The organism is Paenibacillus kyungheensis, from assembly GCF_028606985.1.
Classification (GTDB): Bacteria; Bacillota; Bacilli; order Paenibacillales; family Paenibacillaceae; genus Saccharibacillus; species Saccharibacillus kyungheensis.
Genome location: NZ_CP117416.1, coordinates 1,469,729 through 1,527,399 on the forward strand (window position 1 = coordinate 1,469,729; position 57,671 = coordinate 1,527,399).

58 protein-coding genes, 2 tRNA genes and 1 other annotated feature (2 of these 61 running past the window's edge) are annotated in these 57,671 nt (G+C 39.1%); of the genes, 49 read left to right on the plus strand and 11 right to left on the minus strand.

Features of this window, described 5'->3' with window-relative positions; all coding sequences use genetic code 11:
• Window positions 1–607 carry the 3' portion of a PP2C family serine/threonine-protein phosphatase gene (locus PQ456_RS06380; RefSeq protein ID WP_273615383.1) on the plus strand. 203 nt of this gene lie to the left of the window's left edge, so 607 of the gene's 810 nt are visible here — the last part of the coding sequence; the start codon falls outside the window, past its left edge; the stop codon is at window positions 605–607.
• 59 nt (window positions 608–666) lie between these two features.
• Window positions 667–969, plus strand: coding sequence for a hypothetical protein (locus PQ456_RS06385; RefSeq protein ID WP_273615384.1), 303 nt, complete (start codon window positions 667–669; stop codon window positions 967–969).
• 106 nt (window positions 970–1,075) lie between these two features.
• Here the strand turns inward: PQ456_RS06385 and PQ456_RS06390 are convergent, their stop codons facing one another.
• Window positions 1,076–1,984: a methyl-accepting chemotaxis protein gene (locus PQ456_RS06390; RefSeq protein WP_420540644.1), complete on the minus strand. Its 909-nt coding sequence runs from the start codon at window positions 1,982–1,984 to the stop codon at window positions 1,076–1,078.
• 312 nt (window positions 1,985–2,296) lie between these two features.
• Here PQ456_RS06390 and PQ456_RS06395 point away from each other — a divergent pair, with 312 nt between their 5' ends.
• From PQ456_RS06395 to PQ456_RS06490, 20 genes are all read left to right on the plus strand, one after another.
• Complete coding sequence (locus PQ456_RS06395) at window positions 2,297–2,971, plus strand: HD domain-containing protein (RefSeq protein WP_273615385.1); 675 nt, start codon at window positions 2,297–2,299, stop codon at window positions 2,969–2,971.
• Between the two features lie 269 nt (window positions 2,972–3,240).
• Entirely contained in the window at window positions 3,241–3,867 is a 627-nt protein-coding gene (locus tag PQ456_RS06400) for a hypothetical protein (protein ID WP_273615386.1), read from the plus strand.
• 30 nt (window positions 3,868–3,897) lie between these two features.
• Window positions 3,898–4,335 (plus strand): DUF7716 domain-containing protein, encoded by a 438-nt coding sequence (locus PQ456_RS06405; protein ID WP_273615387.1) that lies wholly within the window; start codon window positions 3,898–3,900, stop codon window positions 4,333–4,335.
• 23 nt (window positions 4,336–4,358) lie between these two features.
• The gene (locus PQ456_RS06410; RefSeq protein ID WP_273615388.1) at window positions 4,359–6,197 is read left to right on the plus strand and encodes an HSP90 family protein; all 1,839 of its coding nucleotides are present in this window, start codon (window positions 4,359–4,361) and stop codon (window positions 6,195–6,197) included.
• Complete coding sequence (locus PQ456_RS06415) at window positions 6,194–7,264, plus strand: hypothetical protein (protein ID WP_273615389.1); 1,071 nt, start codon at window positions 6,194–6,196, stop codon at window positions 7,262–7,264. The genes PQ456_RS06410 and PQ456_RS06415 overlap by 4 nt, the downstream gene beginning before the upstream one ends.
• A gap of 104 nt (window positions 7,265–7,368) precedes the next feature.
• Window positions 7,369–8,076 carry a hypothetical protein gene (locus PQ456_RS06420; protein WP_273615390.1) on the plus strand — a complete coding sequence of 236 codons (708 nt, stop codon included), beginning with the start codon at window positions 7,369–7,371 and terminating at the stop codon, window positions 8,074–8,076.
• 136 nt (window positions 8,077–8,212) lie between these two features.
• Window positions 8,213–9,010, plus strand: a complete 798-nt coding sequence (locus PQ456_RS06425; RefSeq protein WP_273615391.1) for a YhfM domain-containing protein — start codon at window positions 8,213–8,215, stop codon at window positions 9,008–9,010.
• A 38-nt stretch (window positions 9,011–9,048) separates the two neighbouring features.
• Window positions 9,049–9,549 carry a DinB family protein gene (locus PQ456_RS06430; protein ID WP_273615392.1) on the plus strand — a complete coding sequence of 167 codons (501 nt, stop codon included), beginning with the start codon at window positions 9,049–9,051 and terminating at the stop codon, window positions 9,547–9,549.
• 101 nt (window positions 9,550–9,650) lie between these two features.
• Window positions 9,651–10,085: a GNAT family N-acetyltransferase gene (locus PQ456_RS06435; RefSeq protein ID WP_273615393.1), complete on the plus strand. Its 435-nt coding sequence runs from the start codon at window positions 9,651–9,653 to the stop codon at window positions 10,083–10,085.
• Between the two features lie 31 nt (window positions 10,086–10,116).
• Window positions 10,117–10,428 (plus strand): hypothetical protein, encoded by a 312-nt coding sequence (locus PQ456_RS06440; protein WP_273615394.1) that lies wholly within the window; start codon window positions 10,117–10,119, stop codon window positions 10,426–10,428.
• 141 nt (window positions 10,429–10,569) lie between these two features.
• The gene (locus PQ456_RS06445) at window positions 10,570–10,692 is read left to right on the plus strand and encodes a hypothetical protein (protein ID WP_273593517.1); all 123 of its coding nucleotides are present in this window, start codon (window positions 10,570–10,572) and stop codon (window positions 10,690–10,692) included.
• 168 nt (window positions 10,693–10,860) lie between these two features.
• Entirely contained in the window at window positions 10,861–11,391 is a 531-nt protein-coding gene (gene msrA, locus PQ456_RS06450; RefSeq protein ID WP_273615395.1) for a peptide-methionine (S)-S-oxide reductase MsrA, read from the plus strand.
• A 27-nt stretch (window positions 11,392–11,418) separates the two neighbouring features.
• Entirely contained in the window at window positions 11,419–12,195 is a 777-nt protein-coding gene (locus PQ456_RS06455) for a hypothetical protein (RefSeq protein WP_273615396.1), read from the plus strand.
• A gap of 13 nt (window positions 12,196–12,208) precedes the next feature.
• The gene (locus PQ456_RS06460) at window positions 12,209–12,703 is read left to right on the plus strand and encodes an NUDIX hydrolase (protein ID WP_273615397.1); all 495 of its coding nucleotides are present in this window, start codon (window positions 12,209–12,211) and stop codon (window positions 12,701–12,703) included.
• The gene (locus tag PQ456_RS06465; RefSeq protein ID WP_273615398.1) at window positions 12,700–13,422 is read left to right on the plus strand and encodes a hypothetical protein; all 723 of its coding nucleotides are present in this window, start codon (window positions 12,700–12,702) and stop codon (window positions 13,420–13,422) included. The genes PQ456_RS06460 and PQ456_RS06465 overlap by 4 nt, the downstream gene beginning before the upstream one ends.
• 154 nt (window positions 13,423–13,576) lie before the next feature.
• On the plus strand, window positions 13,577–14,314 hold the full coding sequence (locus PQ456_RS06470) for a Bax inhibitor-1/YccA family protein (RefSeq protein ID WP_273615399.1): 738 nt from the start codon (window positions 13,577–13,579) through the stop codon (window positions 14,312–14,314).
• A 166-nt stretch (window positions 14,315–14,480) separates the two neighbouring features.
• Window positions 14,481–14,783, plus strand: a complete 303-nt coding sequence (locus tag PQ456_RS06475) for an antibiotic biosynthesis monooxygenase family protein (protein WP_273615400.1) — start codon at window positions 14,481–14,483, stop codon at window positions 14,781–14,783.
• Between the two features lie 22 nt (window positions 14,784–14,805).
• Window positions 14,806–15,270 (plus strand): GNAT family N-acetyltransferase, encoded by a 465-nt coding sequence (locus PQ456_RS06480; protein WP_273615401.1) that lies wholly within the window; start codon window positions 14,806–14,808, stop codon window positions 15,268–15,270.
• A 126-nt stretch (window positions 15,271–15,396) separates the two neighbouring features.
• Window positions 15,397–16,797 (plus strand): phytase, encoded by a 1,401-nt coding sequence (locus PQ456_RS06485; RefSeq protein ID WP_273615402.1) that lies wholly within the window; start codon window positions 15,397–15,399, stop codon window positions 16,795–16,797.
• A gap of 212 nt (window positions 16,798–17,009) precedes the next feature.
• The gene (locus PQ456_RS06490; RefSeq protein ID WP_273615403.1) at window positions 17,010–17,648 is read left to right on the plus strand and encodes a LysE family translocator; all 639 of its coding nucleotides are present in this window, start codon (window positions 17,010–17,012) and stop codon (window positions 17,646–17,648) included.
• Window positions 17,649–17,710: 62 nt separating this feature from the next.
• On the opposite strand, the gene PQ456_RS06495 is transcribed toward PQ456_RS06490, so the two are convergent.
• From PQ456_RS06495 to mnmL, 5 genes are all read right to left on the minus strand, one after another.
• Window positions 17,711–18,667 (minus strand): alpha/beta fold hydrolase, encoded by a 957-nt coding sequence (locus PQ456_RS06495; RefSeq protein ID WP_273615404.1) that lies wholly within the window; start codon window positions 18,665–18,667, stop codon window positions 17,711–17,713.
• A gap of 160 nt (window positions 18,668–18,827) precedes the next feature.
• Entirely contained in the window at window positions 18,828–19,796 is a 969-nt protein-coding gene (locus PQ456_RS06500) for a type I phosphomannose isomerase catalytic subunit (protein ID WP_273615405.1), read from the minus strand.
• An 85-nt stretch (window positions 19,797–19,881) separates the two neighbouring features.
• Window positions 19,882–20,271 carry a VOC family protein gene (locus PQ456_RS06505; protein ID WP_273615406.1) on the minus strand — a complete coding sequence of 130 codons (390 nt, stop codon included), beginning with the start codon at window positions 20,269–20,271 and terminating at the stop codon, window positions 19,882–19,884.
• Window positions 20,272–20,325: 54 nt separating this feature from the next.
• Entirely contained in the window at window positions 20,326–20,919 is a 594-nt protein-coding gene (gene mnmM / locus PQ456_RS06510) for a tRNA 5-(aminomethyl)-2-thiouridylate-methyltransferase MnmM (protein ID WP_273615407.1), read from the minus strand.
• A gap of 1 nt (window position 20,920) precedes the next feature.
• Complete coding sequence (mnmL, locus tag PQ456_RS06515) at window positions 20,921–21,877, minus strand: tRNA modification radical SAM protein MnmL/YtqA (protein ID WP_273615408.1); 957 nt, start codon at window positions 21,875–21,877, stop codon at window positions 20,921–20,923.
• Window positions 21,878–22,354: 477 nt separating this feature from the next.
• Between mnmL and trmB the strand changes: the two genes are divergently transcribed.
• Entirely contained in the window at window positions 22,355–23,062 is a 708-nt protein-coding gene (gene trmB, locus PQ456_RS06520) for a tRNA (guanosine(46)-N7)-methyltransferase TrmB (protein WP_273615409.1), read from the plus strand.
• Window positions 23,063–23,099: 37 nt separating this feature from the next.
• Here the strand turns inward: trmB and PQ456_RS06525 are convergent, their stop codons facing one another.
• Both PQ456_RS06525 and PQ456_RS06530 read right to left on the minus strand, forming a co-directional pair.
• Window positions 23,100–24,233 (minus strand): MGDG synthase family glycosyltransferase, encoded by a 1,134-nt coding sequence (locus PQ456_RS06525; RefSeq protein ID WP_273615410.1) that lies wholly within the window; start codon window positions 24,231–24,233, stop codon window positions 23,100–23,102.
• A gap of 118 nt (window positions 24,234–24,351) precedes the next feature.
• Window positions 24,352–24,879 carry a phosphatase PAP2 family protein gene (locus PQ456_RS06530; RefSeq protein WP_273615411.1) on the minus strand — a complete coding sequence of 176 codons (528 nt, stop codon included), beginning with the start codon at window positions 24,877–24,879 and terminating at the stop codon, window positions 24,352–24,354.
• Window positions 24,880–25,584: 705 nt separating this feature from the next.
• Here PQ456_RS06530 and PQ456_RS06535 point away from each other — a divergent pair.
• The 13 genes from PQ456_RS06535 to PQ456_RS06595 all read left to right on the plus strand — a co-directional run bounded on the left by PQ456_RS06535 (window position 25,585) and on the right by PQ456_RS06595 (window position 41,029).
• Complete coding sequence (locus PQ456_RS06535) at window positions 25,585–26,823, plus strand: glycosyltransferase family 2 protein (protein WP_273616261.1); 1,239 nt, start codon at window positions 25,585–25,587, stop codon at window positions 26,821–26,823.
• Window positions 26,824–27,280: 457 nt separating this feature from the next.
• A complete protein-coding gene (gene infC / locus PQ456_RS06540) occupies window positions 27,281–27,775 on the plus strand; it encodes a translation initiation factor IF-3 (protein WP_204825674.1) in 495 nt (164 codons plus the stop codon).
• Between the two features lie 15 nt (window positions 27,776–27,790).
• Entirely contained in the window at window positions 27,791–27,991 is a 201-nt protein-coding gene (gene rpmI / locus PQ456_RS06545; protein WP_273615412.1) for a 50S ribosomal protein L35, read from the plus strand.
• Between the two features lie 27 nt (window positions 27,992–28,018).
• Window positions 28,019–28,378 (plus strand): 50S ribosomal protein L20, encoded by a 360-nt coding sequence (rplT, locus tag PQ456_RS06550; RefSeq protein WP_204825101.1) that lies wholly within the window; start codon window positions 28,019–28,021, stop codon window positions 28,376–28,378.
• Between the two features lie 408 nt (window positions 28,379–28,786).
• A complete protein-coding gene (locus tag PQ456_RS06555) occupies window positions 28,787–29,824 on the plus strand; it encodes a BMP family lipoprotein (protein WP_273615413.1) in 1,038 nt (345 codons plus the stop codon).
• A 199-nt stretch (window positions 29,825–30,023) separates the two neighbouring features.
• Window positions 30,024–31,562: an ABC transporter ATP-binding protein gene (locus tag PQ456_RS06560; RefSeq protein WP_273615414.1), complete on the plus strand. Its 1,539-nt coding sequence runs from the start codon at window positions 30,024–30,026 to the stop codon at window positions 31,560–31,562.
• Window positions 31,555–32,634, plus strand: a complete 1,080-nt coding sequence (locus PQ456_RS06565) for an ABC transporter permease (protein WP_204825098.1) — start codon at window positions 31,555–31,557, stop codon at window positions 32,632–32,634. The genes PQ456_RS06560 and PQ456_RS06565 overlap by 8 nt, the downstream gene beginning before the upstream one ends.
• The gene (locus PQ456_RS06570) at window positions 32,634–33,596 is read left to right on the plus strand and encodes an ABC transporter permease (protein ID WP_273615415.1); all 963 of its coding nucleotides are present in this window, start codon (window positions 32,634–32,636) and stop codon (window positions 33,594–33,596) included. The genes PQ456_RS06565 and PQ456_RS06570 overlap by 1 nt, the downstream gene beginning before the upstream one ends.
• A 976-nt stretch (window positions 33,597–34,572) precedes the next feature.
• Window positions 34,573–36,321 (plus strand): biosynthetic-type acetolactate synthase large subunit, encoded by a 1,749-nt coding sequence (ilvB, locus tag PQ456_RS06575; protein ID WP_273615416.1) that lies wholly within the window; start codon window positions 34,573–34,575, stop codon window positions 36,319–36,321.
• Window positions 36,318–36,806 carry an acetolactate synthase small subunit gene (gene ilvN, locus PQ456_RS06580; RefSeq protein WP_273615417.1) on the plus strand — a complete coding sequence of 163 codons (489 nt, stop codon included), beginning with the start codon at window positions 36,318–36,320 and terminating at the stop codon, window positions 36,804–36,806. The genes ilvB and ilvN overlap by 4 nt, the downstream gene beginning before the upstream one ends.
• Before the next feature lie 205 nt (window positions 36,807–37,011).
• A complete protein-coding gene (gene ilvC / locus PQ456_RS06585; protein ID WP_204825095.1) occupies window positions 37,012–38,004 on the plus strand; it encodes a ketol-acid reductoisomerase in 993 nt (330 codons plus the stop codon).
• Window positions 38,005–38,200: 196 nt separating this feature from the next.
• A complete protein-coding gene (locus PQ456_RS06590; RefSeq protein ID WP_273615418.1) occupies window positions 38,201–39,745 on the plus strand; it encodes a 2-isopropylmalate synthase in 1,545 nt (514 codons plus the stop codon).
• Window positions 39,746–39,949: 204 nt separating this feature from the next.
• On the plus strand, window positions 39,950–41,029 hold the full coding sequence (locus PQ456_RS06595; RefSeq protein ID WP_273615419.1) for a hypothetical protein: 1,080 nt from the start codon (window positions 39,950–39,952) through the stop codon (window positions 41,027–41,029).
• Window positions 41,030–41,243: 214 nt separating this feature from the next.
• Here PQ456_RS06595 and PQ456_RS06600 read toward each other — a convergent pair whose 3' ends face one another.
• The gene (locus PQ456_RS06600) at window positions 41,244–42,224 is read right to left on the minus strand and encodes an aldo/keto reductase (protein ID WP_204825093.1); all 981 of its coding nucleotides are present in this window, start codon (window positions 42,222–42,224) and stop codon (window positions 41,244–41,246) included.
• Window positions 42,225–42,601: 377 nt separating this feature from the next.
• On the opposite strand from PQ456_RS06600, the gene leuB reads away from it, so the two are divergent.
• From leuB to PQ456_RS06635, 7 genes are all read left to right on the plus strand, one after another.
• Complete coding sequence (gene leuB, locus PQ456_RS06605) at window positions 42,602–43,696, plus strand: 3-isopropylmalate dehydrogenase (protein WP_273615420.1); 1,095 nt, start codon at window positions 42,602–42,604, stop codon at window positions 43,694–43,696.
• Between the two features lie 264 nt (window positions 43,697–43,960).
• Window positions 43,961–44,509: a peroxiredoxin gene (locus PQ456_RS06610; RefSeq protein WP_273615421.1), complete on the plus strand. Its 549-nt coding sequence runs from the start codon at window positions 43,961–43,963 to the stop codon at window positions 44,507–44,509.
• 182 nt (window positions 44,510–44,691) lie between these two features.
• Window positions 44,692–45,096 carry a hypothetical protein gene (locus PQ456_RS06615; protein WP_137222228.1) on the plus strand — a complete coding sequence of 135 codons (405 nt, stop codon included), beginning with the start codon at window positions 44,692–44,694 and terminating at the stop codon, window positions 45,094–45,096.
• Between the two features lie 128 nt (window positions 45,097–45,224).
• The gene (locus tag PQ456_RS06620; RefSeq protein ID WP_273615422.1) at window positions 45,225–46,223 is read left to right on the plus strand and encodes an AAA family ATPase; all 999 of its coding nucleotides are present in this window, start codon (window positions 45,225–45,227) and stop codon (window positions 46,221–46,223) included.
• On the plus strand, window positions 46,224–47,378 hold the full coding sequence (locus tag PQ456_RS06625) for a DUF58 domain-containing protein (RefSeq protein ID WP_273615423.1): 1,155 nt from the start codon (window positions 46,224–46,226) through the stop codon (window positions 47,376–47,378).
• Window positions 47,375–48,709 carry a DUF4129 domain-containing protein gene (locus tag PQ456_RS06630; RefSeq protein WP_273615424.1) on the plus strand — a complete coding sequence of 445 codons (1,335 nt, stop codon included), beginning with the start codon at window positions 47,375–47,377 and terminating at the stop codon, window positions 48,707–48,709. The genes PQ456_RS06625 and PQ456_RS06630 overlap by 4 nt, the downstream gene beginning before the upstream one ends.
• 113 nt (window positions 48,710–48,822) lie before the next feature.
• Entirely contained in the window at window positions 48,823–49,794 is a 972-nt protein-coding gene (locus PQ456_RS06635) for an aldolase catalytic domain-containing protein (RefSeq protein WP_273615425.1), read from the plus strand.
• A 99-nt stretch (window positions 49,795–49,893) separates the two neighbouring features.
• On the opposite strand, the gene PQ456_RS06640 is transcribed toward PQ456_RS06635, so the two are convergent.
• Both PQ456_RS06640 and PQ456_RS06645 read right to left on the minus strand, forming a co-directional pair.
• Window positions 49,894–50,139 carry a hypothetical protein gene (locus PQ456_RS06640; protein ID WP_273615426.1) on the minus strand — a complete coding sequence of 82 codons (246 nt, stop codon included), beginning with the start codon at window positions 50,137–50,139 and terminating at the stop codon, window positions 49,894–49,896.
• An 11-nt stretch (window positions 50,140–50,150) separates the two neighbouring features.
• Complete coding sequence (locus PQ456_RS06645; RefSeq protein WP_273615427.1) at window positions 50,151–50,474, minus strand: YbjQ family protein; 324 nt, start codon at window positions 50,472–50,474, stop codon at window positions 50,151–50,153.
• A 161-nt stretch (window positions 50,475–50,635) separates the two neighbouring features.
• On the opposite strand from PQ456_RS06645, the gene PQ456_RS06650 reads away from it, so the two are divergent.
• The 6 genes from PQ456_RS06650 to PQ456_RS06675 all read left to right on the plus strand — a co-directional run.
• Window positions 50,636–50,712, plus strand: a tRNA-Pro gene (locus PQ456_RS06650).
• Between the two features lie 9 nt (window positions 50,713–50,721).
• A tRNA-Gly gene (locus tag PQ456_RS06655) sits at window positions 50,722–50,792 on the plus strand.
• 552 nt (window positions 50,793–51,344) lie between these two features.
• A complete protein-coding gene (gene abc-f, locus PQ456_RS06660) occupies window positions 51,345–53,351 on the plus strand; it encodes a ribosomal protection-like ABC-F family protein (RefSeq protein WP_273615428.1) in 2,007 nt (668 codons plus the stop codon).
• 86 nt (window positions 53,352–53,437) lie between these two features.
• Window positions 53,438–53,740: a binding site (T-box leader), on the plus strand.
• Window positions 53,741–53,834: 94 nt separating this feature from the next.
• Window positions 53,835–54,848 carry a phenylalanine--tRNA ligase subunit alpha gene (gene pheS / locus PQ456_RS06665; RefSeq protein ID WP_204825672.1) on the plus strand — a complete coding sequence of 338 codons (1,014 nt, stop codon included), beginning with the start codon at window positions 53,835–53,837 and terminating at the stop codon, window positions 54,846–54,848.
• A gap of 19 nt (window positions 54,849–54,867) precedes the next feature.
• A complete protein-coding gene (pheT, locus tag PQ456_RS06670; RefSeq protein ID WP_273615429.1) occupies window positions 54,868–57,309 on the plus strand; it encodes a phenylalanine--tRNA ligase subunit beta in 2,442 nt (813 codons plus the stop codon).
• A gap of 179 nt (window positions 57,310–57,488) precedes the next feature.
• A protein-coding gene (locus tag PQ456_RS06675) for a cell division protein ZapA (protein ID WP_273615430.1) crosses the window boundary here: on the plus strand, window positions 57,489–57,671 show its 5' end (the start). Its footprint extends 3,456 nt past the window's final position; the window shows 183 of its 3,639 coding nt (coding positions 1–183); it begins with the start codon at window positions 57,489–57,491; its stop codon lies beyond the right edge, outside the window.

Consider the following 57,671-nt stretch of genomic DNA (forward strand, 5'->3'; position numbering starts at 1 on the left):
AGCGACCAGTGCAGCACTGATTATTGATACGTTACAACAAGATGAATCTAGACTTCAAGCGATGTTAGAACAACCTGATCTATTCGATGTATTTGAAAAGTATATCGTAGACTTGTTTTCGAGTGTGTCTTTTCGTCAAGCATGTCAGCAGGTAACCGGAGAAACGTCTTGTCTGATCGTTTTACAAAAAGACGCTTATCTATGGTGGTTCTCTGTAGGCGATTGTATGGCATATCTACTTCATCCTGACCTAGCCGCCTGGGGTCAATATGGACTGAATCAGCGACAGTTTTATGAATGGATTGGACAGGTGAATACGTTCGATCTGGAAGTTCCTTGTTACACGATTGGCAAAAGACAGTTACGAGCAGGGGATAATATTATCGTTTTAATGACAGATGGTGTAGTCGATACACCTGATCATTATTTTGAACATCCTACACATGTATATCAAGCATTGGTAAATGATCACGATCTTAAGCCGAATATAGAGTCCATCTTACAACATATTCATACCCAACAGGGCAAAGACAGCGCAACGATTATGAGCTGGCAATATACCAATCATCAAGCACCACAGATGCCATCTGATATGCCTTCAATTTGAGATTCAGTAATAGTAATTATCTAAGTCATACCAATACGCAAATCAGAATGGAGATTATGATGAACAAACGAGCCGCAGGAATCAGTCTGATCGCGATAGCCGCCTTTTTGTATAGTGTGAAATACATGAGTGCTGCAATATGGGGATCAGGAACAACTACATGGAACAGTGAACTGTTTGATACTTTTTCAAATAGTGTAGGGCAAGCACCTTTATATTTGAGTTGGATATCGTTAGCCGCAGGGATTCTATATCTATATCACGCAGAAGCGGAGCAGAAACGTCATCTGAATAGTGCAAATAAGGATGATCCATTAGAAGAGGTAGAAGAAGTAACCAGCCCAAATCATTCTCAACACTAAAGGAAAAGAAATAAAAAATACTTAGTAGTAATATTTTGAATACAAAATATTAAATCGAAAAGACCGTTGCTCATATAGAACGGTCTTTTTGAATTTATTTATTGAATTAAAGGATTACCGATACTTCGCGTGCTTGAATATCTAATTCTTGAGCTGCCGAGGAGATTTGGGTAAAATCACTCATCGCTACTTGAATCTGTTGCTGGCTTTGTTCTACGGTGGATTGAGCTTCGTTGGTGCCTTTAGCAATTTTCTCAATTTCGCGTGTAATCGCATCTACACTATCACGTACTTCAATAATAGATTGTTCTACCATTTTCGATAGCTTGCGTACTTCTTTGGCAACGATATCGAATCCACGTCCAAATTCGCCAGCATGAGCGGCTTCTATCGCTGCATTCAAAGCAAGCAAATGCGTCTGAGAAGAAATATCACGAATCGTCTGTACTACTCCTTGAATCGATAAAGCTTGTTGCTGAAGGTTCATCAAAGTGTGTTTGTTTTCAGCAGAGACATCTGCAATTTTGTTTATACTTTGCAATAATTCCTGACTGCGGTTAATCCCTTTATTGGCACGTTCACTCATATGATCTGCCATATTTTGTAGCTCGGTGACGACAGTAGTCATATGGTTTTGGCGCTGTGTAATATTGGTTGCGATTTTAGAGATACCAATAACTTGATGATTGTCATCTTCGAAAATAGGCATATAAGTGGCTTCTAACCAGATTGAGTTGCCGCTAGCATCCATACGTTCGATTTTATTTTGAAAGCTTTCTCCAGATAAAAGATTTTTCCAAAATAGTTCATATTGAGGACTGTTCACAAACTCAGGAAAACAAAAAGACCGATGATCCATTCCTTGCATTTCTTCACGTGTATAACCCATAGTACGAGCAAAAATATCGTTTACATAAGCTACACGTCGATGAGTATCAAATCGAATAATAGCAAGGTTATTCTCCAAAGCTTTGACTACTAAAGCATCCATTGATTGTTGATTATAGTTCTGCACAAGTAACTTCCTCTCACAAATAAAATCATCCAATTCAGCTATTCTTTTTTTCAAAACGAGTAAGATCATTTAAGTAAGGATTATTTTTAGATAGAAGTCTCACGTTTATATTGATTATAATATCGACCATTTTCAAGCGTTTAATTAGGGTTAGAGCCATATATTCGATTATAAATTTACATATATATGGATGTATTGATACAAACTTCGATAAAAATACAGCAATAGATGTACAGTATATCCAAAATCATGTATACTTTTTGTCCGACCACGTAATCTTGATAATCTTTAGAGCGAAAGGACGATACCACAATGACAACCACACCGAATAGTACAGAGCAGATACAAGAACAAGTGATTCAAGATACAGCCCAATTTGTGAAATCGGTTCTTTCTGAGGATACCAGTGGACATGATTGGTGGCATATTCACCGTGTTGTACAAATGACCGAACGTATTACAGCGACTGAAGGAGGCAATCGATTTGTTGCAGTGATGGCGGCTTTGCTTCATGATGTAGCAGACGAAAAGCTCAATGTCTCCAAAGAAGCAGGTATGCGTAAAGTAACCGATTGGTTAGATACACAATCGATCCCTCTAGCCGATGTGGAACATATAATAGAGATTATCGCCACTATGTCTTACAATGGAGGGAACAACCCTCCTGTACGTACACTTGAAGGACAGATTGTACAAGACGCTGATCGTCTGGATGCGATTGGAGCTATCTCTATTGCTCGTGTATTTGTTTATTCAGGGCATACCGGTCGTCCTATTCATGATCCTGATATTCCAGTCCGTACTTCAATGACTTCTGAACAATATCGTAATGAGAAGAGCACAGCTATTAATCATTTCCATGAAAAATTGCTCAAATTAAAAGATATGATCAATACGCCTTCTGCACGTATTATCGCCGAAGAACGTCATCAATATATGCAAGAATATGTAGACCGCTTTTACAAAGAATGGAATGGCGAAATCTAAATGAATAAGAATACATTAAGACTTGTAGTAGGGAAAAAGATATAACCCTACGCAAGTTTTTTTTGCATTCAGGTCAAACGCTTGTTCTGTACTTTGGAGAAATGTATACTTAAAAGTAAGGTAATACAGAATAAATGTGGCTATGATTGTATGGCTTGTCTAAGTAGTTATACGTTATTACACCTACTTCTAGCTGATATTATTCTTGTTGTGTGGAACGAAATACTTATCCATATCATACGATATACTACACAAAGGAGAGATGCATCATGAAACGTTTTTTCGATGAATTAGGTGAACCTTATAGTATCTGGTATTTATTGCATCATGGCAAACCGGTACTGGTAGAATGCCCTAAATGTGCTGGCCCTGCTTCTATCACCGACAATGAATCAATAGAAATGCGATGTTCCCATTGTTTTTATATGCAAAAGTATCCAATGGACTATGATTATCGAGCAAGCGGGGTGTGTACATCTTGCGAGCGTTGGTTTAACGTGCAAGTGACAGACAAAGGTCAACAGCAACATAAAAATGTACATATTCGTTGCCCATACTGCCATACCAGTAATCAAGTACCTCTCAACAAGAAAACATCTCATGGATGTTCTTCCGGATTTGTGATTAAAGATGGGAAAGACCCTTTTTTTCAATTAAATCTATATTTGCTGACCCATTATCGAGGCAAATTGATCTGGGCACTGAATCATGAACATTTGAATTATCTTATTGATTATATTTCGGCTGATCTGCGGATGAAGCCTTCTTTGTATATTAAGCGTCATGCGTCCTATCGCTTACCCAAGTATATGAAAGATGCCAAAAATAGAGATGGGATCGTCAAAGCATTACAAAAGGTACAGCATAAGTATGAACATAGTCATAATATAGTCTAATTGTATTTGCCCAAAGAGGAGGGAAATAATATGAATCCAAATCAACAGCAAATCGTTGATTTATATGAAAAAGGAGAATTACAATACGCCAAGTTTGATCATTTTGTAGAACTGTTGCCTGTGATGAATAAGATAGAAAATCAATGGCTCTATCTTAATGTGAAAAAGTGGGAAAGCAATCCGCTTACTACCCCTATTTATTATTTTAATGAAGATTGGCTAAATGAATTGGAGTATCAAGGAGGAACCATTACCAACGCTCGTGAAGATATTTTTCCTGATTGGGTGGATGATCAACATATACAAACGTGGTTAGAATTGGCTACGTTCGAAGATATTATTGATATTTTGCACAATGCAGGCAAAACGCCTACACCTGAAATGATGGTGATTGCGATTAATTATTATTATGAATACGATGCTTTTTTGGAATACGATGAAGTGGTAGCTAGAATGGACAATCATTAAAATTATTGAAGGAGTTGTGTTCTATGAGTGAGTCAGATACATATCGGTTTCAGGTCAATCTTAGTGGAATGATTAATATTTTATCCAATCATTTATACAGTAATCCTAAAGTGTTTTTACGTGAAGTTTTACAAAATGCCGTCGATGCTGTAACCGCTCGTTCGCAACAAGATGCCACTTATCAAGGAAGTATCCATCTTGAGTTAACAGGTTCAGGTGCTGGGTCGACATTGATGATCGAAGATGATGGCATTGGCTTAACAAGAGAAGATGTACATGAATTTTTGGCGATGATCGGTCAATCGTCTAAGCGTAGTGGAGCAGATGCGTTTACCCAAGAGACTTCTTTTATCGGACGATTCGGTATTGGACTGTTATCTTGCTTTATGGTGAGTGATGAGATCGTTATGGTGACTCAATCTGCCAAAGGTGGTAAAGCGCTAGAGTGGCGTGGTAATCCAGATGGTACTTATCATATTCGTGAACTAGAGACAGAATTATCCCCAGGGACGAAAGTATATTTACGTTGCAAGCCTGATTGTGAAATGTATTATGAATCTGAATTGTTGCAACAATGGATCTATGATTATGGTGCATTATTACCCTATCCGATTACATTCCGTGATGAGCAGACTCAGCGCATTATTAACGATCAGCGTCCTGTATGGCTGGATGATCCAGAACGAGCACGAGGTCATCGTGATGAAGTATTACAACTGGGACAGCGTCTACTTGGTGAGAAATTTCAAGATTATATTCCTTTGCGAACTGCTTCAGGACGTACAGGCGGTATCGCTTATATTTTGCCGCACTCTGTGAATCTGAATGTGAAGAAATCGAATCGAGTATATTTGAAATATATGCTAGTCTCAGAAAAAGCAGAAAACATTTTGCCAGACTGGGCGTTTTTTGTGAAAAGTATTATCTGGACAGATGAATTACAACCGACAGCATCTCGTGAACATTTCTACGAAAATGAGAAATTGGAAGAAGTTCGTCAAGAACTAGGAAATAGTATTCGTGCTGAATTGCTACGTATGGCAGAATATGAGCCTGATCGATTGCAACGCATTATTCAATTGCATGCGTTATCAATGAAAGCTCTTGCGGTTGAAGATACATCATTTTTCCAGATTATTTATCGCTGGTTGCCTTTTGAGACAACATACGGTCGCCGTAAAGTGCATGAATTACTAGCAGACAATCAGAAAATGTATTATACGACCAGTTTGGACGAATATCGTCAGATTACTCATGTTGCTTCTGCACAATCGTTATTAGTGGTAAATGGTGGTTATGTGTACGATGCAGAACTGATTGCTCTTCTTCCTGAAGTATGTGCAGAAGCGAATACAGAGCGCTTAATTCCAGAAGATGTCTCTCTTGCTTTTACCGATATTACGACAGAAGAGCGCAAACAATATTATGAAGCTGTTCGTTATGCAGATGTTGCTTTGCAACGATTCCGCTGTCAGATTCAGCTCAAACGGTTCAAGCCGGAAGATTTACCAGCCTTATTTACTTTATCGCAAGAAGCTTCGGATTTGCGCTCTATTGAGACATCCAAATCAGTTAGCCCGCTTGCTTTAACTTCTGTACTGCAAAGTCTAAGTTCTTCATTGCAACAGTCTGCTTATTCGACACTTTATCTGAATATAAACAATTCAGTCGTAGAGCGTATTTTCCAAGCTAAAAATGAAAGTATGATTGTTGTTGCTATCGAAATGTTATATGTAAATGCATTGATGATGGGTCACTATCCGATGAACAGACAAGAGATGCAAGTATTGAATCAAGGCATTGTTCGCTTTTTAGATTGGGGATTATCAGCGAATACAGATCAAGGAGGACATACCGAATGAATAACCAACCTGAACAGATCAATCCAGATTTTGAAGATATTATGGATCAAGCGTATAGTTTGCCTAATGGGAGAGCCAAAATCGCTTTATTAGAAGAAGCGATTCGGATTGCAGACAGTCTTGGTGATGTAGAACAGGGTTATAGTGCACGCGAAGAATTAGTCGAAACTTGTACTTTTAGCGGTCACCCGATGAAAGCACTGGTAGCATTCTCATGGTTACTAGGTCAATTTGATCAACAACCAGAGGAGTATGATGATTTTACATTGTTATGGTCATACAAATGGATTTTGGATTCGATTGCTTCATTTCCAGAAGTCAGCCGAGCACAAATAGATGAATTATTAGTAGATATGCGTAAACGTTATGAACAATTCGGATATAGTGAGCGTTCTTATTATTACTATCGCTTTTCACTACTTAAAGATTATGGTGAAGTGGAAGAAGCGCAACAATTTTTAAATAAGACCAAAGCGATGGATCGTGATGAGATGAGCGATTGTGAAGCATGTGAACAACATCAATTCGTAGAGTTTGAAGTGATGAAAGGTAATGACGAGCAGATTATTCGCACAGCTAGACCTATTCTGAAAGGACGAATGACTTGTGGTGAAGTTCCTCATCTGACATTATCGAAAGTGTTAATGCCATTGTATCGTCAAGGTAAATTAGAAGAAGCAGAGAAATATCAAAAACAAGGCTATCGCCTGATTAAAGGCAATCGTGACTTTGTACTTCATTCAGGTGAGCATATGTATTACCTATTAAATATCGATCTTTTGCAGGCTTTGGAAGTATTCGAACAATGGGTTGGATTATCTTTGGATCATGAGAATCCGCGTGATAAGATGATGTTTAATGCGTATGCGGCTGTACTGTTCAAGCGTCTGGTTGCCGATGGCAATGTGACATCTGTTAAATTACCAGCTGGCTATCCCTATCCAGAAGAAGCTAATGATTTGCCAGCTATAGCGAGTCGTCTAGAACAAATGGCACTAGAAACAGCAGGGCGGTTAGATCAGCGCAATGGTAACAGCTATTATACGACGTTAATTCAGCAATTATAAAAGCATCTATTATTTACAAGTTAGATACATTCGTTCATATCGCAGATACATGTTCTCTATATACTATGTTCAATGAATCAGTTATACAGAGGAGAGAATATGAAATGAATAGATCTACACGTAATCGTAATTTATTATCTAACCAAAGACAGCTATCAACTGGACTCGGCAAAGCCAGTTTATTCATCGTAGGGTTGTTGCTTGTAGCAGGATGTGGTAATCAACCATCAACCCCTTCTTCTACATCTGCAACCTCATCGGCGCATGAGATCGTAGAACCGGTAGTTACTGAGACAGAGAAGGAACCGACTACAACAGAACAAGAATCATCTACTTCTGCTACTACTGATTCTTCATCTGCAACAAGTACTGTTACTGATAATGACACTGATATCTCTGGTACGACCATTCTGGAAGCCGCCAACAAAGGTACATTGCCTGATCTACCTGAAGGTCTATCGTTAGGATCAAGTCGGTCAACATTAGTTCGTTTACAAGGTAAGCCTGAACTAGGTGGTACAGAAGGACCTATGCTGAGTTACGGCACACTCGATGTGACTTTCGATGCTAATGATCAAATAGTAGAATTCACTTCAGGGGCAGATGCTTACAAAAAATTAAAGATAGATACGGTTATCGCTAACTTAGGTAAGACTGCTGAGACCAATGATACTTCGAAAGATATAGCTTATACAGCAGAAGCCACTTATCATCTGACCAATCCCAAGTTTCCAAAATCTTTTCTTATTTTCTCGTATAACACTCAATCGCAACATATAAATTATGTTCGATTGTATACTGATATCCAGTAATCCAAGCTGGAACCGAAGGCGCTCATTAAGAGCGTCTTTTTGTTTTGAACGTAAAATGGTATTATTTGTATATATTATCTAGAAGAAGGGGAAGGTAGCCATCTATCCACGTATTTTAGTAGTCGTTGGCATTATTGTGTTATTAGCTATTTATAATCATGAAGCAGATAATGGTCTTTTTCATATGGGATTAAAAGATCCTCATGATACGATCCAGAAAGCAACATTTGCCTGTAATCCCACGTGGAAGAATGATTCATGTATAGAGACTTCATTTACACATCCAGAAGATTTACAGATCATTGTAGATGCAATTGAACATGCGAAGCCCGTTGAAGGCATACTCGATATGTCTACAGAGTATAATGTAGAATTAGTTGATAATGATCAGACAACTCATCACTATTCGCTTTCACTAGGATTTGAACATAATGCACATACAGAAGGTTTACTTTTAGATGGTGCGGATAGTCATCAAGGTTATCGTATTTCCAGTACAGATACGAATCGATTAAGAGATATGATTCTTCAAAGTACTACTTTTCCAGAAGGTTTGCCAGAGCCTACAGTACAAATCAGCGGGACAACGATTCCGTTATATTCAGGAGCATTTTGCTCGTCTAAGTGGAATCCAGAGACACATCAGTTAGAATCTATATGTGGCATACCACCAGCACCTGATACATTAGATCAACAGATTGAGGGTCAAGCAATTTCAGTTGCACCTTCATCACAAATAAAAGTCGACTTTCCAACCAAGCCTGCTAAAATAGAATTATACATGGTAAAAAATGGAGAGCATTTTCCAGTAGAAGTAGATAGATCTGGAAGGTACACTGTGCCTCTAGAGCGTGGTTATGCAAAGTATGTACTTTCTGCGACATGGAATAAAGATAACAACAGTCAGTATTATTTTGGCGTGTATATTCGTTAGATCGATGATCATTTTATTTTGCTAAAGGAGGATTTTTAATGAATTACAGTCAACGACTTCAGAATCTGGTATTGCATTTTCAGACCGAATTGAATCGTATTCCTCAAGACGAATTTAGCGCCAAATCTCATCCAGCCAAATGGTCTAAAAAAGAAATTGTCGGTCATCTATGTGATTCGGCAGCCAACAATTATATACGTCTGGTCAAAATTGCTCTGTCTGATTATCCTATTCCGATCGAAGGGTATGATCAAGATCGCTGGGTAGAACTCAATGATTACCATAATAGTTATGATCCATATGATGTGATTCAGCTCTGGATCAATCGCAATGTACAGATTTCGACAGTACTTGCTCAGATTCCTGAAGAAGATTATACCAAAGAAGGTATTTTACCTTCTGGAGAAAGTGTGACTTTGGAATGGCTGGCTGCTGATTATATCGAGCATATGATTCATCATTTCCGCCAGATTCTAGGCAATGAACGTATCGAGACAATGATCAACCAGAGTAAAAAGTCTAAAGTTGAACATAGCTAAATAAAAGAGTATATTCAGACAGATCATATTCCTCTATTCAAGTAGGGATATGATCTGTATTTATGTTGAACGAAAATATCTAAAGAAAGTAGGCTATACATATGATCATCTCTGTTGTAGAACAATTGAAAGTACATGAACTGGAACCTTTAGTGATCCGAAGTGAACAAGAAGGATTCAAACATCTCCAGCGATTGGTTAACGAATACGTAGCAGGAGAAAATACATTTTCAGGTGAAGGAGAAGCTCTGTATATCGTTCGTGAACAGGAGCAGATTATAGGAGTAGTCGGCTTGAATCAAGATCCTTTTTCCGATCATTCGACAGGTCGAATACGACGACTGTATGTTCATCCTGACTATCGCCATCTGGGAATCGGCAAGCAATTGGTGCAAAAAGTGACTTCTGAAGCGAAGAAGTTCTATAATATACTTGTATTGTATACAAACAGTGAGCAAGCCAGTCAGTTCTATATACAGCTAGCATTTAAGCAAGAGCATGGCAATCCTCATCGAAGTCATTACAAAGTATTATAGCGTTCTCACATTTATAGGAGCTGATTACATTTTGCCGAAACAAAGAAAAAAATGGATTTTGATTATGATCTTTTTTGCACTTATTTTGAGTATGATTGCAACGGTACCAGGGGAAAAGTCTTATAATCAATGGTTGGTCGATCAATATAATTTGAAGTGTACCAGCGCTAGTGTAACCAGAGATTGCAGTATCAATGGACAAGCGATTGAATGGAAAGACAGAGCAGAACGTCATTTGTTTTTGTACAAAAAAACAACAGATGAATACTCAACCAATAAAGGGAATTTGACGATTGATTCTTTAGGGATATTTGGTCATTACTTTGATATTTCTTCCTCATAAATCCATTTATATTGAAACGTTTACACAGCGTTAATATCTGCTTATTTTATTTACAAAAATCATGATTGACAACGATAGTTCTCGACCTTAAAATGACGATAAGCCATACAGGCGAAGTTGAAATGAAGAGAGGGGACTATCATGCTGCAAGTCATCCGTAGAGTGCTGGAATGGTTGTTTGTCGATAACAAACAGGTATATCAATTCAGTGATGTGTTTTGTGAAGATAGCGGGTTTGTCGTCTATATTCCTGAACAGAAATAGCAGGTAGTCTATACAATGCTTATTACGATAAGCCATATGAATTTTTAAAATCAGCCGCAAGCATAAGATGAGTGATCATCTGGGTGTTGCGGCTTTTGTAATGCTTTCTAAACATACGTATAATAAAGGTGTACTAAATATATTTGTAAACAGAAGGGGATCACGTACATGTCAGAATTACAAAAAGCAACATTTGCAGGAGGATGCTTCTGGTGCATGGTTACACCATTTGAAGAATTACCGGGTATTCATGGGATTGTGTCTGGCTATACAGGTGGACATATCAAAAATCCAACATATGAACAAGTCAAAACAGGCAATACCGGTCATTATGAAGTGGTCGAAATTACATTTGATCCATCTTTATTTGCTTACGAGAAATTATTAGAACTGTACTGGCCACAGACAGATCCTACCGATGATGGCGGACAATTTCAAGATCGTGGTACACAGTATCGTACTGCTATTTTTTATCATAATGAAGAACAACAAGAATTAGCGCTTCAATCCAAAGCAGAACTGGCAGCAAGCGGTCGATTTACACAACCGATTGTTACAGAGATTTTGCCTGCACCTGTTTTTTATCCAGCCGAAGAATATCATCAAGATTATCACAAAAAGAATCCTAAACATTATAAAGAAGATCGTGAACAATCCGGACGGGACGAGTTTATCGATAACAACTGGCAACAATCTTAAAATAGCTACCAGAAAGGAATATATATGATGAAAAAATTACGTTCATTATTTGGTAAAAATTCCGATGCATCCACTGAACAAGATAACGCCTCTACACAACAACAAGAAGCTTCAGTATCCGCGTCGGATCAGGAGCCAGCACAACAGCAAGTGAATCTAGCCAATCCTGAATTTCAAGAAATGGATCGGTTGCGTGAATTGTTTCAACAAGAGAAGTTCAATGAAGTCTTGCAAGAGGTAGAACCGTATCGTTCATCTCTAGATACGTATGTGGTGAAAGAAGCATACGGTCTAACAGCTTTATCGTATTTTCGCTTAGAACAATATGAACAAGCACGAGCCACATTCGAGTGGTTAGCAAAAGAGTATAGTGATATCAATGATTGGTTTAATTTGATGACGTCGGCTATTCTAGCAGGTCATATCGATCAAGGTATGGAAGCTTATACACAAGCCAAACAATTACGGGCACAAGCTGAAGATGATGAAGGTGTACCGATTCCACAGATGATGTATTATGCTTGTCGTGCACTGGCAGATGCGAAAGAATATGATCGTGCATTTACTGTTTTAAATGAATTAATGGATATTTATAAGCAGCTTCATATTACAGATGATACCTTTTTGTATATGCGAGGAGTGCCTATGCTACCGCATGCGATGGAAGCAGTGAAAATTATTTTGATTGCTCGTAAAGACAAAATGGATATTGATACATGGTTTGCGATGTTAGATGCTTCACTGGATGAAGAAGGCAGAGAAATCGCGCGACAGACCAAACAGCAAATTATCGCTGTTCAATAAGGAGCAAAGGTGGATGAGCTATATCACTGAACTGAGAGAAGTTGTAGGAAGCAGACCTCTTATTATGGCTGGTGCTACAGTCGTATTGATGAATGATCAACAACAGATTCTATTGCAAAAGCGTGTCGATAATCATTATTGGGGATTGCCAGGTGGAAGTATGGAACTGGGTGAGACATTAGAACAAGTCGCTAAGCGCGAATTGGAAGAAGAAACAGGACTGGTAGCTGTGCATTTGCAGCTACTGGATATCTTCTCCGGGCCTGAACTGTATTATCAGTATCCACATGGTGATGAAGTGTATAACGTAGTTGCGGCTTATGTATGTAGAGAGTATAGCGGTTCACTGCAAGTTCAATGTTCTGAAGTTCAAGAACTACAATTTTTTGATCTGTTTGATTTACCGCAGATGATCAATCCACCTGATCTTCCCGTAGTGCAATATTTTCTAAAATCATTTCTAGGAAATCATGATCATCCTATGATTGAAAGGAAGCCAAACGATTGAAAAAAACAATAATAGTTTTATTACTGATTCTAGTAGTAGGTTGTGAAAATCAATCTTCTTCACCACACCCTGCCACAGCTAAAGTCATCCAAACGCCTGATATGCCTGTGACCGATTCTGGCACACAGCCTTCTTCAGAAAAAGGTTTAACCACAGATCTGATCGAACAATACAAAGCCAAAGAAGCTACCAAAAAAGCGATAAAACAAAAAAAGATGATTCAGTTATATGTGCTACCTAATACTGATTCTGAATACAAAAAGTTACAAGCACAAACATTAGAAAATATCGTGATCGCCAAAGTAAATATCAATCAGCAAAAAGTAACAACAGTCCGAACATGGATAGATCATTATCGCAATGGACAGCTCAAAGAACAAATGTTGTATAACAATGTGCCTATTCCAACAGGAGAACAACAGATGACGATTAGCTCTTATTCTAAAAAAGAAAATGATGGTCAAGAGAAGGTAGATATCACAATTCAAGTTGGACTCAGTTCTACCAGTCTAGAGTATACATATGTTCCAGTACATGCTTCTACTTCTATGTCGAGTACAATGTTAGATCAGCGCGCAATTCCGATGAACAAAACGATTGATCTTTCGATGCGTGTTAATAATGACGGTGAGCATACAGCGACAAGTAGTAATCTAGCCGAAACGATTAAAAATAATAAAGAAGTATTTGTACTACGCGCCAAATGGGTGAATACGTAGATTGTAAGAACTACATCCTCATAAATATTTATGATAAATTACCTATTTATGGTTGTTCAAATGAATCATTCCCACCTATAATGGACAAGTAATCGATAACAGTCATGGTATAGAAAAGGGGATTTTACATTTTAGACAGAAAAGAGATGATCATATGGCGTTAAACAATCCAGCACTTAGCGAAAAAGCATTCTCGGATTTTAAAGAAAGTGACTTTAAAGCAGGTGCAATGACGGTTGGCGGTACAGTAGGAAAAACAATGGTACTTCTTGCTTTATTGATGGTTGCGGCAGTGTACACATGGTATTTGTATTATCAAGGACAGGATGTAACAGGCTTTTTGATTGTAGGTCTAATCGGTAGTCTGGTGACTTCATTAATCACTATTTTTTTCAAAAGAGCAGCGTTTGTAACAGCACCGTTATATGTCATTTTGAATGGATTAATGTTAGGAGCAATCTCGGCGTGGACCGATTATAGTTACCCGGGAATCGTCATCAATGCGATTTTGATTACTGTAGGTACGTTATTTTTGATGTTAGCGATCTACACACTACGTATTATCAAAGTCACCCCAGGATTTGCACTTGGGATCGTGATTTGTACAGCATCAATAGCTCTTGTATATCTTATTGATATTATTTTAGGCTTTTTTGGAATCAATGTACCGTTTATTCATGAAACAGGTTGGATTGGTATCGGTATTAGCTTATTTATCGTAGCGATTGCTGCACTTAACTTATTGTTAGATTTTCATTTTATTGAGACAGAAGCGCAATCAGGTGCTCCTAAATATATGGAATGGTATGCAGCATTTGGTCTGATGGTAACTTTGATCTGGTTGTATATGGAAATTCTACGTTTGTTATCTAAATTGAATAGCCGTAATTAAATAATCAACATAAAAGCTTTGTTCCTTATTGTAGGAGCAAGGCTTTTTTTGCACATTCAGGTTGAACGAAATCGCAAAGCCATTTATACTAAATCAAACTCATTATGGGTAGTGCTGAATCATTCGTATACTGCTACCTATTAACGTATAAGGAGGCCATTGTTTTATGATATTAGAAGTAGCTAATTTACAAGTAAAAGCAAGTCAAACGTATGAGTTTGAACAAAGTTTTCATCAGGCTTCAAAGATTATTTCCAGTATGAAAGGGTACATATCTCATGAATTACAACGTTGCCTTGAAGTTGACAATCTATATTTATTGTTAGTCCGTTGGGAGACATTAGCTGATCATACTGAAGGATTCCGCGGATCAGCAGAATATCAAGAATGGAAAAAATTACTGCATCATTACTATGATCCGTTCCCGGCAGTTCATCATTATGAAATTGTAGAATCATCTCAATCTTAATCACCGAAGGAGTGTTATAACTATGATTCGTATCGAGCAAGTTTCGCCAACTGATCTTCATTTGAGAACATTAATTCAGGCATTAGATAAAGATTTGCAACAACGGTATGACGAGGAAAATATTTATACGATCGATCTTGATCATCCAGATGCTTTTCACACTACATTTATGGTTGCTTATATAGACGATACACCGGTAGGTTGTGGCGCTATCCGACCATTGGATACAGACAGTGTAGAATTGAAGCGATTTTTTGTTGATTCTACTTACCGTAGACAAGGGATTGCTGGCAATATGTTACAAGCATTAGAGCAAAAAGCGATTGAGCAAGGATGTCATTTTGTTCGTCTGGAGACAGGTGCAGAGCAGTTTGAAGCGACTGCTTTTTATGAGCGTAACGGCTATTATCGTATTCCTGTGTTTGCAGATTATGAAGATGATGGAATTAGTCTCTGCTATGAAAAGAAGCTAGATTTGGATAAATAAATGGAATTCCTGCGCTTTACCTGAACTTTACACAACACAGACTCCACGCTAACAATCATGACCTATATTTAAATCGATGGGTATGACACGCCATACATAGCGTAATCGCGATAAGGAGCAGATGAAATGTTAAAGAACATAGGTAAAACGGCTTTATTAATGGCAGGAATCAGTATTACAACAGCGGTAGCGAGTCCGCTTGTACATGCAGCAGAGGGTTCATCCGTTCCTCTTAGACAATCGATCGAAGCAATGGGTGGCAAAATGTACTGGGATGGGGAAGACAAAGCTGCCTTTTTCCAATTGAAAAATGGCATTACAGGTTCAATCACAGTCGGTGAGAAGAAATATCGCTTAGCAGGCAAAAGCGGTACATTGGAACAAGCGGCTGAATTGCAACAGGGAGCTACTTATATCCCACAAACCTTACTAACAATGATTAATGCTGAAAATGCCAAATTCAATGATCCTACCGACGCAGTACCTGTGTTCGCAGTACAACCGACAGGGGAGACAGATGCTGTAGAATCCGGTGAAGATGCGGCTGACGATCCCGCGATCTGGCTCGATCCTTCCAATGCTTCGAATAGCAAGATTATTGCTACGAACAAAGGTGGCGGAATGTTAGTCTACGATCTAAAAGGGAAAGAATTAAAATCATACAGCACAGGTAAAATGAACAATACAGATCTTCGTTATGATTTTCCTTTGAATGGTAAAAAAGTAGATATTGTTGGTGCGACCAATCGTTCATCTAATACTGTAGACATTTTTTCTTTTGATGGCAAAACAGGAGCACTTACCAATATTTTGGCTAATCCGATCAAATCCAAAATGGGCGAAGTGTATGGATTTAGCTTGTATCATAGTTTGAAAACAAACAAATATTATGCGCTTGTTTTGGGTAAAGAAGGCGAATTTGAGCAATATGAATTAACGGATAATGGTAAAGGCAAAGTGAAAGGCACATTAGTACGTCATTTCAAATTAGATACACAATCCGAAGGTATGGTTGCGGATGACGAATACGGCACATTGTATATTGCTGAAGAAGATGCAGCGATCTGGAAATACAGCGCTGAACCGGATGGTGGTAATCAACCATTAGGTACTGTAGATATCGCAGATGGACGTCGTTTGCACGATGATATTGAGGGCTTAACTCTGTATTACGGCGCAAATGGAACTGGGTATTTGATGGCTTCTAGCCAAGGTAACAATACGTATGCTGTGTATGATCGTCAAGATAATAACAAGTACATCTCTAACTTTACGATCAACGATGGAAAAGGAATAGATGGAACTACCGAGACAGACGGAATAGATGTATTAGGTGCTAATATGGGCAGCCAATATCCATATGGTGTATTTATTGCGCAAGATGATGAGAATTTGAAAAATGGCAAAAAGATTAATCAAAACTTCAAAATGGTTCCATGGCAATCTATTGATGCAGGTCTACATGAAGGTGTAGCAATGACAGCCAATACTAGCCCTGATCCAAGAAAATTAGAAAATCGTCAATAAATTTCTAAGCGATGGTAGAATAGTCAATCATGTACTAGCTATAAGTGTTACTTTCACAAAATACAGACAACATTGTATCTATAAGATACGTTTGTCTGTATTTTTTGTATTATCATCTGAATGTATCGTTTTAAAAGTCATATGTTCTATACCCATTTTCGATCAAAGCATGTATAATCTTCAAATAGAAAAAAAGATAGGAGTGAAGATAGATGTGGGGAATCGAACATTATTGGATTTTTATACTGTCTAGTATTTTGCTGAATATCACCCCTGGCAGTGATACGATTTATATTTTGAGTCGTAGTATTTTTCAAGGGAAAAAGGCAGGCATCATGTCAGTATACGGTATTATCTCAGGTTCATTAGTACATACATTGTTAGCAGGTCTTGGGCTTTCTTTAATTCTTATGCAGTCTGCACTAGCTTTTAATATAGTCAAATGGATTGGAGCTGCTTATCTGATCTGGTTAGGGATACGTTCGATAATGGCGCGTCACGAATCTGCGCAAGCGATGCAAGCTGTAGATTCTCAAAGTAATCGTAAAGTATATCTACAAGGGATGATGACCAATGTACTGAATCCCAAAGTAGCTTTGTTTTACTTAGCATTTATACCGCAATTTGTAAGCCCGGAACAGACATATGGAGCGATTCCATTTATTTTGCTAGGACTTACATTCAGTACGACTGGCATCCTATGGTGTATGTTGTTAGTAGTCTTTTCAAGCAAAATGGCACATCGTCTACAATCTAGTCGTGTCGCTACATATATGAATAAGATTACAGGTAGTATTTTTATCTTATTAGGTCTCAATCTGTTACGTACGTCACGGAATGTTTCTTCATAATAAATCATTATAGGTGTACAAAAATAAAGCAACCTCTACCTACTACAATAGGAGAGGTTGCTTTATTTGGATGCAATCGTTGTACTGGATATATGTTCATCTAACCAGTGAATCACATTAGCCGTTACTTCATCACGATTAATATCATTGAGCGTCTCATGCCTGCTATCTGGATACAGATCTAACTTAACGTCTTGTAGACCTAACTGAAGATATTGTTGATACAATTGCTTGACCCCTTTACCATACTGCCCTACAGGATCACGTTCACCGCTAAATAAATATACAGGTTTATCCGTTGGAATACGCTTCATATGCCCGGGTTGATGAATCTCTAATAATAATTCAAAAAAATGAACATAGAAACGCACAGAAGGTAGCTTTCCGCAAAAAGGATCATTCATAAATAATGACACTTCATCAGGATCACGCGATAACCAATCAAATGTTTTACGTGGACGGGGGAGCCCTTTATTGTAAGAAGCAAATACAATGATATTTAATAGCAGACTGCGATGTACCTGACCACGAAACCGTTGCTGAAGATGAGCAATTTGTTTACCGACTCGAAGCAGATTACGTTTCCCATTTGTGCCTGATAACATAAAACCATCATACAGATCAGGTTGCTCATACATTACTTTTTGAATAATAAAAGAACCCATACTATGTCCCATAATAAAAAGAGGTAACGTCGGGTGATGATCTCGAATCCATTTGGATAATTGGATCACATTTTGAGTCATCCAATAAAATCCGTTATCACCAGGATCGCCTAAATATTCTGGCCCGGAAGCGGTTAATCCATGTCCACGTTGATCATGAGCATAGACAATAAATCCTTGAGTAGTAAGCGATTCGGCCAACCGTTTGTATCTTTTGGCGGTCTCAGACATGCCATGAGTAATCTGAACAATACCGCGCAAAGGTAGTTGATCGGCTTGATCTTCTGGACGCCATTCATATACATGTACAGCAACATCTTCAGGATCAGTCATGGTAAATGTATGTTCGAGCATCCTATCCCTCCTTGCAAATAACCTGTACAAATCTACACAATCAATGTAGGTTTGTACAGGTCTATTTTGGTATTATTTACAAAATACAATCTAAGCAATGTTAACCATGTATTCCAATCATTGAATCAACATTAAAGTGAAGTCAGTATCGCTCCATTATTTATGGCAAATAAGAACGAATAACCGTACAATGACCATCTAATGTGTATTGTCCTAAATTAGCAGGCAATAAGAAGCATTGTCCACCTTTTATAGCGACATGTTCATTGCCCCATGCAATCGTACCTTCGCCATCAGCAATCACTAGAATAGTAAAACTTTCTGCTGTAGTCGATAATTCCCATGCACCGTCGACAATACCTTTTTCAACAATAAAATAAGGGGAAGCCGCAAGTTTTAACCATTGTCCGGCAGTAAGACCGTCTGTTTTCATTGTTGTTGCGCCAGCGCCTTCATAAGCGATCACATTAAGAGAATCTTCAATATGAAGTTCACGAGGCTTACCGTCTAACCCGGGGCGATCGTAATCATACAGACGATAGGTAGTATCTGAATTTTGTTGAATTTCAGCAACCAATACGCCTGCACATAAGGCATGTACAGTACCGGCAGGAATATAGAATGTATCACCTGCTTCTACCGAAACTTCTTGCAGTGTATCTGTAATTTTATTATTCTTAATCGCTTCTGCTAATGATTCACGAGTCACGCCTTCTTTAAGACCATAAATGATCTTAGCGCCTGGCTTAGCAGCAAGTACATACCACATTTCGGTTTTGCCAAGTTCACCTTTAGGAAGCCCTGCATAATCGTCTGTAGGATGAACCTGAACTGAAAGATCGTCATTACAATCCAGCAATTTGATTAACAATGGAAAACGTCCGTTCACTTCAGATACGCCTTTGGTACCGAACCAATCACGACCGAATTTTTGCGTAAGTTCGGTTAAGCTGACACCATCCAATTCGCCACCGATTACAGAAGTAGTTCCATTCGGGTGATCCGCGATCATCCAGCCTTCACCAATCACACCTTCAGGAATATCCCAGCCAAATTGTTCAAGGGCACGTCCGCCCCACACACGTTCTTTAAATTCCGGTTGAAATTGAAGCGGGTATGGATTAGTCATTATTATCTCTCCTCCAAGTGTAATAGGTATACAACCGTTCTATGTATCCTATGCATTTTGTCTCTCCAAGCAATCTGTATCTATCTTAACGTGCAGATTGGAAAAATTCCAGACGCTCTCCATCCGGGCCACTGAAGAAAAAGTAGCGACTGCCATTAGGTAAAGTCGTAATTTCGGTATCCAATTCGTGCAAATTCAGTGCTTGAATGCGTGCATATTCTTGTTCAATATCATCTACTGCAAAAGCGACATGGTGCACTCTGCCTTCATTAGCGAGCTCACCTGTGTATCCTTGCACCAATTCAAGTTCAGTTTGCGATTGATCTGGAAAAGCAAGAAAAGCGAGTTTGATATGTTCATCGATATGTCCAGCATTTTCAAGATGCTTCAAACCTATAACATCTTCATAAAAAGCAATCGACACTTCTATCGATTTCACCATAATACCTACATGTTCTAGTTTGCGTACAGCCATCCATACTCACTCCTTCAATATAATGTTACATCACATACAGCAGGGCATACTTATTCATGATGTTGGCGATCCTTTTTTCTCAATCGCAATCAGATAAGGTGCATCTTGTCGTTGCAATTGGCGGTACATAATCGATTGTGCTACCGCAACAGACAGAGTAGAAGCCCACGCTTGCACAGCTTCTGCTTCCTCAGCGCCACCGGGATGCCCTGGATACAGAACAATCGTTAGTATACCTCGAATAGCTAATAGATCAAAAGCAGATGCCAAAGCAGTCAATGTTGAATCCGGTTCAGTAATAATACTCAAATCTCCTGAAGGAAGATAACCTAGATTGAACATGATCACTTGGATTTTACCATGTAAATGATCAGGAATATACTGGTTCATTGTAGCATGACTATCCAGAATCAGTTGCACAGGAGCAAGTACAGTATGCTGTTCCTTGTCTAAACGCTCCTGTGTGCGATCAAGAGCCTCTTGCTGAATATCGAAGCTGAATACCTGACCACTTCTGCCTACGGTCTTAGCAAGCATCAGTGTGTCTACACCTGTACCAGCAGTTGCGTCTATAGCATAGCCGTTGTGAGCATCCAGACGCTCTGCAACCAATTTGTGTGCATAACTCAAAACAGACAAAAATCCCATATTATAATGCTCTCCAATATTTACTTTGCCATGTATCACGTTGCTTCAATTCATCATCGATTCCGTTAAGTACTTCCCATTTGCGTAGACTCCACATTGGACCGATTAATAGATCACGAGGTGCATCTCCTGTAAGACGATGAACAATCATATCAGGTGGCAAAATTTCAAGAGTATCTACAATCAATTTGATATATTCGTCTTTTTCCAAGAAGCGTAGCAATCCAGCTTCATATTGTTTGACCATCGGTGTTTTGCGCATCAGATGAAGAAGATGAATTTTGATTCCTTGCACATCCATCTGAGCTACAGCACGACCTGTATCTAACATCATTTCATGTGTTTCTTGAGGTAATCCATAGATAATATGCGCACATACTCGAATACCGCGAGCACGCAATTTGGCTACAGCTTCCTCATAGCATTGACTATCATGAGCACGATTAATAAGTGTAGAAGTGGATTCATGAATCGTTTGCAGACCCATTTCGATCCACAGATAAGTCCGTTCATTTAATTCAGCCAAATAATCAATAACATCATCAGGCAAACAATCAGGACGAGTTGCTATCGATAATCCCACAACTCCCGGTTGCTTCAAAATAATTTCAAAATATTCGCGTAATTGTTCTACAGGAGCATACGTATTCGTATAGGCTTGAAAATAACCAATATACTGTGCATGAGGCCATTTCTGGTGCTGACGATCACGAATATGATTAAATTGAGTCACTAGATCGTCACGACGACTGCCTGCAAAATCGCCTGAACCACGAGCGCTACAGAATGTACAACCGCCTTTAGCAATCGAACCATCACGATTCGGACAGGTAAAGCCAGCATCTAGTGTTACTTTGAATACTTTATTTCCAAATTGTTCACGCATCTCTGTATTCCACGTATGAAACCTTTTATCACTCCATAATAGGGGAGTGGATGTATCTTGAGTTATAAGCATAGTGAAGCTCCTTCAATCGTTCTTCATTAAGTATTTAACAGTTCGTTAACATGTATAATATCTCTCTAATTAGGTTATATTGTAACAAAAATCTAGATTTAAAAGATAGCAACAGGTGACGAAGTTCAAAATATTATTTGCAAAATAAATGATTTAAAATTAAGGTTCGCTTCATTTCTACAAAAAAGGGGTAATCAAAGGTAGAAACGTCTTAAAAGCTTAATTTTTTCATAGTTTATCACGATACCCATTTAATTTTATAACGAAAAATGGTAGACTATGATTGCTAAATTTGTTGGACCCCAATTCCAAATATAGAGAGAAGGATTTTCTGATCTGCTTGCAGAGAAGGGAGATCCTTTTTTCCTGTGTCCAGATAATGATGCAGATAAATGCTTTACATTTGCTCATTTCTTCGTCACAATAATGCCTTAGTAGTAGGATCACTATATAGACCATTGAAATCGGAGGAACGACATGCGTTTACGAGGTAGAAAAGGAATACGTGAAGGATTGGAGCAGCAGGAAGATTTGGTCGTGCTGAATCCTGAACAATATAAAGGAAAATGGCAAGAGCGTTTTGGAAATGATCTGCCGATTCATGTTGAATTTGGAATGGGCAAAGGAAGATTTGTCAGCCAAATGAGTGTCAAACATCCAAATGTCAATTATATCGGCTTCGATATGTATGATGAATTGGTACGCCGTGCCAGTGAGAAAACAAGAATGGCATGGGAAGAAGCAGAACGCGGAGAACCAACGACAATTCAGCTAGCTCGCGCAAATATCGAAAAAATTGAAGAGGTATTTGCTCCTGGTGAGATTGAGCGAATCTATCTTAACTTCAGCGATCCCTGGCCGAAAAAGAAACATGGTCGTCGTCGTTTAACACATCCACGCTTTTTGGACATGTATTGTAAATTGTTAAATACTCGCGGTGAAATTCATTTCAAAACCGATTCTGAAACGCTATTTGAATTTTCACTAAATTCATTTGCCGATTACGGTCTACAAATGACGAATATTAGCTTGAATCTTCATCGTGATGGTATCAACGAAGAACATGTCATGACAGAATATGAAGCTAAATTTATGGGCAAAGGGATGAATATTCATCGTTGCGAAGTATTGATCGGTGAAGACGTTTTGCGTGAATATCAAGCGATGCGTCTAGATAAATATTAATTTATAACATAAAAAAAGTAAGGTCTTATCCGTTAATTTAGGATAAGACCTTACTTTTTTCTACCATTTCAGCAATGCTATGAGCACTTTGTGTTGGATTATAACGATCAATCTGAGCTATATTTTGCTTACGTTGCTCTACAACAGCGTCATAATCATTAATCAACAAGTCCATCCATTCGGTAACCACATCAATCGATGTAATCGGTTCGCCCCAACCTTGTTGCGTAAAATACTGAGAATTTTTTTCTTCTTGTCCAGGTAAAGGGTTATAAAATAACATCGGGATCGCTTTGGCCAATCCTTCAGTACATGTCATTCCTCCTGGTTTGGTTACAAGAAGATCGGATACTTCCATCAATTGATCAATTTCATTAGTGTATCGAATCAAATGAATATTTGGATGATTAAAGTTCACATTCTGCTTAGCTTTGCGATAAGCTTTCTCATTGTTACCAAAACAAAAAATAAATTGGATCTTATCGCTGAAGCTGGTAAGATACGCATTTACCACATCATCGCTCATCAATCCCCAACCGCCGCTCATCACTAGTACTGTCGGCATATTTTTCAGTCCAAACTTCTGTTGAAATTCGACTTTGCCTGTATGTTCCCAAAACTTTGGATGGACAGGAATACCAGAGACTTCAATTTTCTGAATCGGTACACCACGCTGAATTAATTTGGAACGTACATCAGGTGTAGATACCAGATAACGGTTCACCTCTGGACTCACCCATGTACCATGAGCATCATAATCTGTAATAACCATACATAACGGTGTACGCAGTCCTAATCGTTTGAGCCTTGAAATCACAGCTCCCGGAATCGGATGTGTACATACAATCACATCTGGTTTTAATTGCCGAATCACATTATGTGTATGTGTATAGAAGAGACGATGTAAAGCTAGCGTGGCTAGCCGATTGATCGATTTTTTGTATTGGCTGCGATACATCATACGCACAAGTCGTGGCTGCGAGATGACCGTTTTTTTGTATGCGGTTAGGATGAGTGGAGCCACTTTAGGATTAAGGAAACTACCGAGTTCCAGTACCTTAGTCTGAATATTCGGTGAGATTTTGCGTAAACTACTTGCTAGTGCATAAGCAGCTTGTGTGTGACCAGAACCAAAACCTTCCGACAAAAGCAGCACTCTATATTTTGACACGTCCAGTTCACCTTTTCTGCAAGGTATTCTCTAATAAAATGGAGTAGAGGAAGCAAACATTTCAGCTTTCTCTGTAATACTACTGTAACAATCCGGTAATATTGCTAGAATAGCCTCTTTACGGCCATAATGCAAATGTACCCATCGCTACCGATGTTCCAATTGCAGCTCCAACCAGTACATCTGAAGGATAATGTAATCCTAAATACATACGAGACACAGCAACAATCAGTGCGAATGGTAACAGCAACAGAATCATGAGTGGATCTGTCAGCATAAATGGAACAGTAACGGAAAAGATCGCTGTGGTATGTCCTGATGGAAACGAATGGTCTGTTAAAGGATTGCGGAACGTAATCGTTTCAGGGATAGCTAAGTATGGACGAATACGCGGGTATAGCTTTTTAACAATAGCTACAGGCACATGGCTAATCGCTAGTGCTACAGCTGCTTGGAGACCTGCGCGGCTCCAAGGAAATGGCGCTAATTGCCATACTGCCAAAGTCGCTATAATCGTGAACGTAGCTCCGCCTAAATTCGTTAAGTAGTAAAAAAATAAATTTAGGAACTTATTATGGAGCCTTGAGTTAAACCATCTAAAAATGTGTTGCTCCATCGTTTGTAGGCGAATAAGAAACTGACGCATGAGAGACCCCCGTATTAATTGCCAATTTTCGGCTTATATTCATCATATTTTTATTCAGTACGCTTTTCAAGCTTTATAACGTTAACAGAGTGTTAAAATAGATACAACTTTTGTAAGTTACCCAATAGTTTAAACCTGATTTGCAAAATAATCCAAAAGTATTTCTTATTACCCTTACCCGAGAATGGCAAAAGTCATTCACATGCGCCTTAACCAATATGTAAATCGTTATCAATAACATGGTTCAACTCAAATAAATACGTTTAAAAATTCAAAGAAATACACCCACAACTCAATCAGTCATCATAGCTTCATTATTTATCCTCATACAAATCCAACATCATTAGCAATAAAAATAAGCAAATAGAACATAAATAGGCATAAAATGGCGTTAAACCTTGTTCTGTAACATTTATTGCATATAACTCGTCGTAATTCCATGGTTTTTAACCGTATACCCTCTTTTAGAATTTTGACAAATCCATAAAAAATGTGCAAAATCTTAATGTCGCTTGTAATCGTTTTGTAACATAACTTTAATGTTCGTCATAGTATAATCATCTGGGGTGAAAAGTTTTAAAGCGACTCATGCTAAAAATTAAATTTAAAATGTGACGTCTTGAAATTAGTGATCTAGAGAAAAAGAATGAATTTGTTATATTGTGGTTTTAAAATTTAAGGAGGTTCACAGTTATTATGGGAAACATTATTGATGCTATATTTATCGTGCTCCAGGTTCTACTGGCAGTTATCGGTGTATATCAGTTTTCATTCTCGCTATTCGGAATTGTTAAAAGGAAAAAAAGAGCGGATCATGCTCCACAGAAATCATTTGCTGTTCTAGTTGCAGCGCACAATGAAGAGACCGTTATTGGAGCATTAATGGAAAATCTAAAAAATATGGATTATCCGGCTGAACTATATGATGTGTTTGTTATCTGTGATAACTGTACAGATGGTACAGCAGATATCGTACGTAGCCATGGAATGAACGCTTGTGTACGTACGAATCCAGCAGAACGCGGTAAAGGATACGCGATCGAATGGATGCTAAGAGAATTGTGGAGTATGCCTCGTCAGTACGATGGTATCGTAATGTTTGATGCTGATAACTTGGCAGATCACAGATTCTTGACAGAAATGAACAACGATATGTGTGAAGGTGCACGCGTTATTCAAGGTTATATTGATACAAAGAATCCAGAAGATTCTTGGATCACTGCTGCTTATGGCGTATCTTACTGGTACATCAACCGTCTATGGCAATTGTCTCGTCATAATTTGAATATGGCGAACTTCCTGGGTGGTACAGGTATGTGTTTTGAAAATGAACTATTGAAAGAAATCGGATGGGGCGCAACAAGCCTTGTAGAAGATTTAGAATTTACAATGCGTTGTGCAGAAAAAGGAATCTATCCGCGCTTTAGCTATGATGCAAAAGTATTTGATGAAAAGCCGTTAACATTCAAAGCTTCTTCTCGCCAACGTTTGCGTTGGATGCAAGGTCACTTTACAGTAGCTCGTCGTTATTTCTTCCCGCTATTATGGAAAAGTGTAAAAGAAATGAGCATCATCAAATTCGACTTGGCATTGTATAGTGTCAACGTATATATCGTTTTAATTACATTCTTAATGACTGCTGCTATGTGGATCGATACATCTATTCTAGGTGGACCACATATCGCTACTATCTATAATTACCTGCCAATGTGGGTAGCTATTACAGCAATTGGTGCCAATGTTGTTACTTTTATTCTTGCAATGGCATTAGAAAAAGTGAAGTCTTGGAAAGTATATCTATACTTGCTATTGTTCCCTATCTACGGTCTATCTTGGTGGCCAATTACGTTTTATGCTTTCTTCACACAAAACAACAAACAATGGAGCCATACGCAACATACGCGTGTTGTACGTTTGGAAGAAGTACAAAGCAAACAAGGTTAATCTCGCTTGAAGCTACACAAAGATATCTCACTCAAGAACCTGTATAACAGTCTATCTGTTGTACAGGTTCTTTTTATGACGAAATATAAATTACAGTTAGAATTAACAAAGCAACAGATGACTAGCAACATAGAATATAGTGATTAAATAAGATTTCAAAAGTCTTATAAATCAATGATTATTTTATGTTTACGAAAGGCTTGTATATATTAAAAACATATGGTATACTATTTTAGTACGTGATTGAGATATACAAAGTAGAAGCTTTGCTTCTCACCTGCCCGATATATAGTCGGCTGGTTCATTGATCTGAATGTAATAACAAGAATTTGTCTTGTTATGAATATGAGCTGATCAAGGGATGCAGGTGACTAGACCTGCATCCCTTTTTGATTTCTATATTTAATATAGTTGTACAATCATAATATGGAGGTGGAAAGTTATTAGTAAAGAACATATGATCAATGACGAAATCCGGGTTAAAGAAGTACGCCTGGTTGGTGCTGAAGGTGAACAGATCGGAATTACGCCTACTCGTGAAGCATTGCAGATGGCAATCGATTTGAACATGGATCTTGTAAATGTAGCTCCACAAGCGAAACCACCTGTATGTCGCATTATGGACTATGGTAAATTCCGCTACGAGCAACAGAAGAAAGAGAAAGAAGCACGCAAAAACCAAAAGATCGTTGATCTTAAAGAAGTATGGTTCCGTGCTAACATTGAGGAGCATGATTATCAAACTAAACTCCGCAATGTTGTTAAATTTTTAAAAGATGGCGACAAAGTGAAATGCTCGGTCCGCTTCCGCGGTCGCGAAATTACACATGCAAGTATTGGTCAAAAAATATTGGATCGTGTAAAAGTTGAAGTTGAAGAACTTTGTACAATAGAGCGCCAACCAAAATTGGAAGGCCGCAGCATGATCATGATCTTGGCGCCGAAAAATTAAAAGGGGGATATTAAAATGCCGAAAATGAAAACTCATAGTAGTTTAAAAGGACGCTTCAAAATTACAGGAACAGGTAAAGTAAAACGCTATAAAGCGTTCAAAAACCACTTGCTTTCTCACAAATCAAAACGTCAAAAACGCGTTTTGGGAACAAACCCGTTGATGTCTAGCGGTGATGTAAAACGTTTGAAACAACAATTATCTAATCTTAAATAATTTTAATTTACTGGGAGGTTTACTGATATGGCAAGAGTGAAGGGCGGATTCGTCACACGTCGCAGACATAAGAAAATTCTTAAATTAGCAAAAGGTTACTTCGGTTCGAAACACCGTATTTTTAAAACTGCAAAAGAGCAAGTTAACAAATCTTTGGTGTATGCTTACCGTGACCGTCGTCAAACAAAACGTAACTTCCGCAGATTGTGGATCGTTCGTATTAACGCAGCAGCACGCATTAACGGATTGTCTTACAACAAATTGATGCACGGTCTTAAATTGGCTGGCGTTGATATCAACCGTAAAATGCTAGCTGAATTGGCTGTAAATGATGTTAACGCGTTTAACTCATTGGCTAATGTAGCTAAAGAAAAAATTAACGCATAAGATTTATTCTTATGAGTTGCATAAAGAGCCGTCGGATGATCCGGGGGCTCTTTTTATACGCAAATTAGTAGCAAAAAATACATAGTAATAAAACATAACATGAAAATCGCGATTTAACGCATTAAAACGTAAAATGTGTAAAGAGTATGAACGGTAATATTACATGGGTTTAACATAAAATAGTATTTTCTTACATAATAAAGCGCTTACAGAAAATAAAATCGTAAATTAATTGACCAATAGTAATTTAAATAGTAGATTTTCTTACCACTTGATTGTATAATTTGTTCATCGACTGTTAAATCTGCACCTATAACGAATATTGAGCTCGATAAGGGTAAAAATTGTTCGTATCCAGACAGAGAGGCAGCAGATCATAGCTTATACTTCTAAGGGGGAAAAAGATTCATGAAGAAGGCGTACAAACTTTCACTCATTATGTTGCTAGCATTTTCATTGGTATTAGCAGCTTGTGGGAACAAAAGCAACGGTACTGACAACGCAGGGAGTGGCGATGCTACAGGCGGAGCAGCAAAAAGCGATGTTAAAATTGGTATGGTAACTGACGTAGGTGGCGTAAATGATAAATCATTTAACCAATCTGCTTGGGAAGCTCTTGAAAAAGTACAAAAGGAAAGCGGAGCAGAAGTTAAATATCTGCAAAGTAAATCTGATCAGGATTATATTCCTAACTTGAATCAATTTGTAAAAGGTGATTACAGCTTAACTTGGGGTATTGGTTTTAGCTTAGCAGACGGTATTGCTACTGTTGCTAAACAAAATCCAAATGCAAAATTAGCTATCATTGATAGTGTAGTAGATGCTCCTAACGTTAAATCTGTAACTTTCTCTGAAAATGAAGGTTCCTTCTTAGTAGGTGTAGTAGCAGGTAAAATGACAAAATCCAACAAAATCGGATTTGTCGGTGGAGTAGATAGCCCACTGATCAAAAAATTCGAAGTTGGTTTTAAAGCAGGTATCAAAGCAGTAAACCCTGATGCTGAATTGCTTGTTAACTATACAGGTGCATTCGATAAACCTGATCTAGGTAAAGCAGCAGCAGCTACAATGTACAACGATGGCGCGGATATCATTTTCCATGCTGCTGGTGGTACAGGTACAGGCGTATTTAACGAAGCAGCTTCCCGTTCTAACTCTGGTCAAACGGCATGGGTTATCGGTGTAGATAAAGACCAATCACTAGAATTCGGTGATAAAGTGACTTTGACTTCTATGGTTAAACGTGTAGACGTTGCTGTAGAAAAAGTTTCTAAAGAAGTCGTAGATGGTACATTTGCTGGTGGTACAGAAGTATTGGGACTTAAAGAGGATGGCGTAGGCTTAGCAGATACTTCTTCCAAAAATGTTCCTGCTGATGTAATCAAACTAGTTGATGATTACAAAGCTAAAATTGTTAGCGGCGAATTGAAAGTTCCTAGCGAGTAATTACTTGATCATTAATATGCTTTTCAAATAAAAAAAACAACAAGGCTGGTTCATAGACACTAGCCTTGTTGTCACGTTTATAACCTGATAGTTCGATGTAAATATCAGTTGTCGTTTCGGAAAATCTCATAATTTTAGCTTTCGGTTATAGACAGTTCTTGCTGTCTGTACCAATCAATACGCTTATAAGGGTGATCTCATGGGTGCAGCAACCCCTGTGGTAGAGTTGAAACAAATTACAAAAGTCTTTCCTGGTATTATTGCCAATGATTCTATTAGCTTTAAGCTGCACAAGGGGGAAATTCATGCTCTTTTAGGTGAAAATGGTGCAGGTAAATCAACATTGATGAATATTGTATTTGGTCTTTATCAGCCTGAAGAAGGTAGTATCGAAGTTAATGGAGAACCTGTGATCATTGACAGTCCTAACAGAGCGATCGAGCTCGGGATTGGTATGGTGCATCAGCACTTCAAACTCGTTCAGCCATTTACAGTTACTGAGAATATCATTCTGGGTTCAGAACCGAAAAAAGGAACCCGAATCAATTATAAAAAAGCGACTGAAGAGATTCGTCAGCTTTCAGAACAATACGGTCTGCAAGTCAATCCAAATGCCAAAATTCATGATATTTCAGTAGGTATGCAGCAACGGGTAGAAATACTGAAAACATTATATCGTGGAGCGGAAATTTTGATTTTTGATGAACCAACAGCAGTATTGACTCCGCAAGAAATTTCGGAATTGATGGAAATTATGAAGCGTCTTGTGGCTGAAGGAAAATCGATTATTTTGATTACACATAAGTTGAAAGAAATTATGCAAATTGCCGACAATGTAACTATTATTCGTCGTGGTAAAGTAGTCGATACCGTCAAAAAGTCAGAAACGACACCACAAGAACTGGCTGAAAAAATGGTCGGTCGTAATGTTACTTTCAAAGTAGACAAAAAAACTGCTGAACCAGGCGATGTTGTATTGCAAATGGAAAATATCATTTCTAACAACAAAGAAGGCGCAGCTATTTTGCAAGGATTGAATTTGGAAGTTCGAGCAGGCGAAATTTTGGGTATTGCTGGTGTTGATGGTAATGGTCAAAGTGAATTGATTGAAGCATTAACCGGTCTACGTCATGTAGATGGAGGTACTGTCAAATTACTTGGTAAAGACATCACTAATTTGTCTCCACGTAAAATTACAGAATCCGGTGTCTCTCATATTCCAGAAGACCGTCACAAGCACGGTCTGGTACTCGATTTTTCAGTGAGTGAAAATATGGTTCTAGAAACGTATTATAAAGCTCCATTCAATAAAGGTGGGTTTTTGAACTTTGATGCGATTGATAAGCATGCTACACGCCTTGTCGAACGCTTTGATGTGCGTACACCAAGTATTGCTACACATGCCCGTTCACTGTCCGGTGGTAATCAGCAGAAAGCGATTATTGCGCGTGAGATTGATAAAAATCCTACATTAATGATTGCTGCTCAGCCTACACGTGGTCTGGATGTTGGTGCGATAGAATTTGTACAACAACAATTGATTGCACAGCGTGATCAAGGTAAAGCGGTATTGTTGATTTCATTTGAACTAGATGAAATTATTAACGTATCTGATCGCATCGCTGTTATTTATGAAGGACAAATTGTAGGCGAAGTGCTACCAGACAAAACCAATGATCAGGAATTAGGCTTGATGATGGCAGGAAGCACCGCAAAGAGAGGTGCAGCACATGAATAATATTCTCAAAGCGATTACCAAAGATTCGTTTGTGTTGCCAATTGTCGCAATTATTATGGGTCTGATTCTAGGTGCAATTGTTATGCTGATCGGCGGATACAATCCGATAGATGCTTACTCTGCATTGCTCACACGTGTATATGGTGATCCGTATGATTTCGGTGAAGCTATTCGTGAAATGACTCCGTTGATTATGACAGGTATGGCGTTTGCTTTTGCAGCACGTGCTGGACTATTTAATATCGGTGGCGAAGGACAATTTCTAATTGGAATGACAGCTGCTACAGTGGTTGCTGTGAACCTTCATGGTCTACCAGCTTATATCCATGCACCGCTTGCGATTATTGCAGGAGCTGTCTTTGGAGGATTGTGGGCGGCTATCGCTGGTTTCCTCAAAGCAGTTCGTGGTGTTAATGAAGTTATCTCCTGTATTATGTTGAACTGGATCGGTCTGTATCTAGCTAACTTTGTAATTAATCACTTTATGTTGTTACAAGGTCAAAACCGTTCTGAAGATATTCAACCAAGTGCATCTATTGCTATCATGTGGTTATCTGAAATGATGGGTAATGCTCGTGTGCACTGGGGGACAGCTATTGCTCTGGCTGCGGCTGTGTTCTTCTATGTATTTATGTGGAAAACAAAACAAGGGTACGAGCTTCGTGCTGTAGGCTTTAACCAGGATGCTTCCAAATATGCAGGGATGAACGTGAATCGCAATATTGTCAAAGCGATGTTTATCAGTGGTATGTTTGCAGGTCTAGCTGGATCTTTTGAAGTACTTGGTGTATTCCAATATCAATCAGTTATGGCAAGTTCACCAGGAACTGGATTTGATGGAATTGCCGTAGCTTTGATTGGTCTAAATAATCCATTCGGTATTATTTTAGGTTCGATTCTATTCGGTACATTAACGTATGGTTCAGCAGGAATGAGCTTTAGTGCTGATGTTCCACCGGAGATTGTACGGATTGTTATCGGAGCGATTATATTCTTTATTGCAGCGCAAGGCATTGTACGTTGGGTCTTAAAACCTTTTTATGCTAAACGTAAGAAAGAGAAGGTGTTGTAATGGACGTGTTGACTATTATTGGACAGCTGATTAATACGACGCTAGTCTTTGCTACAGCACTTATCTTTACATCTTTAGGCGGTATTTTCTCAGAGAAATCTGGGGTTACTAATCTAGGGCTAGAAGGTTTGATGATTTTTGGTGCGTTTGCAGCAGGCGTAGCAGGATTTTATGCTCAAGATGCAGGATTAAGCGGCTTTGGTGCAGCTTGCATCGGTGTATTGGCAGCGATCGTATTTGGAGTCTTGGTTTCATTGATTCATGCTGTAGCTTCGATTACGTTCAAAGCGGATCAGGTTATCAGCGGTATTGTAATTAACTTCTTGGCTGCTGGTAGTACATTGTACATGGTTAAATTGTTATTTGATGGTGCAGGTGAAACAGGTTTGATCTCTGGGTTTGATAAAGTAAATATTCCTTATCTATCTACTATTCCATTGATCGGTGATGTCTTTTTCCATGCGTATCCTACAACGTATTTAGCAGTAATAGCTGTTATTGTTACGTATTATGTATTGTACAAAACACCGTTTGGTCTTCGTCTACGTTCTGTTGGGGAACATCCAAGTGCAGCAGATACAGTAGGGATCAAAGTCAATCGGTTACGTTATATCGGAGTTATGCTAAGTGGAGCACTTGCTGGTATTGGTGGAGCAACAATTACACTGACAACTACAGGAACATTTTCGCATAATACGATTTCAGGGCAAGGTTATATTGCGATTGCAGCTATGATTTTTGGTAAATGGAATCCATGGGGAGCATTCGGAGCGGCTGTATTCTTCGGTCTTGCTCAAGCAGTGCGTAACTATGTACAGCTTTTTGCATGGACACAAAGTATTCCGCAAGAAGTGATTTATATGTTGCCATACGTATTAACGATTATTGTATTGGTTGCAGCAGTAGGACGTTCAAGTGCACCGTCTGCACTGGGACAACCTTATGATCCAAGTAAACGTTAAGTCGGTATAAAAAGTAATATATGCACATGATTGAATAAAGTCGAAGTTTGGATTTTTCTGAACTTCGACTTTTTTTATATCTGCAAGCTATTAAATAAAATCAATTTTGACCTATAAAGAGATCATTATTTTAAATTTTATAGAGATGCTGTATGAATAAAAAAGTAAAATTAACCAATTACTTATTTAGATACATGAAGCAAGTGAGTCAGCATTTTTTCCAACTTTTAGTGCTTGTTAGACAAAGATTTCTTTTATACTATTTATAGATGTTGTGCATAAAGAACAAAATACATATTAAATTACTTGGTATAAATTATCATATAGATTACTGATAAAGCTTGGTTTGATTACTTTTTTTAAGTATGTAACAAATGATGTATTAAAATGGGATTGTAAAGAATGACAAAAAAGAAGTATTGACTCTATCGAAAATGAATCATATAATATTCCTAAATCATTTGAGTCGCTGACAAGCGTAAGCGGCAGTAATCATTGAATACTATGTATCGGCAATGAAGAGGACGAAGTTTTAAGGGCTCTTTTGTCCAGAGAGTGAAGCATTTGGTGTAAGCTTCATCAGAATCCCTTATATACGAGCTCACCTCGGAGCTGTTTTCCTGAAAGGCATGTTTAAGTAGATGTGGATCTTATAGATTTATATCTGACTCCAAATATGATTATTAGGGAAAATCGTAAGGTCTACGTTACAGACAACAAGTAAAGTCTTAATCTACTTTACTTTATGAGGCGTACTTATGCTGTGAAGCTGTGCGCAAATATGGGTGGTACCACGGAAGCTTAGCCTTTCGTCCCTCAATAACAGATTTTTCTGTTTGAGGCGGCGAAAGGCTTTTTTGATGTCTTTCTTCCAGTTATAACAGAAAATCTGTACTGTACATCCTAAGCTGGATCAAGGGATATTGTTCATTTGCCAATGTAAGATTGATGTGAATTTTTGGGAGGAGGATGACTTATGAGTACGAATATACCTAATGTACAATCAACAGATGAATTGCGTGAGAAATGGATGAAACCGGAAGTGATTACAGGTTCGGAAATGTTACTTCGTAGCTTACTACTGGAAGGTGTAGATTGTGTCTTTGGCTATCCGGGTGGAGCAGTATTATATATTTATGATGCGATGCATGGATTTGAAGATTTCAAACATTTGCTAACACGTCATGAACAAGGTGCTATTCATGCAGCAGACGGTTATGCTCGTGCTAGTGGTAAAGTTGGCGTGTGTATCGCTACTTCTGGACCAGGAGCAACCAATCTGGTAACAGGAATTGCAACAGCTTATATGGATTCAACACCTCTGGTTGTAATCACTGGTAACGTAGCAACAACATTGATCGGAACAGATGCTTTCCAAGAAGCAGACATTACCGGTATCACAATGCCAATCACCAAGCACAGTTATCTAGTACGTGATGTAGAGGACTTGCCAAGAGTGATTCATGAAGCATTCCATATTGCCAATACAGGTCGTAAAGGTCCGGTATTGATCGATATTCCTAAAGATGTATCAGCAGCAAAAGCATTATTCAAACCACATACAGAACCTGTAGCGATGCGTGGTTACAATCCAACAGTCACACCTAACAGATTACAATTAGATAAATTGCACCAGGCAATCGCTGAAGCAGAGCGTCCATTGATTCTTGCAGGTGGTGGAGTTGTATACTCTGGAGGTCATGAAGAACTATTCAAGTTCGTTACTTCTACAGGTATTCCGATTACAACAACTTTGCTAGGGCTTGGTGGTTTCCCGAGTGGTAACGATCTATGGATTGGTATGCCGGGGATGCATGGAACATATACAGCTAATAATGCGATTCAACAATCAGATCTACTTATCAATATCGGAGCACGATTCGATGATCGGGTAACAGGTAAGCTAGATGGATTCGCACCACATGCCAAAATTGTTCATATTGATATTGATCCTGCTGAAATCGGTAAAAATGTAGCAGTTGATATTCCTATCGTAGGCGATGTGAAAACAGTGTTGGAAATGTTAAATGTTAATGTACCTTATGCGACAAAAGCAGATGAATGGCGTGCTAAAGTAGCAGGTTGGAAACAGGAAAAGCCTTTCCGCTATGATGATTCAGATGAAGTATTGAAGCCACAATGGGTGGTAGAAATGCTTAATGATACAACCAACGGAGAAGCGATCGTAACAACAGATGTAGGTCAACATCAAATGTGGTCTGCACAATACTATCGCTTTAACCAACCTCGTTCATGGGTGACTTCAGGTGGACTCGGAACCATGGGCTTTGGTTTCCCTTCAGCTATTGGAGCACAGATGGCGAATCCAGAACGTTTGGTTATTTCGATCAATGGCGATGGTGGGATGCAGATGTGTTCGCAAGAATTAGCGATCTGCGCGATCAATAATATTCCAGTCAAAATTGTTATTTTGAATAATCAGGTATTGGGTATGGTTCGTCAGTGGCAAGAATTGATCTATGATAATCGGTACAGTCATATTGATCTTGCAGGAAGCCCTGATTTTGTAAAATTAGCAGAAGCATATGGTGTTAAAGGTCTACGTGCTACTAATAAAGAAGAAGCACAAGCTGCTTGGAAAGAAGCGATGGATACACCAGGCCCGGTCGTTGTCGAGTTTGTTGTTAACAAACATGAGAACGTGTATCCAATGGTTACTCAGGGATCTACCATTGATCAAATGTTAATGGGGGATGAAGAATGAATATTACAAAGCATACAATCGCTGTTTTAGTGAATGATCAGCCCGGCGTTCTTCAAAGAGTCTCAGGACTCTTTGGCCGTCGGGGATTCAATATCGAAAGTATTACAGTAGGTCAATCGGAAGAAGTAGGATTGTCGCGCATGGTTATTGTGACTACAGGCGGCGAAAAAACGTTAGAACAGATCGAAAAGCAACTATACAAAATCATTGATGTTATCAAAGTTATCGATCTAAGCTCCAAGCCAATGGTTACACGTGAATTAGCATTGATCAAAGTAAAATCAGAGCCGGCTGAACGTCCAGAAATTATGGGAGTTGTAGAAACGTTCCGCGCAGCAGTTGTAGATATCGGCCCTAACAGCCTTATGGTTCAAGTGGTAGGAGATACTCACAAAATTGATGCTATGCTTGAATTATTGAAGCCTTATGGTATACGTGAACTTTCCCGCACAGGCGCGACAGCGATGATACGCGGTAACGTATAAAAGATTATTGATCAGGCAAGAGCGGGTAATTTGAAAAGATAACTGTATAACTTCCTAGTGTATATTCAGGTGTAGTTTACAGATGAAATAAGTTTCTTCTATATCATGTTATCTTTTGAAATACCCGCTCTTGTCAGAGGGTTGCGTATTATGACTACCGGTGTATACCGAGAACAAGCTTCATACATTAGAGGAGGAATAAGAAATGGCTATAACAACTTACTATGAAAATGATGCAGAATTGAACGTATTGAAAGGTAAAACAATCGCAATTATCGGTTACGGAAGTCAAGGTCATGCTCATGCACAAAACTTGCGTGATAGCGGATTGTCTGTAGTAATCGGACTTCGTGAAGGTAAATCTTTTGACAAAGCAAAAAATGATGGTTTTGAAGTACTATCTGTAGCAGAAGCAACTAAACGTGCAGACCTTGTACAAATTTTGATGCCTGATGAAACACAAGCAAGTGTATACAAAAGTGATATCGAAGCTAACTTGAAACCTGATGCTGCATTACTATTCGCTCATGGATTCAATGTTCACTTTGGACAAATCGTAGCTCCAGAAGGTAACGATGTGTTGCTTATCGCTCCTAAATCTCCAGGACACATGGTACGTCGTACATATGAAGAAGGATTCGGTGTACCAGGCCTAATCGCGATTCATCAAGATGCTACAGGTTCTGCAAAAGAAATCGGTCTAGCTTATGCTAAAGGTATCGGTTGTACACGTGCAGGTGTTATCGAAACATCATTCCGTGAAGAAACAGAAACTGATTTGTTCGGTGAGCAAGCAGTACTATGTGGTGGTGTAAGTGCGCTAGTTAAAGCTGGATTTGAAACATTGACAGAAGCTGGTTATGCTCCAGAAATGGCATACTTCGAGTGTCTACACGAATTGAAATTGATCGTTGACTTGATGTATGAAGGTGGCTTGTCTACAATGCGTGATTCTATCAGTAACACAGCAGAATATGGTGACTATGTAACAGGTCCTCGTATCGTTACTGAAGATACGAAAAAAGCAATGAAAGAAGTATTGTCTGATATCCAACAAGGTAAATTTGCACGTGACTTTATGCTTGAGAACCAATCCGGTCGTGCATTCTTGACAGCGACTCGTCGTAACGAATCCGAGCACCAACTAGAAGTAGTAGGTAAAGAACTTCGCGGTATGATGCACTGGATCAAAAAATAAAAGATTAAACTTATCTATGTTGTCTAAATGAAATAAGCAAAGATAGTTGGATATTAAATTTTCCGCTATCTCTGGGCAGTACAAGCATTATGAAGTGAACCCAAGTATCGTTAAGACCGATATGTAGTAAGGAATAGGAATATATCAGCCTTACTGCATATCGGTATTTTTTTCAAAAAAACAAGGAGGTGCGATGATGCGCAAAATTTATATTTTTGATACCACATTGAGAGATGGAGAACAATCGCCGGGAGTGAACTTGAATACTCGCGAGAAAGTAGAGATTGCTTATCAACTCGAAAAATTGGGTGTCGATCGGATAGAAGCTGGATTCCCGGCAGCATCACCTGGAGACTTGGCAGCGGTTAACGCTGTAGCACGCGCAGTCAAAAATGCAAGTATTATCGGTCTAGCGCGAGCTAGAGAACAAGATATCGATGCGGTACGCGAGGCACTGAAAGGTGCGCAAGATCCGTGCCTACATCTGTTCTTGGCGACTTCACCGATTCACCGTCAACATAAGCTTCGGATGGAAAAAGAACAGGTAAAAGATACAGCACGTTCAGCGATTCGCTATGCACGTCAGTATTTTGACAAAGTTGAATTTTCATTAGAAGATGCAGGACGTACTGAATACGACTTTATGGTAGAAATGGTTACTATGGCTGTTGAAGAAGGCGCTTATGTGGTAAATATTCCAGATACAGTCGGCTTTTTGACACCTTATGAGTACGGTAACATTTTCAAACACTTAAAAGAAAATGTACCTAATATTGAAAAAGTACAATTGAGCGCTCACTGTCATGATGATCTAGGTATGGCAACAGCGAATGCACTGGCTGCAATTTTGAACGGTGCAGATCAGATTGAAGGTACAATTAATGGTATCGGGGAACGTGCAGGGAATACAGCGTTGGAAGAAGTAGCGATGGCATTGGAAACGCGTCAAGATTTCTTTGGTGCCAAAACCAGTCTGACTCTTTCTGAAATTGCTCGTACTAGCCGTTTGGTCAGCAAATTGACAGGTATGGTCGTCCCGGGTAACAAAGCGATTGTTGGAGCCAATGCGTTTGCTCATGAATCCGGTATTCACCAAGATGGTATGCTGAAAGAGAAAACGACTTACGAAATCATGAGTCCAGAAACGATTGGATTCAAAGCAACCAAATTAGTGATGGGTAAACACTCGGGTCGTCATGCGTTCCGTGAGCATTTGATCGAATTAGGGTATGACCTGACAGAAGAAGCATTGAATGAAGCGTTTGCTAAATTTAAAATTTTGGCTGATAAGAAAAAAGAAATCTCGGATGATGATTTGTTTGCTTTGTTAGAAGAGCGTCTTGCGGATGCACCCGAGTTGTTCCAATTGGATTCGTTATTTGTTTCCTTTGATAGTGAAGGAGCACCTACAGCGAAGATTCGTTTATCGACTGCGGATGGAGAAGTACGTGAAGAAGAATCTAGTGGTAATGGTTCTGTTGACTCTATCTACAATGCAATCGACAAAGCTTCACAAGAAGAAGTAAAACTAGCGGATTACTCGATTAAAGGGGTAACGCAGGGTAAAGATGCACTGGGTGAAGTACATGTCGCTCTAACGCAAGATGGTATTACAGCGCAAGGTCGCGGAGTAAGTACAGATATTCTAGAAGCAAGTGCTCGTGCGTATGTCGACTCATTAAATCGTCTGGTTGAAAAGCGTAAAACGTACGGTAGACGTGACAATATTTCGATGATCTAAAAAGTTTTTCAAAAAAATAATAATGTAGGTTGTAAATACCTCGTGATTTTTTACTTTATATAATGTAAGACCTTTTAACCACACTGTTGTAAATGACAGTGTGGTTATTTATTTAGTAGAAGTAGAAGTAGAAGTAGAAGTAGAAGTAGAAGTGTAGTCTGTCGTTTAGATCAAAATAATATCAAATTAGAGGAGGAATACAGTATGACCTGTCAAGGTAAAGACTTACCTATCGAAGTAGTAGACACTACCGGAATTGTTCAGTACGATATCGCTTCAGCTACCAAAGGCGGTACCCGGCGCCTAATGGTAAGTGATAATCCAGAAACGTTGAATGAAGCGAATTTCCCTGTACGTCATGGTACATTATGGCATGACGTAGTGCAGACTAATAACAAAACGGTACAACACCGCATTTTTGCATGGCATTATAACGTGCTTAAAGATCCAGTGAAAGTCGGAATTACACTTGAAAATAAAGCTAATCATGGTGCTCTTCGTATTACATCGGTTACTCGTGAATACCGGGTCGGTGGAGATGATGTGAACTGGATTAACGATATTGGTACTTGTATTTCCAGAGCTACATTAGGAGGAACAGCTGATCAACGTACAGCTGAGAATCCATTGATCAAACAGTTACAATCTGGCTTGATCGAGAGCTTTATTGTACCGCCGGGTAAATTGCTTGGATTTATGTATGACTTTACAGTAGAAAGTACAGATAGTGGACAGATCAGTTATGAAGTGCGTACTGTTGCTTCGCGTGATACTGCATATGATCTTACTTTAATTAAATCAGCACCGTTGCCCCCTGCACCACAGGCTCATCCACGTGGTAGTTGGAACTTTTCTGAGACTAATGCAATCACTCCTGTCTATACGGTAGGATCAGCTCGTGTCATTTATCCAACAGCTGCAAAAACGAAAAAAGATGGCTCGTTACCAGCCGATCAATTATTTACAGCAGCCAATAGTGAACTACCGAGTTCTCTAGATAATCGTGCTCAATTTGGAGCAGTCTACAATGTTACTGTTCCGGTTAATAACCCATCTTCACAAACACGTACAATCAAAATTTCACTGAATCCACGTGGTGGTAGTTATGGTGGAGCTGTTCGCAAAGATGGACAGACCTATGGTGTTCCATTAATGCGTACCAACACACAAGCATGTCCTGTCTATACACTTAATGCGCCACCCGGAAATAGTAAATATACGTTTGCTTTGATGATTGCAGGTGCTTCTTCTACACCGTTAGGTATTCTGGTAGAAACTCTTTAATTATATGAGCGTTAAAAAATAGTAAAGTGATACTAGCAAATGACTAGATAGCAATAAACTAGCAATACTACAGCAAATAATTAGCCACAATATAGCAAGTAGCTAGCAACAATAAAAAAAGCTCTTCTTTTGTCTTTGCAGACAAGTAGAAGAGCTTTTTCTAATGCTTATTCATGTATAAAAAATAAAATACTTATAGAAGACAGCGTATCGTTTACCAAGCGTAAGCTTTAGGAGCGGCTCCACCTGGACCTGGGAATATTTCATCTAGACGAGTCATTGTAGCTTCATCTAGCTTCACATCGATAATACGTAAAGAGCTTTCAAATTGTTCTGCTGTACGTGGTCCAATAATTGGAGCAGTAACAGCTGGATTAGCAAGTACCCATGCCAGAGCAACCACATCTTGAGGTTCACCGAGTTCATTACACAATTCAGCATATTGTTCTAGCTGTTCTTTATGTTGATCTACTCGATTGGCATCGCCACCACTGCGTGAACCTTCGATTTTTTTGAGTGCATTACGTCCAAGTAATCCACCATCAAGTGGACTCCACGGAATAACACCCAATCCAAGCGCATGAGCAGCCGGAAGAACTTCCAATTCAGGTTGACGACACAATAAGCTATATTTGTGCTGTTCTGAAATCAAACCTAAGAAATTACGGTTTTCAGCCGCTTTTTGAGCGATAGCGATATGCCATGCAGCAAAGTTACTTGAACCGACATAACCGATTTTACCTTGTTGAACAGCGACTTCAAATGCACCCCATAACTCATCCCAACTTACATTTGTATCGATATGATGCATTTGATACAATTCCACATGATCTGTTTGTAAGCGTTTGAGAGAACCTTCAAGGTGACGACGAATTTTGTAAGCAGATAATCCACCATCGCTATTTGGGCCATCCAAATCTTTATGCATCGTTCCATATACTTTAGTTGCGAGCACTACTTTTTCACGACGGTTACCACCTTGTTTGAACCAACGTCCGATAATCTCTTCAGTTGTTCCAACACCTACTTTAAATCCGTATACATTCGCAGTATCAAAAAAGTTGATGCCTGCATCAAGAGCAGCGTCCATAATTCGGAATGATTCTTTCTCATCTGTAACAGGTCCAAAATTCATGGTGCCCAAACAAATACGGCTGACCTTTAACCCTGACTTACCAAGATATGAATAATCCATAATATGCACTCCTCTGTTTTTAAAATATTGAATGTCGTGTTGAACAGCACTCCGTAACTATTTTAGACCTTGTACCTGTGAACAGCAAATTTCTTTATCCATAATTTGGTACAAATTCCTATGTTACTATACCATATAAGAATACAGAAGTGGGAATAAGAAAAATTATAGCTTGAAATAACATATTATTTTAAATAAAGAACCTTTTCTATCTATACAAAATACAATTACAATTGCTCAATCTTATCTCTGAAAAGAAGCTTATAGGATTTGCCTATGAAGGTCATAGTTTGTATATCTTGGCTAAGACCTGACATGTATGATAAAACTGTGTATAGGTGAAATGAACGAACTTAACATAAAAGGAGACTTCTAATATGACAGACGTAAAAAAAATTGCAGTAATTGCTGGTGACGGTATCGGACCAGAAGTTGTAGCAGAAGCTGAAAAAGTATTGAAAAAAGCAGAAGAATTATACGGCTATTCTTTTGAAACGGAACATGCGCTATTTGGCGGAATTGCTATAGACGAAAAAGGAACACCGCTTCCTCAAGAAACGTTAGATGTCTGTAAAAGCGCAGATGCTGTATTGCTTGGAGCTGTAGGTGGTCCGAAATGGGATAACAACTCTAAAGAATTACGTCCAGAAACAGGTCTACTTGGGATTCGCAAAGCATTAGGTCTATTTTCTAACTTGCGTCCAGCGGTTGTATTTGATTGTTTGAAAGAAGCATCTACACTGAAACCAGAAGTATTAGAAGGTACAGACTTAATGGTAGTACGTGAATTAACAGGCGGTATTTATTTCGGTGAGAAATTAAGAAGACAAGGTGAACATGGAGAAGAAGCGGTAGACACTTGTGTATACAATGTGACTGAGATCGAGCGCATCACTCGTCAAGCTTTTGAAATTGCTCAAAAGCGTCGTAAAAAATTAGCTTCTGTAGATAAAGCGAATGTACTGGAAACGTCTCGTCTATGGCGTGAAACGGTAAATCGGATCGCTCCTGATTATCCAGATGTAGAACTAGAGCATGTATTGGTTGATAACTGTGCGATGCAATTGCTTCGTCGTCCATCTAGCTTTGATGTGATCGTGACTGAAAATATGTTTGGCGATATTCTGAGTGATGAAGCAGCAATGTTAACAGGATCGATCGGAATGTTAGCATCTGCTTCTATGGGAGACAGTACCGATGCAGGAAGCTTCGGATTGTATGAGCCAGTACACGGTTCAGCTCCTGATATTGCAGGACAAGGATTGGCGAATCCAATAGCAACTATTTTGTCAGTGGCATTGATGTTCCGTCTGACATTCAATTATGCAGACGCAGCCGATGCGATTGAAGCCGCTGTTGCTAAAGTATTAGATGAAGGTCACCGTACAGCTGATATTGCTGTAGATAAGAGTCAGGCATTATCGACTTCACAAATGGGTGATTTGATCGTAGCAGCGATGCAAAAAGCATAATCCATTCATTTCACATTTTGGAGATCGTTTATCGTTTGTATATGTGATCAAAATGTGACATTAGCTCTCTTTGCTAGAGCCAGCAGACATTAAATTGTACTGAAAAATCCTTATTTAGAATTATTATAATAAAGTATCTCTTCTAATCTTGACTTTGATTTGGGTCGATGATAACATTCTTGTCATAGCGTTTAGAGTTATCATACAGATAGGAAAGAAAAGTGTGTATTGACTTTTCTTATATAAAAGGAGGAATACTGGATTATGGCAGATCGTTTGGTAGGTAAACAAGCACCAGATTTTAACATGGAGACCGTTTCTGGTGACGGTAAAGATTTTGGACGCGTTCAATTGTCCGATTACAAAGGTAAATGGTTGGTATTTTTCTTCTATCCACTAGATTTCACTTTTGTATGCCCTACAGAAATCACTGCACTTAGTGATGCAGCTGAAGAATTCAAAGCATTGGATACTGAAATTGTTGGTGTAAGTACTGACTCTATTCACAGTCACAAAGCTTGGATTAACACTGCTCCAGAAAACAATGGTCTAGGTCAATTGAACTTCCCATTGGCTTCCGATATTACGAAAAAAGTTGCTTCTGATTATGGCGTATTGATCGAAGAAGAAGGCGTAGCTCTTCGCGGTCTATTCATCATCGATCCAGAAGGCGAATTGAAATATGAAGTAGTTAACCACAACGATGTAGGTCGTAGCGTAGAAGAAACTCTTCGCGTATTGCAAGCTCTACAATCTGGTGGATTGTGCCCAATGAACTGGAAACCAGGACAAAAAACATTAGTTACTTCTTAATATAAGAAAAAGTAATCTATTTTGCCCCTTCATTCGTATATTCTACGAATGGGGGGGTTTTGTCTTCTCCCAAAAAAGTGTAGAATGGACACAAGCTGGTTAATAATCATTCACAATCAATTATTTTGATGATATTGGGGTAAGGTTGAAAATCATAGAATAATGTATGGAGGGTGAGCAACATGAGCTTTTGCTGTGGCGGCAGTATGATAGGTACGAAAGGGACTTTAAAACATTTTCGAACCCAGGTTCATAATGTTCCCCTACTCGTATGTCCTGTATGTGAACGGGTTGAAGTTCATTACAAAGTAGAAAGTGAGTATGAGATTTTGGCTGAGTATGCGCATGGCGATGGCACACCTGAGATTGATTTTCAGGATTATGTGATGGAAGATGAAGCAACCATGTTCGAGAATTGCGTGAATATGGAAGAAGATGACCCAATGACCATGGTGCAAAGTCAGATTGATATGGGTCTAGACCTGCTCGCTGTAGCCAAAAAAATCAATGATGAGAAATGGGAACGTGATCTGAAAAGACGCCTTGCTGTTATGAGTCTACGTCGCTCTCGTCTTCAACACAAGTAAGCTTATACATTACGAACAATTGAATATATAAAAAAGGAGAAGCTCTATATTATGCTTCTCCTTTTTTGCATTTCATCCAAATCACTGTATGATAAAACTAGATAGGTACAGAAAGGAAGATCTAAATAATGGATACATATACCGTTAAGACACTAGCTGATCGTCTTCAGCAACAAGTAGGACAAGTTATCGTAGGTAAAGATCATGAGATTCAATTACTACTAACGGCTTTATTTGCTTCTGGACATGTATTGATGGAAGATGTACCCGGTACGGGTAAAACGATGCTTGCCAAAACGTTAGCAGCAGCGATGAGTTGCCATTTTCAGCGCATCCAATTCACACCGGATTTATTACCTTCTGACCTTACAGGAATCCATTTTTTCAATCAAAAAGAAAGCGAATTCACATTTCGAGCAGGGCCTTTATTTGCTAATATCGTACTTGCAGATGAGATCAATCGTGCAACACCACGTACTCAATCCAGTCTGCTGGAATGTATGGAAGAACAGCAGATTAGTGTAGATGGAGAGACGATGAAATTAGACAATCCATTTATGGTGATCGCTACGCAAAATCCTGTAGATAATCAGGGAACTTTTCCATTACCGGAAGCTCAGATGGATCGATTTATGTTAAAAATGTCGATGGGTTATCCTTCCGCAGAAGAAGGAATTGAGATTTTACGCAGAACATCGTTATCTTCACAAGCAAGTAAAGAAACAACTACAGATTCTAATTCAAGTTCTGTTTTTGAACAAGTAACTCGTGAACAAATTATTGAAGCAAGACAGCTATGTCATGCAGTTACTATTCATGAGGATCTATTAGGCTATATTGTTCGTCTTGCAGAAGCTACACGTGGACACGAAGAGATTGCTCTAGGTGCAAGCCCGAGAGCCACACAAGCCTTACTACGAGCTGCTCAAGCGTATGCAGCTATTCAAGGGAGAGATTATGTATTACCCGATGATATTCAGACGATGGCATCTCCGGTGCTAGCCCATCGGTTGGTATTTAAAAATCGACATCACAATGATAAACATAAAGCTCATCTATTGATCCAATCTATTCTCGATACTGAACAGGTTCCTACTGAAGCCAATCTGGAAAGTAGAGTGAAGTAAATGGAGTTTTTCTGGCTACTTCTGATTGCTGGAGTCGTTGTTTTACTTCAAGCTCTAGTGTTAGGCAGACGATCTCTTCGACAGATCGATTATGAGCGCAAATTGTCTCGAACTTACTGTCATGTTGGCGAAGATATTGAAATGATCGAGATTATTCAAAATAAGCGCCGTATTCCTGTACCCTGGCTACGATTAGAGTCTATTTTACCAGCAGGCTTTCAATTCGGTCATCAAGCAGAGACAGCGATCAGCGAAGGCACACTGTATCAGAATCATACTAGCTTATTTAGTTTGTCTGCGCTTACACGGATTACACGCAGGCACCAGATTACTTGTCGACAACGTGGTGTTTTTCATATGGATAGCGCTTTGATGAGTGCAGGGGATGTATTTGGATTGGCACGTGCGAATCGTCCGCTTCGGATTGAATCTACAATGACTGTCTATCCTGCGTATACAGCGATAGATGAGATGCCAGAAGCGTATCGAAGCTGGCAAGGTGAAGTAGAAGTTAGACGCTGGACGAATGAAGATCCTTTTTTGATTACAGGAGTGCGAGAATACGGCTCGGGTGATCCGATGAATCAGATTCACTGGAAAGCGACAGCACGCACAGGTCAATTACAAGTGTATCGTCAGGGATATAGTGCTGATCCAGACGTAATGATTCTTCTGAATATTGAAATTAGTGAACAGATGTGGAGAGTGGTCACCGAGCCGATAGTAGCAGAGTGTGGTCTTAGTTATTGTGCAACAATCGCAGCAGATCTAATCGGTAAAGGTATGAAAGCAGGATTTGGACATAATGCGATTATTGCAACAGAAGATGAACAAGATGCGCGCATTTTACCCGCTTACGGAAGTGAACAATTATCAGCATTACTACAATGTATGGCAGAAGTACAATTAAAAAGTAGATTGCCTTTTCATGAATTTTTACAATCTTTTGTTCCGCAACATGGACAGAGTAATAACATGGACATTTTAATCGTTACTCCACATGTATCGGAACCGATCAAGCAAGCTATCACGACATTAGAACAGTCTGGCTCTACTGTGAGCATTTTGCATGTGCCTGGTATAGAGCAGTTGAAGAAATCTAACCACTATCAGACCATGCAAGATCACCAACCTCGTAAGAAGGTGAGCGTATGACAACCAAAAGTCGTTCAACGATAACAAGCTACTCATTCTCTAGTCACTGGCAACCGCTTGCCTATATGCTGGCAGAAGTCGCTGCCTGTTATCCGATTATAGTTCTGTTAGATGCGTATCTATTTCATACAGATCAGCCTGTACTATGGGCGTTGTGGCTATTATGTGCAGGTGGTCTGGGAATTACATTACGTATCGCCAGTAGACCTTCTTCTGGAAAATGGAAAATCATCAGTTGGTATATAGTATGGATTATTGTAGGATCTATTATACTTTGGACAATGGTACAACAGGTGGGCTTATCATCGATCTGGATCGCCAGTATATGTATGTTAGTTGTTGGATTATTTCGCGGTAATATGCTAGTGATGGGTGATTGGGATCAACTATTTCCGTTAACATTGCAATTGGTTTTACTGATTGTAGCATGGATTTTCTATGTGATTACAGGTTCAGAAGGTGATCTGTCATCTACTCATTTTTCAATTTATGTAGCAGGTATGATTCATTTATTTGCGATTCTTATGCGGTGTGGTTCCCGTCAGATAAGCTATTCTGTCTGGGAAGATGGATTTCCTCTAGCTGCTCTTCAATTGGTTATTCGTCGGAGTCGGCGTTGGACATGGATTCTGATTGGATTGATTGCGATTATCGGCGGTAGTACACAATTGTCGGTGATATTGAGCTGGTTGTGGCAGAAGATACTGTCTCTTTTCCAAAATAATGAACCTACCGTGCCTAATCAAATGATTGAACCGATCACACCGCCCCCATTGCTACCACCAATGGATTTACCGGAGCAAAGCCCTTCTATTTTGAATCCGGAGTGGATTGAGCGAATCGCTCAGATCATTATGATTGCTGCTCTAGCTGCTTTTGTAATAGGTGTAGGGCTGTTTCTATACCGTCTACTTCGCAAATATGGTCTACCACTCTGGCGCTGGTTATTACGTATTCTGGGGATTGAAAGTGATATTGTAGTACCTGTACAAGAGCCATCTTCAGGATATATCGATCAAACCGAAAAGATTCGTCCCACATCCGCATCTATAGGAATGAATTTTAAAAAGAAAGTGCCGGATGATCCTGCTGAACGTGTGCGTTATCATTATGAACGATTGATTCGGCGAGGAATAAAGCGCGGTCTGGATCAGCATAAGGGCGATACACCGAATACACTTGGACGCAAAATGATTGATTTAAATCCAAAGGAATCGTCAACCTATTCAGAACAACGTATCTCGATATTGATACACTGGTACAATCAGATTCGGTATGGTGCCAAGTCTGTGGATGCTGAAGAACTGAAAGGTTGGGAGAAAAAAGATTGAATATTTCATGAATTTATTCATGTGAAGCTTTAAAGCGTGTTAGAAAATTCTTTACTTTTAAAGGATGCTTACAGTATCATGGAGAGAATGAAACGGCTGAAAGGAGATTAACAATGAAACTTAATCCAAGCAAAATTGTAGACTGTACGATTCGTGATGGAGGTCTGGTGAATAACTGGGATTTCAGCGTAGAATTTGTACAAGATTTGTATAAAAGTTTGAACGAAGCAGGTATAGAATACATGGAGATCGGTTACAAAAACTCTCCCAAATTACTTAAAGGTGCAGAAGCAGCAGGTCCTTGGCGCTTTCTAGATGACGATTTCTTGCGTACAGTTATTCCTCAAAAAGGAACAACTAAGTTGTCTGCGCTTGTAGATATCGGTCGTGTTGCGGAAGAAGATATTTTGCCACGTGAAGAAAGTATGTTAGACCTGATTCGTGTAGCTTGTTATATCAAAGATGTAGACAAAGCGCTTCAATTGGTACAAACGTTCCATGATCGTGGATATGAGACAACGATCAATATTATGGCATTGTCTAACGTAATGGAAAATGAACTATTAGAAGCTTTTGAATTGATCAACGATAGTGTTGTTGATGTTGTCTATATCGTAGATAGCTATGGTAGTCTAGATTATAAAGACATGATTTACTTGGTTGATAAATTCAAAACTAACTTGCCTAACAAACGTCTGGGTGTACATACCCATAACAATATGCAAATGGCATTCTCGAATACGCTTGTAGCAGCAGAGCATGGTGTCGAATTATTAGATGCTTCTGTATACGGTATGGGTCGCGCGGCAGGTAACTGTCCGACTGAATTGCTAGTGACTCATTTAAAAAATACCAAGTATACATTGCGTCCAGTCTTAGAAATGATCGACAAGCATATGATTGCTTTGCGTGAAAAAGAAGAGTGGGGTTATATCATTCCTTATATGATCACAGGATCATTGGATGAGCATCCACGTTCTGCGATGGCACTTCGTGCTTCAGACGACAAAGATAATTCAGTTGAGTTCTACGATAAGTTGACGACTCCAGAAGTGAGCTTCGATTCTTCTAAAGGAAATAAGTAGAATTAGCTAAAAAAGTATACTAAATAAACCAAAAGAGCAACTTCCAGTCATTAAGGAAGGTTGCTCTTTTAGTTTATCGTGTTCTAAGTAAAGATCATTTTAAGATTGAGAATACTCTTCCACATACGAACGTGTACCTGTCTGTTCATGATAGTAGACTCGATATGTTTTGCCATCCGCAGGATCGACAAAGACCTCAGGGGTAGGATAGGAATGCTTGAGAATATCATTTTGTTGTTGAGAAGATCGTTGTTTTCCTTTGTATCGCTTATCAAAAAAGTACCAGCTTATTAAAAGTAAAGCTAGAAAACCAGCGATTTGTAATGCGAAATAGATAGCACCCATATTAAAAAAACTCATGCGATCGGTTCAATGGTAACGACTGTACCATAAGCAACAATTTCGCTCATGCTATTACCGATATCTCCGCTATCAAATCGCATCATTACTACTGCATTACCACCCATTGTATGTGCACTTTCAACCATTCGATCTAAAGCCTGACGGCGACCATCTTCGATCATTTGAGTATACTGCTTAACTTCACCACCGACTAATCCTTTAAAAGAAGCCATAATATCGCCACCTATTCCGCGTGCACGTACAACGACACCAAAAGTTGAGCCTAGCACATTAGTTACTCGATAACCTGGAATATGTTCAGTCGTTACGATAATCATTTGTATCACTCCTGTCTGATTGATAAAGCGTATACTATACTTTTTATATACGTAACGCTATTCAAAATGATACATAAATAAAAGAAGTTGCAAGATAAAAATGAATATGATATATTATATCTTGTCGTTAAGAAAGCCTAATGACTTTCCAAACGTGACCTCGGGATGTAGCTCAGCTTGGTAGAGCACCTGGTTTGGGACCAGGGGGTCGCATGTTCAAATCGTGTCATCCCGACCATCCATTTATGCGGGTGTAGTTCAATGGTAGAACTTCAGCCTTCCAAGCTGATAGCGTGGGTTCGATTCCCATCACCCGCTTACTGAAATACCAAGAGAAAGTCTTTGCGAAAGCAAAGGCTTTTTTTGTTATATTTATCTTTTTGTAATGCCTGTATACAAATATAAATGAGTATGAGTAGCACAATAAGATTTGGTTTTTTGTGAAAGCTCTGTTATACTGTCGTTGTCAGCGGTAATTATATACTTTATGCTTTTCAAGCTGACCATTCTGAAGAAATGAGAGGGTCCTATTGTCCAATGAAGTAAACATACGAATTTCCCTACGAACTGCACATGATGAAGCAGGCAGACAGCTCAAGCGGCTGATGCAAACGGGAGACGTATGTCCATGGATAGCAATAGGAAACTGTGATCATAACAGTTCAGGATGAAGAAAATGGTTTTACTTTTGTGATTAATGATGTCTTAGGCGACAAATAGACACGACTAATCGTAAAGTAGAAGCACTCTATACTTATATCCTTTTGCTTATTTTACATATGGATAATGAACGATCTGACGTTAGCATTAATCACCGCGAGAGCATCTGCTCTGGCGGTTTTTTTATGATTTCAGAGAGGATGATGTTCAATGACAACCATCGTAAAAGTAAGCAATCTGGCAAAAGATTGGAACGGTCAACGAATTTTCGAACAAGTGAATCTACAAATAGAAGCAGGAGAACGTCTCGCCTTGATCGGTGAGAATGGAAGTGGCAAAAGCACATTGATTCAACTGCTAATGAATGATACTGAATCTACAGAAGGCAAAATCGAACGCTTCTTACCATTGGCACAATGGGATTGGATGAGACAGCAAGATGATATGGAGCATATTCATCAAGGCTGGACAACGTTAGAAATAGCGAGACAAGGTAAGCCAGAATTGTGGAACTTACGCCAACAATTAGATGAATTAGAGCAACAACTCCAGAATATTTCAGTGGAACAACAAAGCGATCATTACAACGAGGTTTTGGAACAGTATGGCAGTACGTTAGAACAATATGAGAAGCATGATGGATTCCTATGGGAAATTGAAGTGGAAAAGCAATTGACTACGATAGGGATTACATCTGAGTTATGGAATGTACCCTATACACAGTTAAGCGGAGGTCAGAAAACAAGAGTCCGTCTGGCATCTGTTTTAACGCGTGAGACGCAGCTATTAATCTTAGATGAACCTACCAATCATCTCGATACAGAGACCATGGAATGGTTAGAAAAGCGATTGCAACAATACACAGGTACTTTGTTATTTGTCTCACATGATCGTGAATTTGTAGATCGGATGGCGACGTCTGTATGTGAATTGACACAGACAGGAATGACCAAGTATAAAGGTGGATACCGCGATTATCGAGAACACAAAGAGCGTGAATTACGAGCGCAAGAATCGCTTTACAAAAAGCAAGAACAACAGCGCAAAGCGTTAGAAGAATCGATTCGCAATTATCAGCAATGGTTCGAACAAGCGCATCGGGCAGCCGGTAAGCAAAATGAAGTGAAAATTACTAAAAGCTTTTATAGAGATAAAGCGAACAAAAATATTTCACGCTATCATGCCAAAGAAAAAGCGCTGGAACGTTTAGATTCAGAAAGCGTTCAAAAACCACGTGATGCTGATAAAATGAACTTTGAACTAGAAGCGAGTGAGTTTAAAGGGCATACCTTAATTCGGTTAGATGATGTAAGTTTTGCGTATGATGCTGATCTAGAACAAATAGAACAACATCAGAATACAGAGCATGAAGATAAAGCTTTGATTCAACATCTTGATATGAATGTACAACGTGGCGATCGTATTGCGATTACAGGGCCAAATGGGTCAGGTAAAACCACACTGATCAAGTTATTACTCGGACAGCTCCAACCATCCAGTGGTGAATTATGGCATCATCCAGCACTGAATATAGGTTACTTTTCACAGGAACTCGAAGGATTGCCGTTAGAAATGACCTTACTGGATAGTCTGCTTGTGTTGCCTTCTATGACACGCACCGAAGCGCAAACGATCTTAGGTTGTTTTTTGTTCCGTGGCGAAGAAGTGTATAAGCAGATTGGACATCTAAGTATGGGAGAGCAGTGTAGGGTCGCATTAATACGATTATATTTTGGCGGTGCAAATGTGTTGATTCTCGATGAACCGACCAACTATCTAGATATCGCTGCACAAGAAGTGATCGAGTCAGCGTTACAACAATACTCAGGAACGATTATTTTGGTCTCTCATGATCGGATGTTAGTTCGGCGATTAGCGACTCGATTGTTACAGTTAGAACGTAGCCATCATTATCAACGGTTTGAAGGAACTGTAGAAGAATATGAAGCAGCCAAAGCACATCAGCAACAAGAAGCTATGGCAGGTGGAGTAGAAGGTTATCAACAACGTATGATGCTAGAATTGCGTCTATCTCAATTGTTAGCCGGGCTTGCAGATCAGAAGCAATCTCATTCGTCTTCTCGATCCCATGAACATCTTTCCAAATCGACACAATCTATTGAAGATTTAAATCTAGAGCAGCCAGCTAATGATCCTGTCTGGCAAGAAATTCAATCGTTACGCAAAGAGTTAGCATCATACTCGTCTCATTCGTAAATCAAATAGAATATTCTTTTTTGCATAACAATCGTTGACGGGAAGGCTGGTTGTTTGTAAAATAGTGAGTATCTATTTTCACTATGACATCTGCAACGAAAGAGAAGAGTAAACAGTACTGTCGTACAGGGAGAAAATGCCATTAGATTGAGAGCATTTTTACAGAAGCAGACTGTTGAAGTTCACTCTGGAGCAGCGTTCTGAAATATAAGTTAGCGGCGTAAGCAAGCTGATTTGTAGATTAGGAATAGCCGGTGTAACGATCCGTTATCGTCGTTTCGAGCGAGAAGCTTATAATCTACATGTGATTGATATAGAGGAGACTCTATGTTGAGATACAGATTATAAATTTCTAACAAGGGTGGTACCACGGTCTTTTCGTCCCTTAAGGGGAGAGAAGGCCTTTTTTTGTTGTTTTGATAAAGTTCACACACTGCGGGATAGGAAGAAAGGGGCTTAACAACGATGAGCGAAATCGTCCAAATGCAAGAACATTTGCTTGCTTTGAAATCAGAAGCACTGGAAGTATTAGAAAAAGTAGCCACACCGAAAGAGCTAGCTGATCTACGTGTTAAATACTCTGGTAAAAAAGGAGCTTTAACTGAAGTATTGCGTGGTATGGGTAAGCTTAGCGCTGAAGAACGTCCAGTTGTTGGTCAAGTTGCCAATGAAGTGCGTGAAGCGATTGAAGAAGTTATTAATCGCAAGCAAGAAGAATTTGTACGTGCTGAAACGAATGAACGTCTAGCAGCTGAAAAAATCGATGTAACCTTGCCAGGTCGTGGATTGCCACAAGGTGGTATTCATCCGATCAACAAAGTAATCGAACAAATGGAAGATATTTTCTTAGGTATGGGATACAGCGTAGCAGAAGGCCCTCAAGCTGAAAGTGATCATTATAACTTTGAAGCATTGAATTTGCCTAAAAATCATCCTGCTCGTGATATGCAAGATTCGTTCTATTTAACAGAAGATTTGTTGATGCGTACGCATACTTCTCCTGTACAGATTCGTGCGATGGAAGCAGCAAAAGGAAAAGCTCCTTTGAAAGTTATTTGTCCGGGTGCTGTATACCGTCGTGATGATGACGATGCGACTCACTCTTTCCAATTTTTCCAAATCGAAGGTTTGGTGATCGATAAAGGAATTCGCATGAGTGATTTGAAAGGAACATTGCTTCAATTTGCGCGTGAAATGTTCGGTGAATCGACAGAGATTCGTTTGCGTCCAAGCTTTTTCCCTTTCACAGAGCCTAGCGTAGAAGTAGACGTTACGTTTGTGAAAAAGAACGGTGAGCGTATCTGGATCGAAGTATTAGGTTGCGGTATGGTTCATCCTAAAGTGTTAGAAATGGGCGGTTTTGACCCTGAAGTATATAGTGGATTTGCATTCGGTATCGGCGTAGAACGGATAGCGATTTTGAAATACGGTATTGATGATATTCGTCATTTCTACAGCAATGATATGCGTTTCCTCAAACAATTCTCACGTATCTAATATAAAGGAGTGAATAGCAGTGAAAGTATCTACACAATGGCTGTCTCAATATGTTTCTTTGGATCAAGTCACTCCAGAAGAACTAGCTGAGCGCATTACACGTTCAGGAATCGAAATCGACAGCGTCGAATATCGTAATCAAGGGATTACCAATGTTGTTGTTGGTTATGTGAAAAGCAAAGAAAAGCATCCTGATGCAGACAAGTTAAATGTATGTGTGATTGATGCCGGACAAGGTGAAGATTTACAGATCGTATGTGGCGCTAAAAATATCGATGCCGGGCAAAAAGTTCCTGTAGCACTTGTTGGTGCCAAATTACCAGGCGGTATGGATATTAAAAAAGCCAAATTACGTGGCGTATTATCTCAAGGAATGATCTGTTCTGCGAAAGAACTAGGCATTAACGATAAATTGTTACCTAAAGATCAACAAGAAGGTATTTTGGTGTTACCTGAGAACACAGAAATCGGTACACCGATTGTACAATTGCTTGGCTTAGATGATGCAATTTTAGATTTCGATCTGACTCCGAACCGTTCAGATTGCTTGAGTATGTTAGGAGCGGCTTATGAAGTTGGTGCTATTTTAGGTCGTGATGTGACATTGCCTGAACTGAATTTTGTTGAAGCTGGAGATGCAGCAGCAGATCATATTTCAGTGAATATTGAAGCAACCGAACAATGTAGTCACTTTTCTGCTCGTTATATTAGCGGGATTACAGTAGGTACTTCTCCATTGTGGTTGCAAAATCGTCTGATTGCAGCAGGTATTCGCCCGATTAGTAATATTGTAGATATTACCAACTTTGTAATGTTGGAATACGGACAACCACTTCATGCTTATGATGCTGACAAATTAAATCAAGGTGCTATCGAAGTGCGTATGGCACGTGAAGGTGAAGTACTTACTACACTAGACGATCAAGAACGTAAGTTAGACGATCGTATGTTGCTGATTACAAGCGGTGGACAACCTGTAGGGCTTGCTGGCGTTATGGGTGGTGCTGACACTGAAGTCACTGCATCTACGGTTAACATTTTATTAGAATCTGCCAAGTTCGATGGTGGAACGATTCGCAAAACATCACGTCGCTTAGGGCTTCGTTCAGAAGCAAGTCAACGTTTTGAAAAAGAAGTTGATCCTTCTGCTGTGGTGCCTGCACTAAATCGTGCGGCTGAATTGATCGTTCGTTATGCTCATGGATTAATTCATGAAGGTATCGTAGAAGAAGTGGTACAAGTTGCAGAAGAGAAAACATTGCAATTGTCTTTAAGTAAATTAAATCGTTATTTAGGTACAGAGTTATCTTTACTTGAAATCAAAACGATTTTTGCTCGTTTGCAATTTCCTTGCGGTGATGTAGCACAAGATTTATTAGAAGTTCGTGTTCCTACTCGTCGTGGTGATATCGTACGCGATGTTGATTTGATTGAAGAAGTGGCTCGTCTATATGGATATGATAATATCCCTACGACTTCTATTGAAGGTACAACAACACCAGGAGCATTAACCAAATCTCAACGCTTGCGTCGTACGATTCGTCATTTGTTAACGCATGGTGGATATCAAGAAGCAATTACGTATTCATTTACCCATCCAGCGAAAAATGATCTGTTCCCGCAATTGCGTGGAGAACAGCAACAAGTCGCACTAGCGATGCCAATGAGTGAAGATCGTAGTGTGTTACGTAGCACATTGATTCCGCAATTGTTAGAGACAGCTTCATTTAACCGTAATCGTAAACAAGAAAATCTAGCTTTATTCGAAATCGGTAGTGCATTCTTCAGCTCTGAGCAAGAATTGACTCGTCAACCGACAGAGGTTCCTTTACTTGGACTATTGCTTACAGGCAGACGTCAACAAGCGCAATGGAATACAGGCAATGAACGTGTCGATTTCTTCGATCTCAAAGGTGCTTTAGAAAGCTTGCTACAATATCTAGGATTGCAATCGTTGATCACATACAAAGCAGATCAACCACAAGGATTCCATCCAGGACGTTCTGCATCTGTATACTTGCAAGTAGGCAGTCAGCAAAAATGGATCGGTGTAATCGGACAGATTCATCCTGATATTCAACGTGAGTCTGATCTTGAAGATACGTATGTAGCAGAGATTCAATTGGCTCCATTATATGAAGAAGCTGATGAGAAAATCGTATACAGCGAATTGCCACGTTACCCTTCTGTACAACGCGATATCGCTGTTGTGATCAACGAAGACGTAGCGGCAGGAGAATTATTAGCTTCTATTCGCCTGACAGCGAAAGAATTGTTAGAAACCGTACAAGTATTTGACGTATACACAGGTGATCGTGTAGGCGAAGGTAAGAAGAGTGTAGCGATAGCTATCGTATATCGTCATGCAGAGCATACGTTAACAGACGAAGAAGTAACCACTGTGCATGATCAAGTCTTAACGGTATTGTCTGAACAATTTGGTGCAGAACTGCGTAAGTAATCATTTTGTCCAATCTTTATACTGCGTAGATTCCCTATCCAAATGACTCGGAAATAAAGAATCATGTTTGTTAGGGATGATAGCAGGAATTGACAAGAGTCGCATCGAATAACAATCGATGTGGCTTTTTTGTCTACATCCAACTAGAATAAACAGAAGAAGTAAAGGAGGGCACGATTGTGACGACACCCGAACGTATTCGAGTAAACGTGGATATTTATGGAACAACTTATAAATTAGTTGGCACGAGTGCCGATTATATGAGACAAATTGCTCGTTATGTAGACGAGCATATGAACGATATATCGCAAGCTCATTCTCATTTAGATAAAGCTAAATTAGCTGTATTAGCAGCTGTACAC

Coding starts and splice junctions, on each gene's coding strand:
- PQ456_RS06420 (WP_273615390.1), top strand. CDS start 7,369: ATGAATAGATCTACACGTAATCGTAATTTATTATCTAACCAAAGACAG.
- ilvN (WP_273615417.1), top strand. CDS start 36,318: ATGAATATTACAAAGCATACAATCGCTGTTTTAGTGAATGATCAGCCC.
- PQ456_RS06610 (WP_273615421.1), top strand. CDS start 43,961: ATGGCAGATCGTTTGGTAGGTAAACAAGCACCAGATTTTAACATGGAG.
- PQ456_RS06385 (WP_273615384.1), top strand. CDS start 667: ATGAACAAACGAGCCGCAGGAATCAGTCTGATCGCGATAGCCGCCTTT.
- PQ456_RS06625 (WP_273615423.1), top strand. CDS start 46,224: ATGGAGTTTTTCTGGCTACTTCTGATTGCTGGAGTCGTTGTTTTACTT.
- pheS (WP_204825672.1), top strand. CDS start 53,835: ATGCAAGAACATTTGCTTGCTTTGAAATCAGAAGCACTGGAAGTATTA.
- PQ456_RS06485 (WP_273615402.1), top strand. CDS start 15,397: ATGTTAAAGAACATAGGTAAAACGGCTTTATTAATGGCAGGAATCAGT.
- mnmL (WP_273615408.1), bottom strand. CDS start 21,877: ATGCTTATAACTCAAGATACATCCACTCCCCTATTATGGAGTGATAAA.
- rpmI (WP_273615412.1), top strand. CDS start 27,791: ATGCCGAAAATGAAAACTCATAGTAGTTTAAAAGGACGCTTCAAAATT.
- PQ456_RS06480 (WP_273615401.1), top strand. CDS start 14,806: ATGATTCGTATCGAGCAAGTTTCGCCAACTGATCTTCATTTGAGAACA.
- PQ456_RS06430 (WP_273615392.1), top strand. CDS start 9,049: ATGAATTACAGTCAACGACTTCAGAATCTGGTATTGCATTTTCAGACC.
- PQ456_RS06565 (WP_204825098.1), top strand. CDS start 31,555: ATGAATAATATTCTCAAAGCGATTACCAAAGATTCGTTTGTGTTGCCA.
- PQ456_RS06500 (WP_273615405.1), bottom strand. CDS start 19,796: ATGACTAATCCATACCCGCTTCAATTTCAACCGGAATTTAAAGAACGT.
- PQ456_RS06640 (WP_273615426.1), bottom strand. CDS start 50,139: ATGGGTGCTATCTATTTCGCATTACAAATCGCTGGTTTTCTAGCTTTA.
- PQ456_RS06460 (WP_273615397.1), top strand. CDS start 12,209: ATGAGCTATATCACTGAACTGAGAGAAGTTGTAGGAAGCAGACCTCTT.
- PQ456_RS06410 (WP_273615388.1), top strand. CDS start 4,359: ATGAGTGAGTCAGATACATATCGGTTTCAGGTCAATCTTAGTGGAATG.
- PQ456_RS06475 (WP_273615400.1), top strand. CDS start 14,481: ATGATATTAGAAGTAGCTAATTTACAAGTAAAAGCAAGTCAAACGTAT.
- PQ456_RS06395 (WP_273615385.1), top strand. CDS start 2,297: ATGACAACCACACCGAATAGTACAGAGCAGATACAAGAACAAGTGATT.
- msrA (WP_273615395.1), top strand. CDS start 10,861: ATGTCAGAATTACAAAAAGCAACATTTGCAGGAGGATGCTTCTGGTGC.
- abc-f (WP_273615428.1), top strand. CDS start 51,345: ATGACAACCATCGTAAAAGTAAGCAATCTGGCAAAAGATTGGAACGGT.
- leuB (WP_273615420.1), top strand. CDS start 42,602: ATGACAGACGTAAAAAAAATTGCAGTAATTGCTGGTGACGGTATCGGA.
- PQ456_RS06635 (WP_273615425.1), top strand. CDS start 48,823: ATGAAACTTAATCCAAGCAAAATTGTAGACTGTACGATTCGTGATGGA.
- rplT (WP_204825101.1), top strand. CDS start 28,019: ATGGCAAGAGTGAAGGGCGGATTCGTCACACGTCGCAGACATAAGAAA.
- PQ456_RS06400 (WP_273615386.1), top strand. CDS start 3,241: ATGAAACGTTTTTTCGATGAATTAGGTGAACCTTATAGTATCTGGTAT.
- mnmM (WP_273615407.1), bottom strand. CDS start 20,919: ATGGGATTTTTGTCTGTTTTGAGTTATGCACACAAATTGGTTGCAGAG.
- PQ456_RS06405 (WP_273615387.1), top strand. CDS start 3,898: ATGAATCCAAATCAACAGCAAATCGTTGATTTATATGAAAAAGGAGAA.
- PQ456_RS06560 (WP_273615414.1), top strand. CDS start 30,024: ATGGGTGCAGCAACCCCTGTGGTAGAGTTGAAACAAATTACAAAAGTC.
- PQ456_RS06615 (WP_137222228.1), top strand. CDS start 44,692: ATGAGCTTTTGCTGTGGCGGCAGTATGATAGGTACGAAAGGGACTTTA.
- PQ456_RS06645 (WP_273615427.1), bottom strand. CDS start 50,474: ATGATTATCGTAACGACTGAACATATTCCAGGTTATCGAGTAACTAAT.
- PQ456_RS06530 (WP_273615411.1), bottom strand. CDS start 24,879: ATGCGTCAGTTTCTTATTCGCCTACAAACGATGGAGCAACACATTTTT.
- trmB (WP_273615409.1), top strand. CDS start 22,355: ATGCGTTTACGAGGTAGAAAAGGAATACGTGAAGGATTGGAGCAGCAG.
- PQ456_RS06455 (WP_273615396.1), top strand. CDS start 11,419: ATGAAAAAATTACGTTCATTATTTGGTAAAAATTCCGATGCATCCACT.
- PQ456_RS06470 (WP_273615399.1), top strand. CDS start 13,577: ATGGCGTTAAACAATCCAGCACTTAGCGAAAAAGCATTCTCGGATTTT.
- PQ456_RS06555 (WP_273615413.1), top strand. CDS start 28,787: ATGAAGAAGGCGTACAAACTTTCACTCATTATGTTGCTAGCATTTTCA.
- PQ456_RS06570 (WP_273615415.1), top strand. CDS start 32,634: ATGGACGTGTTGACTATTATTGGACAGCTGATTAATACGACGCTAGTC.
- ilvC (WP_204825095.1), top strand. CDS start 37,012: ATGGCTATAACAACTTACTATGAAAATGATGCAGAATTGAACGTATTG.
- PQ456_RS06600 (WP_204825093.1), bottom strand. CDS start 42,224: ATGGATTATTCATATCTTGGTAAGTCAGGGTTAAAGGTCAGCCGTATT.
- PQ456_RS06495 (WP_273615404.1), bottom strand. CDS start 18,667: ATGCTCGAACATACATTTACCATGACTGATCCTGAAGATGTTGCTGTA.
- PQ456_RS06505 (WP_273615406.1), bottom strand. CDS start 20,271: ATGGCTGTACGCAAACTAGAACATGTAGGTATTATGGTGAAATCGATA.
- PQ456_RS06435 (WP_273615393.1), top strand. CDS start 9,651: ATGATCATCTCTGTTGTAGAACAATTGAAAGTACATGAACTGGAACCT.
- PQ456_RS06490 (WP_273615403.1), top strand. CDS start 17,010: ATGTGGGGAATCGAACATTATTGGATTTTTATACTGTCTAGTATTTTG.
- infC (WP_204825674.1), top strand. CDS start 27,281: ATGATCAATGACGAAATCCGGGTTAAAGAAGTACGCCTGGTTGGTGCT.
- PQ456_RS06415 (WP_273615389.1), top strand. CDS start 6,194: ATGAATAACCAACCTGAACAGATCAATCCAGATTTTGAAGATATTATG.
- ilvB (WP_273615416.1), top strand. CDS start 34,573: ATGAGTACGAATATACCTAATGTACAATCAACAGATGAATTGCGTGAG.
- PQ456_RS06630 (WP_273615424.1), top strand. CDS start 47,375: ATGACAACCAAAAGTCGTTCAACGATAACAAGCTACTCATTCTCTAGT.
- PQ456_RS06595 (WP_273615419.1), top strand. CDS start 39,950: ATGACCTGTCAAGGTAAAGACTTACCTATCGAAGTAGTAGACACTACC.
- PQ456_RS06445 (WP_273593517.1), top strand. CDS start 10,570: ATGCTGCAAGTCATCCGTAGAGTGCTGGAATGGTTGTTTGTCGATAAC.
- PQ456_RS06590 (WP_273615418.1), top strand. CDS start 38,201: ATGCGCAAAATTTATATTTTTGATACCACATTGAGAGATGGAGAACAA.
- PQ456_RS06620 (WP_273615422.1), top strand. CDS start 45,225: ATGGATACATATACCGTTAAGACACTAGCTGATCGTCTTCAGCAACAA.